Origin of the sequence: Nocardioides xinjiangensis, from assembly GCF_017916455.1 — a bacterium.
Lineage (GTDB): Bacteria > Actinomycetota > Actinomycetes > Propionibacteriales > Nocardioidaceae > Nocardioides > Nocardioides xinjiangensis.
The window spans coordinates 227,197-271,994 of the sequence record NZ_JAFMSY010000004.1; the positions used below are offsets into that span (position 1 = coordinate 227,197).

At 73.2% G+C, this 44,798-nt stretch carries 38 protein-coding genes (1 of these 38 running past the window's edge); 25 read left to right on the forward strand and 13 right to left on the reverse strand.

The features are described 5' to 3' along the window. The 4 genes from J3P38_RS16140 to J3P38_RS16155 form a co-directional block, all read right to left on the reverse strand. Positions 1-258 carry the start of an acyl-CoA dehydrogenase family protein gene (locus J3P38_RS16140; protein ID WP_210439971.1) on the reverse strand. 894 nt of this gene lie to the left of the window's left edge, so 258 of the gene's 1,152 nt are visible here — the first part of the coding sequence; its start codon is at positions 256-258; its stop codon lies beyond the left edge, outside the window. Between the two features lie 92 nt (positions 259-350). Further along, complete coding sequence (locus tag J3P38_RS16145) at positions 351-1,601, reverse strand: S1C family serine protease (RefSeq protein WP_210504352.1); 1,251 nt, start codon at positions 1,599-1,601, stop codon at positions 351-353. 165 nt (positions 1,602-1,766) lie between these two features. After that, positions 1,767-3,071 (reverse strand): citrate synthase, encoded by a 1,305-nt coding sequence (locus tag J3P38_RS16150; RefSeq protein ID WP_210439973.1) that lies wholly within the window; start codon positions 3,069-3,071, stop codon positions 1,767-1,769. A gap of 106 nt (positions 3,072-3,177) precedes the next feature. Continuing rightward, positions 3,178-4,503: an NAD(P)/FAD-dependent oxidoreductase gene (locus J3P38_RS16155; protein ID WP_307807962.1), complete on the reverse strand. Its 1,326-nt coding sequence runs from the start codon at positions 4,501-4,503 to the stop codon at positions 3,178-3,180. A gap of 253 nt (positions 4,504-4,756) precedes the next feature. Here J3P38_RS16155 and rplM point away from each other — a divergent pair, with 253 nt between their 5' ends. The 4 genes from rplM to J3P38_RS16175 are packed head-to-tail and all read left to right on the forward strand — an operon-like array spanning position 4,757 to position 8,175. Beyond that, complete coding sequence (rplM, locus tag J3P38_RS16160; protein WP_210504353.1) at positions 4,757-5,200, forward strand: 50S ribosomal protein L13; 444 nt, start codon at positions 4,757-4,759, stop codon at positions 5,198-5,200. 17 nt (positions 5,201-5,217) lie between these two features. After that, positions 5,218-5,718, forward strand: a complete 501-nt coding sequence (gene rpsI / locus J3P38_RS16165) for a 30S ribosomal protein S9 (protein ID WP_210439976.1) — start codon at positions 5,218-5,220, stop codon at positions 5,716-5,718. A gap of 19 nt (positions 5,719-5,737) precedes the next feature. Beyond that, the gene (glmM, locus tag J3P38_RS16170) at positions 5,738-7,084 is read left to right on the forward strand and encodes a phosphoglucosamine mutase (protein WP_210504354.1); all 1,347 of its coding nucleotides are present in this window, start codon (positions 5,738-5,740) and stop codon (positions 7,082-7,084) included. 59 nt (positions 7,085-7,143) lie between these two features. After that, positions 7,144-8,175 carry a GNAT family N-acetyltransferase gene (locus J3P38_RS16175; protein ID WP_210504355.1) on the forward strand — a complete coding sequence of 344 codons (1,032 nt, stop codon included), beginning with the start codon at positions 7,144-7,146 and terminating at the stop codon, positions 8,173-8,175. 127 nt (positions 8,176-8,302) lie between these two features. On the opposite strand, the gene J3P38_RS16180 is transcribed toward J3P38_RS16175, so the two are convergent. After that, positions 8,303-8,839, reverse strand: a complete 537-nt coding sequence (locus tag J3P38_RS16180; protein WP_210504356.1) for a hypothetical protein — start codon at positions 8,837-8,839, stop codon at positions 8,303-8,305. Between the two features lie 122 nt (positions 8,840-8,961). Here J3P38_RS16180 and J3P38_RS16185 point away from each other — a divergent pair, with 122 nt between their 5' ends. Then, entirely contained in the window at positions 8,962-10,788 is a 1,827-nt protein-coding gene (locus J3P38_RS16185) for a hypothetical protein (RefSeq protein WP_210439980.1), read from the forward strand. 40 nt (positions 10,789-10,828) lie between these two features. Further along, complete coding sequence (locus J3P38_RS16190) at positions 10,829-13,312, forward strand: PKD domain-containing protein (RefSeq protein WP_210439981.1); 2,484 nt, start codon at positions 10,829-10,831, stop codon at positions 13,310-13,312. Between the two features lie 27 nt (positions 13,313-13,339). Here the strand turns inward: J3P38_RS16190 and coaA are convergent, their stop codons facing one another. Next, on the reverse strand, positions 13,340-14,308 hold the full coding sequence (coaA, locus tag J3P38_RS16195) for a type I pantothenate kinase (protein WP_210439982.1): 969 nt from the start codon (positions 14,306-14,308) through the stop codon (positions 13,340-13,342). Between the two features lie 65 nt (positions 14,309-14,373). Between coaA and glmS the strand changes: the two genes are divergently transcribed. Genes glmS through tsaD form a run of 9 tightly spaced genes read left to right on the forward strand, consistent with a single transcriptional unit; the run spans position 14,374 to position 23,257 of the window. Then, complete coding sequence (gene glmS / locus J3P38_RS16200; RefSeq protein WP_210504357.1) at positions 14,374-16,218, forward strand: glutamine--fructose-6-phosphate transaminase (isomerizing); 1,845 nt, start codon at positions 14,374-14,376, stop codon at positions 16,216-16,218. A 15-nt stretch (positions 16,219-16,233) separates the two neighbouring features. Further along, a complete protein-coding gene (locus J3P38_RS16205; protein ID WP_210504358.1) occupies positions 16,234-16,587 on the forward strand; it encodes a holo-ACP synthase in 354 nt (117 codons plus the stop codon). A 15-nt stretch (positions 16,588-16,602) separates the two neighbouring features. Continuing rightward, positions 16,603-18,000, forward strand: coding sequence for an NAD(P)H-hydrate dehydratase (locus J3P38_RS16210; RefSeq protein WP_210504359.1), 1,398 nt, complete (start codon positions 16,603-16,605; stop codon positions 17,998-18,000). Positions 18,001-18,008: 8 nt separating this feature from the next. Further along, positions 18,009-19,160 (forward strand): alanine racemase, encoded by a 1,152-nt coding sequence (gene alr / locus J3P38_RS16215; RefSeq protein ID WP_210504360.1) that lies wholly within the window; start codon positions 18,009-18,011, stop codon positions 19,158-19,160. A 2-nt stretch (positions 19,161-19,162) separates the two neighbouring features. Continuing rightward, positions 19,163-20,221 (forward strand): alpha/beta fold hydrolase, encoded by a 1,059-nt coding sequence (locus J3P38_RS16220; protein ID WP_210504387.1) that lies wholly within the window; start codon positions 19,163-19,165, stop codon positions 20,219-20,221. Further along, the gene (gene tsaE / locus J3P38_RS16225; RefSeq protein WP_210504361.1) at positions 20,218-21,117 is read left to right on the forward strand and encodes a tRNA (adenosine(37)-N6)-threonylcarbamoyltransferase complex ATPase subunit type 1 TsaE; all 900 of its coding nucleotides are present in this window, start codon (positions 20,218-20,220) and stop codon (positions 21,115-21,117) included. Before J3P38_RS16220 ends, tsaE begins: the two co-directional genes overlap by 4 nt. A gap of 10 nt (positions 21,118-21,127) precedes the next feature. After that, positions 21,128-21,766 (forward strand): tRNA (adenosine(37)-N6)-threonylcarbamoyltransferase complex dimerization subunit type 1 TsaB, encoded by a 639-nt coding sequence (tsaB, locus tag J3P38_RS16230; RefSeq protein WP_210504362.1) that lies wholly within the window; start codon positions 21,128-21,130, stop codon positions 21,764-21,766. Further along, complete coding sequence (locus tag J3P38_RS16235; protein ID WP_210439989.1) at positions 21,763-22,218, forward strand: GNAT family N-acetyltransferase; 456 nt, start codon at positions 21,763-21,765, stop codon at positions 22,216-22,218. Before tsaB ends, J3P38_RS16235 begins: the two co-directional genes overlap by 4 nt. Then, positions 22,211-23,257, forward strand: a complete 1,047-nt coding sequence (gene tsaD / locus J3P38_RS16240) for a tRNA (adenosine(37)-N6)-threonylcarbamoyltransferase complex transferase subunit TsaD (protein WP_210504363.1) — start codon at positions 22,211-22,213, stop codon at positions 23,255-23,257. Before J3P38_RS16235 ends, tsaD begins: the two co-directional genes overlap by 8 nt. 47 nt (positions 23,258-23,304) lie before the next feature. On the opposite strand, the gene J3P38_RS16245 is transcribed toward tsaD, so the two are convergent. From J3P38_RS16245 to J3P38_RS16260, 4 genes are all read right to left on the reverse strand, one after another. Next, the gene (locus J3P38_RS16245) at positions 23,305-24,780 is read right to left on the reverse strand and encodes a hypothetical protein (protein WP_210504364.1); all 1,476 of its coding nucleotides are present in this window, start codon (positions 24,778-24,780) and stop codon (positions 23,305-23,307) included. Positions 24,781-24,785: 5 nt separating this feature from the next. Further along, positions 24,786-25,196, reverse strand: coding sequence for a hypothetical protein (locus J3P38_RS16250; RefSeq protein ID WP_210504365.1), 411 nt, complete (start codon positions 25,194-25,196; stop codon positions 24,786-24,788). A gap of 90 nt (positions 25,197-25,286) precedes the next feature. Next, positions 25,287-26,492, reverse strand: a complete 1,206-nt coding sequence (locus tag J3P38_RS16255) for a TolB-like translocation protein (protein WP_210504366.1) — start codon at positions 26,490-26,492, stop codon at positions 25,287-25,289. Continuing rightward, positions 26,489-27,106, reverse strand: coding sequence for a SigE family RNA polymerase sigma factor (locus J3P38_RS16260; RefSeq protein ID WP_246856356.1), 618 nt, complete (start codon positions 27,104-27,106; stop codon positions 26,489-26,491). The genes J3P38_RS16255 and J3P38_RS16260 overlap by 4 nt, the downstream gene beginning before the upstream one ends. Before the next feature lie 150 nt (positions 27,107-27,256). Here J3P38_RS16260 and J3P38_RS16265 point away from each other — a divergent pair, with 150 nt between their 5' ends. The 3 genes from J3P38_RS16265 to J3P38_RS16275 are packed head-to-tail and all read left to right on the forward strand — an operon-like array spanning position 27,257 to position 30,828. Next, positions 27,257-28,375: an S-(hydroxymethyl)mycothiol dehydrogenase gene (locus J3P38_RS16265; RefSeq protein WP_210439994.1), complete on the forward strand. Its 1,119-nt coding sequence runs from the start codon at positions 27,257-27,259 to the stop codon at positions 28,373-28,375. Further along, the gene (locus tag J3P38_RS16270) at positions 28,372-29,004 is read left to right on the forward strand and encodes an MBL fold metallo-hydrolase (protein ID WP_307807963.1); all 633 of its coding nucleotides are present in this window, start codon (positions 28,372-28,374) and stop codon (positions 29,002-29,004) included. The genes J3P38_RS16265 and J3P38_RS16270 overlap by 4 nt, the downstream gene beginning before the upstream one ends. A 45-nt stretch (positions 29,005-29,049) precedes the next feature. Then, positions 29,050-30,828 carry a glycoside hydrolase family 3 protein gene (locus J3P38_RS16275; protein WP_210504367.1) on the forward strand — a complete coding sequence of 593 codons (1,779 nt, stop codon included), beginning with the start codon at positions 29,050-29,052 and terminating at the stop codon, positions 30,826-30,828. A gap of 6 nt (positions 30,829-30,834) precedes the next feature. Here the strand turns inward: J3P38_RS16275 and J3P38_RS16280 are convergent, their stop codons facing one another. Next, on the reverse strand, positions 30,835-32,025 hold the full coding sequence (locus J3P38_RS16280; RefSeq protein WP_210504368.1) for a class I SAM-dependent methyltransferase: 1,191 nt from the start codon (positions 32,023-32,025) through the stop codon (positions 30,835-30,837). 213 nt (positions 32,026-32,238) lie between these two features. On the opposite strand from J3P38_RS16280, the gene groES reads away from it, so the two are divergent. Beyond that, on the forward strand, positions 32,239-32,532 hold the full coding sequence (gene groES / locus J3P38_RS16285) for a co-chaperone GroES (protein ID WP_210439997.1): 294 nt from the start codon (positions 32,239-32,241) through the stop codon (positions 32,530-32,532). 80 nt (positions 32,533-32,612) lie between these two features. Continuing rightward, positions 32,613-34,232, forward strand: coding sequence for a chaperonin GroEL (gene groL, locus J3P38_RS16290; protein ID WP_210439998.1), 1,620 nt, complete (start codon positions 32,613-32,615; stop codon positions 34,230-34,232). A gap of 55 nt (positions 34,233-34,287) precedes the next feature. Here the strand turns inward: groL and J3P38_RS16295 are convergent, their stop codons facing one another. Both J3P38_RS16295 and J3P38_RS16300 read right to left on the reverse strand, forming a co-directional pair. Beyond that, complete coding sequence (locus J3P38_RS16295; protein ID WP_210504369.1) at positions 34,288-35,652, reverse strand: hypothetical protein; 1,365 nt, start codon at positions 35,650-35,652, stop codon at positions 34,288-34,290. Next, on the reverse strand, positions 35,646-36,167 hold the full coding sequence (locus tag J3P38_RS16300; protein ID WP_210440000.1) for a SigE family RNA polymerase sigma factor: 522 nt from the start codon (positions 36,165-36,167) through the stop codon (positions 35,646-35,648). The genes J3P38_RS16295 and J3P38_RS16300 overlap by 7 nt, the downstream gene beginning before the upstream one ends. A 103-nt stretch (positions 36,168-36,270) precedes the next feature. Here J3P38_RS16300 and guaB point away from each other — a divergent pair, with 103 nt between their 5' ends. The 5 genes from guaB (at position 36,271) to guaA (ending at position 44,278) form a co-directional block, all read left to right on the forward strand. Next, entirely contained in the window at positions 36,271-37,773 is a 1,503-nt protein-coding gene (gene guaB / locus J3P38_RS16305) for an IMP dehydrogenase (RefSeq protein ID WP_210504370.1), read from the forward strand. A gap of 160 nt (positions 37,774-37,933) precedes the next feature. After that, complete coding sequence (locus J3P38_RS16310; RefSeq protein WP_210440002.1) at positions 37,934-39,043, forward strand: GuaB3 family IMP dehydrogenase-related protein; 1,110 nt, start codon at positions 37,934-37,936, stop codon at positions 39,041-39,043. Between the two features lie 112 nt (positions 39,044-39,155). Then, the gene (locus J3P38_RS16315; RefSeq protein WP_210440003.1) at positions 39,156-40,772 is read left to right on the forward strand and encodes a succinic semialdehyde dehydrogenase; all 1,617 of its coding nucleotides are present in this window, start codon (positions 39,156-39,158) and stop codon (positions 40,770-40,772) included. Next, positions 40,769-42,475, forward strand: coding sequence for a GMC family oxidoreductase N-terminal domain-containing protein (locus J3P38_RS16320; protein WP_210504371.1), 1,707 nt, complete (start codon positions 40,769-40,771; stop codon positions 42,473-42,475). Before J3P38_RS16315 ends, J3P38_RS16320 begins: the two co-directional genes overlap by 4 nt. Positions 42,476-42,703: 228 nt before the next feature. After that, the gene (gene guaA / locus J3P38_RS16325; protein ID WP_210504372.1) at positions 42,704-44,278 is read left to right on the forward strand and encodes a glutamine-hydrolyzing GMP synthase; all 1,575 of its coding nucleotides are present in this window, start codon (positions 42,704-42,706) and stop codon (positions 44,276-44,278) included. Positions 44,279-44,798: the final 520 nt, after the last annotated feature.

Consider the following 44,798-nt stretch of genomic DNA (forward strand, 5'->3'; position numbering starts at 1 on the left):
GACGCCGGCGCGCTGCATCTCCTCGTGCCACAGGTGGCGCTGGAGCTCGGTCCAGTCCTGGCCGCCCCACTCGGTCGGCCAGTGCGGGACGGCGAGCCCCTCGGCGTTGAGGATCCGCTGGCTCGCGACGATCTGCTCGCGGGTGAGGTGGCGTCCCTCCAGGACGGTGTCGCGGATCTCCCGGGGGACCTTCGTGGTGAAGAACTCCCGCATCCGGTCGCGGAACTCCGCGTCGCGGGGGCTGAGCGCGAGCTGCATGTGGCTCCTCGTGGTGGGCGTGGCCGGCGGCGTGCCCATCATGGCGTGGCTGTCCAGCGGGGCGACGGGCGGTGGGCCCGCCGCCCGCCGGCTCACTCGGCGTCGGAGTCGAGGACGAAGTCGGCGCTCTGCTCCTCGCCGTCGCTGAGCCAGGTCACCGTGACGGTGTCGCCGGGGCGGTAGGAGCGGATCGTGGCCACGAGGGAGTCGGCGCCGGTGATGCGGGTGTCGTCGATCCGGGTGATGACGTCACCGGCGGCGAGCCCGCCCTCGTCGGCGGTGGAGCCGGGGGTCACCTCGCTGACGAGTGCGCCCTCGGAGTCGCCCGACCGGGTGTCGGCGACCTGCAGCCCGAGGCGCGCGTGGGTGGGCGTCTCGCCCGCCGCCATCTGGTCGACGATCGGCATGACCTCGTCGATGGGGATCGCGAAGCCCAGCCCGATGGAGCCGGCCCCGCCCTGACCGTAGGGGGACTGCGAGGCCGCGGTGCGGATGGAGGAGTTGATCCCGACCACCGCGCCGGTCATGTCGACGAGCGGTCCCCCGGAGTTGCCCGGGTTGATGGCGGCGTCGGTCTGGATCGCCGGGTACGTCGTGGAGTTGCCCTCGTCGTCGCGGCCGACGTTGACGGGGCGGTCGAGGGCGCTGACGATGCCGCTGGTCACGGTCGCGTCGAGGCCGAAGGGCGAGCCGATCGCCACGACGCCCTCGCCCACCCCGAGGTTGGCGGACTTGCCGATCGTCGCGGGCGTCAGGCCCGACACGTCCTGGGCCTGGATCACCGCGGTGTCGGTGAGCGGGTCGGTGCCGAGGATCTCGGCCTCCGCGCTCGTGCCGTCGTCGAAGGAGACCGTCAGGCTGCCGCCCTCGGCGGCGCCGTCGATCACGTGGTTGTTGGTGAGGATCGTGCCGTCGGCGGTGAGGATGATCCCGGAGCCCGACGCGCCGCCCTGGGGGGTCGTGACATCGATCTTCACCACGCTCGGCAGCACCTTCTGCGCCACCGACTCGACCGATCCGTCTGCGGCCGGCGCCTGCGGCTGCGACACCGGCGACGTGGCGACCTGGCCTGCCTCGGCGGTGCCCGCGGGGTCGTCGTGGGTGGCGTCCCACCACGCGGCGCCGCCGAGGCCCGCGCCGCCCCCGACGACGAGCGACGTGGCGAGCACGGCCGCCGCCAGGCCGGCGCGCCGGCGCCGCGGCGGTGCCGCCTGCTGGACGGGGATGGCCTGCGTGTGCGCCGGCTGGAACGGCGCGTGCTCCGCCGTGCGGGGCTGGTAGGGGTCGTACCGCTCGCCGGGGTGGTCGCCGTCGCCGTGGTGGGGGGTTCGTCCGTCGCTCATGTCGTCCACGGTGCGTCCGTACCCTGTGGAGGCCCTGAGAACGCGCTGGGAAGGCGCCCAGACCTGCGGGGCCGCCGGCACGGGGCTCCGGACGCGCGAGAGCCCCCGGCCGGGTGGCCGGGGGCTCTCGTCAGCCTGTCGTCAGCGTGTCGTCGGCGGGGAGGCTCAGGCCCAGCGCTCGGAGGCCGCGGTGAAGGTCAGCTCGCGGTCGCCGGTGTAGATCTGCTTCGGGCGGGCGATCTTCTGGTCCTTGTCCTGCACCAGCTCCGACCACTGCGCCAGCCAGCCCGGGGTGCGGCCGATGGCGAACAGCACGGTGAACATCTCCGGCGGGAACTGGAAGGCCTCGTAGATCAGGCCGGAGTAGAAGTCCACGTTGGGGTAGAGCTTGCGCTTGACGAAGTACTCGTCCTCGAGCGCGATCTTCTCCAGCTCCAGCGCGATGTCGAGCAGCGGGTTGGTGCCGGTGACCTCGAAGACGTCCTCGGCGGACTTCTTGATGATCTTGGCGCGCGGGTCGTAGTTCTTGTAGACCCGGTGGCCGAAGCCCATGAGTCGCTCGTTGCCGTCCTTCACGCCGTCGATGAACGCCGGGATGTTCTCCTTGCTGCCGATGCGCTTGAGCATCCGCAGCACCGCCTCGTTGGCGCCGCCGTGGAGCGGGCCGTAGAGCGCCCCGATGCCGGCCGACACGGCCGAGTAGGGGTCGACCTGCGAGGAGCCGACGGAGCGCACCGCGTTGGTCGAGCAGTTCTGCTCGTGGTCGGCGTGGAGGATGAAGAGCACGTCGAGGGCCTTGACGAGCCGCTCGTCGGCCTCGAACTTCTGCTCGCTCATCTTGAAGAGCATCGAGAGGAAGTTGGCGGTGTAGCCGAGGTCGTTGTCGGGGTAGACGTAGGGCTTGCCCTGCGCGTGGCGGAACGACCAGGCCCCGAGGGTCGGCATCTTCGCGATCATGCGGACGATCTGCATGTGGCGGTTGTCGGCGTCGCTGATGTTGCGGGCGTCGGGGTAGAACGTCGACAGGGCGCCCACCGAGGCCATCAGCATGCCCATCGGGTGGGCGTCGTAGCGGAAGCCGTGCATGAAGTTCTTGACGTTCTCGTGCACGAACGTGTGGTAGGTGATCTCGTGCACCCACGCGTCGTACTGCTCCTTGGTGGGCAGGTCGCCGTGGATGAGGAGGTAGGCCACCTCGAGGAAGTTGGACTTCTCGGCCAGCTGCTCGATCGGGTACCCGCGGTACTCGAGGATGCCCTTGTCGCCGTCGATGTAGGTCACCGACGAGCGGCACGAGGCGGTGTTGACGAACCCCGGGTCGTAGGTCGCGAGACCGGGCTGCTCGTCATCGAGGCGGATCTGCCCGAGGTCCTTGGCGGCGATCGTGTTGTCGGTGATCGCGATGTCGTACGTCTGACCGGTCCGGTTGTCGGTGACAGTCAGGGAATCCTTGGCCGCAACGTCGGTCACGTCGGCTCCTGTTCATACGTCTTTGTACGTCTGTGTGCCCCTCAACCTAGACCTGCGCCCGCGGGGACCGCGAATCAGGTGTCCACGCTGCGACTTCGGTATGACGTCAGCGCCCCGCCACCCGGTTCGCCACCCGCGCGACCCGGCTGGTGCGGCCGAGGCCCGCGTCCTCGCGGCGGTCGGCGGCGCGGTAGAGCCGGTAGAGTGCGTGGACGCCCGCCCACCGCAGCGGCTCGGGCTCCCACCGCCGTACCCGGTGACCCGCCCACGGGAGCCGGGTGAGGTCGGTGTCACGGCCCAGCACCAGGTCGCGCAGGGTGCGGCCCGCGAGGTTGGTGGCGGTCAGGCCCGACCCGACGTACCCGCCCGCGTGGCCGAGCCCCGTCGCGGGGTCGTAGGCCACGCTCGCGCTCCAGTCGCGAGGGACGCCGAGCACCCCGCACCAGGCGTGGTCGAGGCGGATCCCCGCCAGCGAGGGGAACAGCGAGAGCAGCGTCGAGCGCAGCGACTGCACGGTCCACTCCTGCGTGCGTCCGTCGACGTCGGTGCGCGAGCCGAACCGGTACGGCACGCCGCGACCGCCCAGGGCGATGCGACCGTCGGCGGTGCGCTGGGCGTAGCAGTAGGCGTGCGCCTCGTCGCCGAGCAGCTCCTCGCCGCTCCAGCCGACCTCCGCCCACTGCGCGGCCGTCAGTGGCTCGGTGACCACCATCGCGGAGTTCATCGGCAGCCAGTCGCGCCGGTGCCCGGGGAGTCCGGCGGTGAAGCCCTCCAGGCAGCGCAGCACCACGGGCGCCCGCAGGGTGCCGTGCTCGGTGACCACCGCGCCCGGCTCGATCCGCACGGCGCGGGTGGCCTCGTGCACGCGCACACCGCGCTCCCGCACGAGCCGCGCGACGCCGGAGACCAGCTTGGCCGGCTGCACCCGCGCGCAGTCGGGGTCGAAGTGGCCGGCCACCGCTCCGGCCACCCGGATCCGGGCCGACACCTGCTCCGCGGTGAGCTCGCCCCCCAGTCGCTGCCGCTGCGCCTCGGACCGCGCCACGACGAGGACGCCGCTGCGCACGATGTCGGCCTCGATGCCCTCGCGCGCGGCGATCGCGACGACCTCGTCGACGGTGCCGCGCAGCGCGGCCCGGAGCCGGTCGACGCCGTCGGCGCCCGCCACCTGCTCGTACGCCCGGGCGCTGCCGGCCAGCTCGCTGGACAGCCAGCCGCCGTTGCGGCCCGAGGCCCCGAAGCCGGCGAACTCGGCCTCGACGACGCGGACCTCGAGCGTGGGATCGGCCTCGCGCAGGTAGTGCGCGGTCCAGAGTCCGGTCAGGCCGCCCCCGACGATCGCGACGTCGCACGTCGCGTCGCCCCGGAGCGGGTCGGTGGGGGAGGGCAGGCCGAGCTGCTGCCACCAGTAGGACACGCCGCCGTTGCGCACCCGGCCATCATGGTCCCTCCCCGTTTTGACCCTGCTCCTCGACGCGCCGTACCCTTGCTGGTCGCGACTCCTGCCGCGTCCGCTCCCTCCCCACGGAGGGCCAGAGCGGGTGCAGATCCGGACGTGATCCCCCCTGGGTGGGGGAGCGATCCGGGCCGTGTTCGTCAGAAGTCGCGCAGCCCCTCGAAGCCTGGGGGGCACCACCGCCCCTCGCCCGAGGGACGGACCCAACGAACGAGAACGGGACATCGCCGTGCGCACGTACAGCCCCAAGCCCGCTGACATCCAGCGCGAGTGGCTCGTCATCGACGCCACCGACGTGGTCCTGGGCCGCCTCGCCGTCCAGACCGCCAACCTCCTCCGCGGCAAGCACAAGCCGACCTTCGCTCCTCACATGGACATGGGCGACTTCGTGATCATCGTCAACGCCTCCAAGGTGTCGCTGTCGGGGACCAAGAAGACCACCAAGATGGCCTACCGCCACTCCGGCTACCCGGGCGGCCTGTCGGCCACCCCCTTCGGCGAGCTCCTCGAGAAGGACGCCCGCAAGGCCATTGAGAAGGCCGTGTGGGGCATGCTCCCGAAGAACAAGCTCGGTCGCCAGATGCTGAAGAAGCTCAAGGTCTACGCCGGCCCCGACCACCCGCACGTGGCCCAGAAGGCCACCCCGTTCGAGATCTCCCAGATCTCCCAGTGACGACTGAGGACTGACACATGTCTGAGAACACCACCGAGGTCGAGGAGACCTTCGAGACCGACGCCGACGGCGTCGCCTACACCTCCGAGAGCGCCGCGTCGGCCGACACCCCGGCCCGCCCGGCCACCATCGCGCCCGCCGGCGCCACCGGCCGTCGCAAGGAGGCCGTCGCCCGCGTCCGCATCGTCCCGGGCACCGGCTCGTGGACCATCAACGGCCGCACGCTCGACAGCTACTTCCCGAACAAGCTGCACCAGCAGATCGCCAACGAGCCGTTCGCCGAGCTGCAGCTCGAGGGTCGCTTCGACGTGATCGCCCGCATCCACGGCGGCGGCATCGCCGGCCAGGCCGGCGCCCTGCGCCTCGGCGTGGCGCGGGCGCTCAACGCCGTCGACGTCGAGGCGAACCGCCCGGCGCTGAAGAAGGCCGGCCTGCTCACCCGCGACGCCCGCGTCGTGGAGCGCAAGAAGGCCGGTCTGAAGAAGGCCCGCAAGGCCTCGCAGTTCAGCAAGCGCTGATCTCCTAGGGTCTCGTCACATGACGCGACTCTTCGGCACGGACGGGGTCCGGGGCCTGGCGAACGCCACACTCACGGCGGAGCTGGCCCTGGACCTCTCCGTCTGCGCCGCACACGTCCTGGCCGACCGCGGCGAGTTCGAGGGTCATCGCCCCCTCGCCGTGGTGGGCCGGGACACGCGCATCTCTGGGCAGTTCCTCGAGGCCGCGGTCGTCGCGGGCCTCGCCTCGGCCGGCGTCGACGTGCTGCTCCTCGGCGTCCTGCCCACCCCGGGCGTCGCCTACATGACCGACCGCCTGGGCGCCGACCTCGGCGTCATGCTGTCGGCCTCGCACAACCCGATGCCCGACAACGGCATCAAGTTCCTCGCGCGCGGCGGCCACAAGCTCGACGACGCGATCGAGATCGCCATCGAGCGCCGCATGGGCGAGCCCTGGGCGCGACCCACCGGCGGCGACGTCGGCCGGGTGCGCGCTTACGAGAGCGCGGTGCAGGAGTACGCCGCGCACCTCGAGAGCACGATCACCCATCCGCTCGCGGGGCTCAGGGTCGTGCTCGACTGCGCGGAGGGCGCGGCCTTCCAGGCCGGGCCCCGGGCGCTCGAGGACGCCGGCGCCACGGTCGTCGCGATCCACGCCGACCCCGACGGCCTCAACATCAACGACAGCTGCGGGTCCACCCACCTCGAGTCGCTGCAGGCCGCGGTCGTGGAGCACCGCGCCCATGCCGGCTTCGCCCTCGACGGCGACGCCGACCGCTGCCTGGCCGTCGACGCCGACGGCAACGTCGTCGACGGCGACCAGATCCTCGCGATCCTGTCGCTGTCCCTGCTGGAGCAGGGCCGGCTCGCCAAGGACACGGTGGTGGCGACCGTGATGAGCAACCTGGGCTTCGTGCAGGCGATGCGCGCGAGCGGCGTCGGGGTGCGGCAGACCAAGGTCGGCGACCGCTACGTCCTCGAGGCGATGAAGGTCTCGGGCTACTCCCTCGGCGGCGAGCAGTCGGGCCACGTCATCCTCAGCGACCACGCCACCACCGGCGACGGCATCCTCACCGCGCTGCACGTCCTCGAGCGCATGGCCACCACCGGGAAGTCGCTGGCGGAGCTGGCCTCGGTGATGACCCGGCTGCCGCAGGTGCTGCTCAACGTGTCGGGGGTCGACAAGTCGCGCGCCGACGAGGACGCCGTCCTCGCCGCCGCCGTCGCCGAGGAGGAGGCGCTGCTCGGCGAGCGCGGCCGGATCCTCCTGCGCCCCTCCGGCACCGAGCCCATCGTGCGCGTCATGGTCGAGGCACCCACCCACGAGGAGGCCGACGGCGTCGCGTCCCGGCTCGCCGACGTGGTGAAGCAGCAGCTGGCGCTCTAGGCGAGCGCAGCGCGCCCTGCCTCCTGCTGACGACGCGGGCCGCGCACGCCGATATCCGCATGACGGGCAGGGCGCGCCGCGACTACCGTCGCGGCGTGGTCGACATCGAGCAGATCAACCCGCGCAACGAAGCCGCCCTCAAGGCGTGGTGGGACGTCGGGCACGCGGCGACGGCCGACCGGCCCGGCAAGCCGTGGCCGCTGTGGGAGCAGAGCCGGGTGGCGCTGACCGCGCCGAACCCCGAGCGCGACGTGGCCCTGTTCGGTGCCATCGAGGGTCGCCGCATGGTGGGCGCCGGCATGGTGCTCCTGCCCACGCGCGACAACGCCCACCTCGCCGGCGCCGAGGTGTACGTCGACCCCGATCGACGTCGCGAGGGGATCGGGTCGGCGCTGCTGGCGGAGGCGGAGGTGCTGGCGCTCGGGCACGGGCGCACGACGCTCACCGGCGAGGCGTACGTCCCGCCCGGCGGCACGGCCGCGGCGGAGCCGTTCGCGCTGGGGCGGGGCTTCGCGGTCGCCACCCGGGAGTCGATCAAGGAGCTGACGACCTCCGACTACCTCGAGCGGCGCGACGCGCTGGCGGCGGGGCTCGCGGGCGCCGGCCAGGGCTACTCGCTCGTCACCTTCGACACCGTGTGCCCCGAGGAGCACGTCGAGTCGTTCGGGCGCCTCCTGGGGATGCTGGTATCCGAGATCCCGCTCGGCGACCTCGACCTCGAGGCGTCGGAGTGGAGCGTGGAGCGCGTCCGCGCCGCCGAGCAGCGGCAGGTCGCCACCGGACGGCACGTGCACACGGCCCTGGCGATCGCGCCCGACGGCACGGTGGCGGGTGTGTCCGACGTGCGCGTCGACGACACGGACCACACGCACGCCCTGGTCGGCATCACGATCGTCGACCCGGCGCACCGCGGACACCGGCTCGGGCTCGCGCTCAAGGTCGCGACGCACGACCTGGTCCTGGCGACGTACCCCGACCTCAGGACCGTGGAGACGTCCAACGCCGAGGTCAACACGTGGATGAACGCCGTCAACGAGGCGCTGGGCTACCGCACGACCGAGACGTTGCTCGAGCTGCAGAAGAGGCTCTGAGACGACGGTCAGCCTCGTGACCGCGCCGCCGCGACCGACGGGGCGGCGACGGGCCCCGGGAATCGGATCCCCGGGGCCCGTCGTCCGGCCGGCTCCCGACGTGGTCGGGGGCCGGGGCTCGGGCCGATCAGTCGCAGAACCCGGCGGCACCACCGTTGTTCGCCGTGTCGAACAGGTCCTTCGTCGCCTCGTAGGAGCCACTGCCGATCGCCGCGTTCGTCAGCGCCACCACCTCCGCCGTGGAGAACGAGTAGTCCACCTCGTCGCTCGCAGCGTTCAACACAGCCGCGGCCGCGTGCCGCAACAGCGCCTTCAAGCCACCACCGCCCAGCGACAGCGCGGCGTCCAGCGTCATCGACGAGTAGGTCGACGACAGGCCGGTGAAGACGCTGCCCAGCGTCGTGTCGGGGCTGTAGCCGGCGGGATAGTCGGACGGGTGGTTCTTCCAGAACCCGGGGGTGCAGCCCTCGCCGCCCGGCTCGGGCGTCGTGGTCGTGGTCGTCGTCGTGGTCGTCGTCGTGGTCGTCGGGACGGTGGTCGTGGTGGTGGTCGTCACCTCTCCGGCGACGCTCACCCCGGCGAACACGGTCGCAAGGACGAAGCCGAGGACCGCCAGGATCGGCAGGCCCAGCATCGTGGTCAGCCTGTTGTCTCTGTCTTTCACCGCGTGCTCCTTCGGTGCCATCGGGTGGGGGACGCCTCGAGCGCACCCTCGAACCGGACCGTAGAGGGGCCGGGGCGAGGAGAACCCGTCCCGGGCGGGAATTCACTGGTTATGGTGACGCCATGCTTCATCCGGCGCGGATGGACACGGCTCGTTGGACGATGCGCTCGGCGCTGCTGGCGCTGAGCGCCGTCCTGCTGCTCCTGTGCGCGGGTGCCTCGGCGTCGGTGGGCGACGGACCGGACGACGGGCCCCGGCTGACGCGGGGGGAGGCGACCCGCATCGTGCTGGTCGAACCGGAGGTCGCCGAGTGGCTGGACCGATACCCGGAGGACTTGCTGATACCCGCGGCCCACTTCATGCCCGAGCGCGGGGAGTGGGAGGTGAGCGTCTTCACCCCCGAGGCCGGCAAGGTGGCCACCGCCAAGGTCGACGACCGCACCGGCGACACGCGCGACGTCTGGGCGGGGCCTGAGCTGGCCTGGCCGCTGGCCCGGGGAGGCGGCGTCGGCGGGCTGATCAACGAGCCCCTCCTGTGGCTGGCGTTCTGCCTCTTCTTCGTGGTCGGCCTCGCGGACTTCAGACGACCGCTGAGCCTGGCCAACCTCGATCTGGTGGCCCTGTTGTCGTTCTCGGTCAACGTCGCGCTGCTCAACGAGGGGCGCGTGTTCGCCTCCGTGTTGGCCGCGACGGCCTCGCTGGTCTACCTCGTCCTGCGGATGATCCGCGTCGGAGTCACCGGACGCGTCGCCGTCCCGCGCTCGACCGTTCCCGTGTGGCTGCTCGTGGCGGGCCTGGTGTTCCTCGTCGGGCTGCGGACGGGGATCAACGTCGAGCACTCGAGCGTGCTGGACGTCGGCTACGCGGGGGTCATCGGCGCCGACCGCCTCTCGGACGGCGTGTCGCCGTACGGGAGGTTTCCCCATGCGGACAGCGGACGCCCCTGCGGCGCTGAGGCCCACGACGGGAGCGTCCTGGACTGGGTCCAGGAGGACGGGCGCTGCGAGACGATCAACTCCTTCGGGGACACCTACGGTCCGGTGAACTACCACGCCTACCTCCCAGGGCTGTGGCTCTTCGGCTGGAGCGGTCGGTGGGACGAGCTCCCGGCCGTCCACTTCACGACCCTGCTCTTCGACCTGCTCGCCATGGCAGGTCTCGCGGCCGTGGGGCGCAGCCGGGGCGGGACCAGGGCGGCGGTCGTCCTGCCGTTCGCGTGGGCGGCGAACCCGCTGACCCAGTACACCTCCAGCTCCAACGCCAACGACACGATCATGGCCGCCCTCCTCATCTGGGCGTTCTGGGCCGTCTCGTCCCCGCCCGGGCGAGGCTGCCTGGTCGCCCTCGCGTGCTGGACTAAGCTGGCCGCCCTGATCCTGGCGCCGATGTGGGCGACCTACCCCGGCACCCGTCGGCTGCGGAGTCCGCTCGTGTACGCCACGAGCTTCGCGCTGACCACGGTGCTGTGCTTCTGGTTCCTGCTGGTCGCCGACGACCCGCTGCGCGAGCTGCGGGTGTTCCTCGACCGGACGTTCATCATCCAGTTCGACCGCAGCTCACCGTTCTCGCTGTGGGACTGGGGTCAGTACGCCGCTGCGGGCCTGCCCGACCTCTCGGCGGTGCAGCACGTCCTGCAGGGGGTCCTCGTGCTCGCGGCGCTGGTGGTGGCGGTCCGGCCGCGCCGCAAGTCGCCGCTGCAGCTGGCCGCCTTCAGCGCAGCCCTGCTGATGTCGTTCCAGCTCCTGCTGACCCACTGGTCCGCCTTGTACACGGTGTGGTTCATGCCGTTCCTGCTCGTGGTCGTCCTGACCGGCGATCTCCTGCAGTCCGGTGGCACGCGTCCGGACGACACGGAAGAGGGCGACACCACAGTCCGGAGCGGGGACGCCGCCCGCGGACAGACCCCCGATTCGCGGTATGCGGCGGCACCGACCTCGCGTCGAGACTGAGGCCAGCGCGATCGTCGCGAATGCCACGTTGGGGGTGCTCATGCTCACCAGTCCCAGGCGGGTCCTTCTGGCGGCGATCGCCGTCCTCCTCCTCGCGGCCCCCGCAGCCATCGTCCGCGACGCGACACCCGCGGAGGCGGCGCCGCAGGTCGACACCGGTTTCGGCGTGCAGACCGTGTTCTCCGGCCTCACGCTCCCCACGGTCGTGCGCTTCTCCCCGGACGGCAGGGTGTTCGTCGCGGAGAAGTCAGGGCTGGTCAAGGTCTTCGACTCGATGAGCGACACCACCGCGACCACGGCGATCGACCTCACCGCAGACGTCCACTCGTTCTGGGACCGTGGCCTCCTCGGGATGGCGCTCGACCCCGACTTCCCCGCAAGCCCCTACGTCTACCTGCTCTACACGTGGGACCGCTACCGCTACGGCGACACGTGCCCCACGCCACCGGGAGCGACGACTGACGGTTGCCTCGCCGACGGACGGCTGGTCCGCATCCCGGTCGACACGGCCAACCGCCCCGGGACCACGGAGGTCCTCCTCGACGGCAACTTCTGCCAGCAGTTCCCGTCCCACTCAGTGGGGACCGTCGAGTTCGGGCCCGAAGGCGCCCTCTACGTCACCTCCGGCGACGGCGCGTCCTTCAACACCGTGGACCACGGCCAGCTCGGCGGCAGCCTCGCCGGCACTCCGACCCCCGTGAACCCGTGTCAGGACCCGCCGTCCGAGGGCGGAGCGTTGCGCAGCCAGGACCTCCGCACCGGCGGTGACCCGCTGAGCCACGACGGCACCTTGATGCGTCTGGACCCCGACACGGGCAACGCCTGGCCGGGCAACCCTGGTGGGGGCCGGGTGCTCGCCCATGGTTTCCGCAACCCGTTCCGCACGGCGGTGGCGCCCGACGGCCACGTCTACGTCGGAGACGTGGGGTGGAACAACTGGGAGGAGATCAACCACGTCCCGAACGCGTCGTCGCTGCGGAACTACGGATGGCCCTGCTACGAGGGCACCGGACGCATGGGGTCCTACGACGCCGCCAACGTGCCCGTGTGCGAGTCTCTCTATGCCCAGGGGAGCGCAGCGGTCACGGCCCCGCTGTTCGAGTACCGCCACGGCGTCGCGCTGGACGCCTGCCCCGAGGTACAGGGCAACTCCAGCGCGATCAGCGGTCTCGCCGTCTACCCGGGCGGTACCTATCCGGGCAAGTACGACGGCGCGTTGTTCTTCACCGACTACTCCCGGGCGTGCGTCTGGGTGATGTACGCGGGCGCCGGAGGGGTGCCCGACCCCTCGACGGTCGACCGATTCACGACGGAGGAGCCGTCGGTGGGGCTGTACGCCGGACCGGGGGGCGACATCTTCTCCCTCGACCACATCAACGGTCGCATCCGTCGGATCGTCTCCACGGGGACCAGCAACCAGCTGCCCACGGCGTCCTTCGTGGCCGACCCGTCGTCCGGGCAGGCTCCGCTGACCGTCGCCTTCGACGCCACCGCATCCGTCGACCCCGACGGCGCTCCGCTGCAGTACGCCTGGGACCTCGACGGCGACGGCCAGCTGGACGACGCGTTCACGGCCACGGCCGCCCACACCTACACGACTCCGGGCACCTACACGGTCCGGCTCCGGGTGGACGACGGTCACGGCGGTGTCGACGACGAGACCGTGCAGGTGGACGTGCGCGCCGACGCCAACCAGGCTCCGACCGCACGCATCGACGCCCCGACGTCCGTGACCACTTGGGCCGTCGGCGACACCGTGTCCCTGCAGGGCAGCGGCGTCGACCCCGACGGCGGCAACCTCACGTACCGCTGGGACCTCGGGGTGGTGCACTGCTCGGCCACACCGCCGTTCGACTGCCACACCCACCCGCTCGAGACCCGCTCGGGTGCCACCGCCTCCTTCTCCGCTCCGGACCACGACTACCCGTCGCGGTTGTCCGTGACGTTGACGGTCACCGACCCGGCAGGGCTGCGGGACGCCGAGACCATCGAGATCCTGCCCCGCACCCGCACGCTGACCGTCGACACCGTGCCCGACGGCCTGCAGGCCTACGTCGGTGGCGCAGCGGTGACGGAGGGGCAGCCGCAGACCGTCATCGAGCGCTCGACCCAGACGTTCTCCGTCCCCTCCCCGCAGGTCCTGGGGGAGCACACCTACCAGCTCGTCGGTTGGAGCGACGGCTCCACGTCTGCGGCCCGCACCACGACTGTCGCCGTCGACCAGGCCTTCACCGCACGCTTCAACGGCTTGCCGCAGGCTCGGGTGACGGCGAACCCGACGACCGGCAAGGCTCCACTGACCGTCCAGCTCTCCGCGACGGGCTCGACCGACCCGGAGGGTGCGCCGCTGACCTACGCGTGGGACCTCGACGGGGACGGGCAGCTGGACGACGCCACCGGCGCCACTGCCAGCCGCACGTTCACCATCAAGGGGACGACGCGGGTGACCGTGCGGGCGACCGACAGCTTCGGTGCCACGTCGACGGCCTCGGTGACCATCACCGTCAAGCCCGGGAAGCGCTGACCGCGACGCGCCGCCGGCGACCGGCGCTCAGAGCTTGCGCAACCGCACGTAGCGCACCGAGTGGTCGGCGTCCTTGCGCAGCACGAGGTTCGCGCGCGAGCGGGTGGGAGCGACGTTCTGCACGAGGTTCGGCTCGTTGATGGAATCCCAGATCCGGGTGGCCTGGTCGACCGCCTCGTCGTGGGACAGCGCGGCGTACTTGCGGAAGTACGACGCCGGGTCACGGAAGGCGGTCTCGCGCAGCCTCAGGAAGCGGTCGACGTACCAGCGCTTGATGTCGGCCAGCGCCGCGTCGACGTAGACGGAGAAGTCGAAGAAGTCGCTGACCGCCAGGCCGGTGCGGCCGTCGTCGCGCACGCGGGCCGGCTGCAGGACGTTGAGGCCCTCGATGATCACGATGTCGGGGCGCTTGACCACGACCTTCTCGTCGGGCAGCACGTCGTAGACGAGGTGGGAGTAGATCGGCGCCTCGACCTCGTCCCGGCCGGACTTGATGTCGACGACGAACTTCAGCAGCGCCTTGCGGTCGTAGGACTCCGGGAACCCCTTGCGGTGCAGGATCCCGCGCCGCTCGAGCTCGGCGTTGGGCAGCAGGAAGCCGTCGGTGGTCACAAGCGCGACGTTGGGGTGCTCGGGCCAGTGCGCCAGCATCTGCTGCAGCACGCGCGCGGTGGTCGACTTGCCGACCGCGACCGAGCCGGCGAGCCCGATGACGAACGGCGTGCGCGGCGGGGTCACGCGGTGCAGGAACTCCTCCTGCTCGCGGTGCAGCCGGGAGTTCGCCGCGACGTAGAGGCTGAGCAACCGCGAGAGCGGGAGGTAGACCTGCTCGATCTCGCGGAGGTCGAGCTGGTCGCCGAAGCCACGGAGGCGGAGGACCTCGTCGGGCGTCAGGGACGTCTCGGCCGTGCCGGCCAGCTGCGCCCAGGCCCCGCGCTCGAGCTCGACGTACGGGGAGGCCTCGCTGCCGGTGGAGGACGACGTGACCTCGGGCATGGGTGCGATTGTGGCACCGCGGCGGGCCACGGCTGCGCGGCGGCCTGCCGATAGACTCCCCGGCCATGTGCGGAATCGTCGGGTACGTGGGTCACAAGCCGGCCGAGAGCGTGGTGATCGAAGGCCTCAGGCGGCTGGAGTACCGCGGCTACGACTCCGCCGGCATCGCGCTCGTCGACGGCGGCACGGTGGTCTCCGACAAGCGGGCCGGCAAGCTCGCCAACCTCGAGAAGGCCATCGCCGAGACGCCGCTCCCGCCCGTCACCACCGGCATCGGCCACACCCGCTGGGCGACGCACGGCGCGCCGACCGACCGCAACGCCCACCCGCACCTGGGCCGGGAGCGCCGCGTCGCGCTGGTGCACAACGGCATCATCGAGAACTTCGCCGAGCTGCGTGCCCGCCTGGAGGCCGACGGCGTCGAGATGGCCTCCGACACCGACACCGAGGTCGCCGCCCACCTGCTCGAGGAGCAGCTGGGGAGCGGCGTGGACCTCACCGTCGCGATGCAGAACGTGTGCCGCGGCCTCGAGGGCGCGTTCACCCTCGTCGCGGTGGACGCGCACGACCCCGACCGGGTCGTCGCCGCCCGCCGCAACAGCCCGCTCGTGGTGGGGATCGGCGAGGGCGAGAACTTCCTCGGCTCCGACGTGGCCGCCTTCATCGAGCACACCCGCGAGGCCATGGAGCTCGACCAGGACCAGGTCGTGACCATCACCCGCGACGGGGTCAGCGTCTCCGGCTTCGACGGCACTCCCGCCGAGGGCCGCCGCTACCACGTCGACTGGGACCTCTCCGCCGCCGAGAAGGACGGCCACGACTGGTTCATGCGCAAGGAGATCTTCGAGCAGCCGCGCGCGGTGGCCGACTCCCTGCTCGGCCGCCGCGGCGCCGACGGCCTGCTGCAGCTGGACGAGATGCGGCTCTCCGACCAGGACCTGCGCGACATCGACAAGATCATCATCATCGCGGCCGGCACGTCCTTCTACGCCGGCATGGTCGCCAAGTACGCCATCGAGCACTGGTGCCGCATCCCGGTCGAGGTCGAGCTGGCCAGCGAGTTCCGCTACCGCGACCCGATCCTCACCAGCGCGACCCTCGTCGTGGCGATCAGCCAGTCCGGCGAGACCGCGGACACCCTCCAGGCCATCCGGCACGCCCGCGTGCAGCGGTCGAAGGTGCTCGCGATCTGCAACACCAACGGCTCGACAATCCCCCGCGAGTCCGACGGGGTGATCTACACCCACGCCGGCCCCGAGATCGGGGTCGCCTCCACCAAGGGCTTCCTCACCCAGCTCGTGGCCTGCTACCTGCTCGCGCTCTACCTCGCCCAGGTCAAGGGGACCCGGTTCGGCGACGAGATCTCCGAGATCATGGACCAGCTCGAGGAGATGCCCGGTCACGTCGAGACCGTGCTCGGCAAGGCCGAGGAGGTCTACGCGCTGGCCCGCGACCACGTCGAGAGCCGGTCGGTGCTCTTCCTGGGCCGTCACGCGGGCTACCCCGTCGCCCTCGAGGGGGCCCTGAAGCTCAAGGAGATCGCCTACCTGCACGCGGAGGGGTTCGCCGCCGGCGAGCTCAAGCACGGACCGATCGCGCTGGTCGAGGAGGGGCTGCCGATCCTCTGCGTCGTGCCGCCCCGCGGCCGCGACCAGCTGCACGACAAGATGGTCAGCGGCATCCAGGAGGTCCGCGCCCGCGGCGCCCGCACCCTGTGCCTCGCCGAGGAGGGCGACACCTCCATCGAGCCGTACGCCGACGTGCTGGTCACGCTGCCGCGGGTGCCGGTGCTGCTCCAGCCGCTGGTCGCCGTCGTGCCGCTGCAGCTGTTCGCGTGCGAGCTGGCGACCCAGCTCGGCCACGACGTCGACCAGCCGCGCAACCTCGCCAAGTCCGTCACGGTCGAGTAGGCGGTCCGAGCAGCCATGCCGGTCATCGGCGTCGGCATCGACGTGGTCGACATCGACCGCTTCGTGCAGGCCCTCGAGCGCACGCCGTCCCTGCGCGGGCGGCTGTTCACCGACGCCGAGGCCGTGCGTCCGCCCGCCTCGCTGGCCGCCCGGTTCGCCGCCAAGGAGGCCATCGCCAAGGCGCTCGGCGCCCCGGTCGGGATGGCCTGGCACGACGCCGAGATCGTCTCGGAGGAGACCGGCCGGCCGCGCTTCGAGATCCGGGGCACCGTCGCCGCCCGCGCGGAGGCGCTCGGCGTCGCGCACGTGCACGTCTCCCTCTCCCACGACGCCGGCATCGCCTCGGCCGTCGTCGTCCTCGAGGGATAGGCCGAGGGACGAGTCGTGCTGCACGCCCACACCGTCGAGGCGGTACGCCGCGCCGAGGCCGCCGCGATGGCGCGCCTCCCCGAGGGCGCGCTGATGCAGCGCGCCGCCGCCGGACTGGCGGCCGCGGTCCTGGAGCTGCTCGGCGGCGGCTACGGCCGCCGGGTGCTGCTGCTCGTCGGCCCGGGCGACAACGGCGGCGACGCCCTGTGGGCGGGCGCCCGCCTGGCCGCCCGGGGCTCACGGGTGGAGGCGCTGCTGCTCGCCGACCGCGTGCACGAGGCCGGACTGGCCGCGCTGCGGGCCGCGGGGGGTCGCGCGACGCACGACCTCGACCGCCTCCACGGGGCACCCGACGTGGTCGTCGACGGCATCGTCGGCATCGGGGGCCGCCCCGGCCTGCACCCGGAGGCGGTGGTAGCGCTCGAGCGGTACGACGGCGTGCCGGTCGTCGCCGTCGACGTGCCCTCCGGCGTGGACGTCGACTCCGGCCGGGTCGAGGGCCCGCACGTCCGGGCGGACCTCACCGTCACCTTCGGCACCCACAAGGTCGCCCACCTCGTGGACCCGTCCTCGACCGCCTGCGGCGCGATCCACCTCGTCGACCTCGGCCTGGCCGGCGACCTGGGCCCGCCGGCGCTCGAGGCGCTCCAGCCCGACGACGTGCGCGCCCTGCTGCCCCGGCCGGGCCCCACCGCGCACAAGTACACCCGCGGCGTCGTCGGCGTGCGTGCCGGCTCGGACACCTACCCCGGGGCGGCGCTGCTCGCGGTCGCCGGCGCCAACACCGGTCTGGCCGGCATGGTCCGCTACGTCGGTCCGGCCCACGTCGCCGACACCGTGCGCTCGGTCCACCCCGAGGTGGTCGGCGCCGGTCGGGTGCAGGCCTGGGTCGTCGGCCCCGGGGGAGGGGACGACGCGGGAGCGATGCTCGACGCGGCCCGCGCCGACGGCGTCCCGGTCGTGGTCGACGCCGACGCGCTGCGCCACGTCGCAGCGCCGCTGCCGGGCTGCGTGCTCACGCCCCACGCCGGCGAGCTCGCCGCGATGCTGGGCGTGCAGCGCGAGCCGGTGGAGGCCTCGCCGCTGGAGCACGTCCGCGAGGCCGCCCGCCGGTGGGAGTGCGTGGTCCTGCTCAAGGGACACCACACGCTCGTGGCCGATCCCGGCGGCCGGGTGCGGGTCACCACGACGGGCGTGCCGTGGCTGGCCACGGCGGGCGCGGGCGACGTGCTGGCCGGACTCGTCGGCGCCCTGCTCGCGGCGGGGCTCGAGCCGCACGACGCGGCGTCCGTCGGCTCCTGGCTCCACGGCGCCGCGGCGACCGAGGCGGCGGCCGGGGGGCCGCTGACCGCGACCCGCGTCGCCGTCCAGATCCCGCGGCTGGTGCGCGAGACCCTGAGCGGTGCGCGATGATCGCCCCCATGACCGATCCCGCGCCGCACCGCGCCGAGATCGTGGTGGACCTCGCTGCCATCCGGCACAACGTCCGCGTCCTCAAGGACCTGGTGAGCGTCGACCGGCCGGTGCGGCTGATGACGGTCGTCAAGGCCGACGGCTACGGCCACGGGATGGCCGAGGCGGCCGCGGCCGCCCGCGCAGGCGGGGCCGACTGGCTCGGCGTGGCGACGATCGACGAGGCACTGGCCCTGCGCGGGGCGGGCGACCGCGGACCGCTGCTGTGCTGGCTCAGCGCGCCCGGCGACGACTTCGCCGGCGCGGTCGCCGCCGACGTCGAGGTGACGGCGTACTCCGTGGCCGAGCTCGACGAGATCGCCGCCGTGGGTGGGGCGCGCGTCCAGCTGAAGGTCGACACCGGCCTCTCCCGCGGCGGTGCTCCGCGCGACGCGTGGGCGGCCCTCTTCGCGGCGGCGGTCGCCCACGAGGCCGCCGGCCGGGTGCGCGTCACCGGCATCTGGTCGCACTTCGCCGCCAGCGACGAGCCCGCGCACCCCGCCAACGACCAGCAGGAGGCGGCGTTCCGGGAGGCGCTGGCGCTGGCCGGCCAGGCAGGGCTCGACCCGGAGGTCGCCCACCTGGCCAACTCGGCGGCGGCGCTCCTGCGTCCGTCCTCGCACTTCGACCTGGTCCGGTGCGGCATCGCGTCCTACGGCCTGGACCCGGCACCCGGTGCCAGCCCGCGGGTGGGGCTGCGTCCGGCCATGTCCGTGCGGGCCCGGCTGGTGATGAGCAAGGCGATCGCGGCCGGCGACGGCGTCTCCTACGGGCACACCTGGCACGCCCCCGAGGACACGACCGTGGGCGTGGTGCCGGCGGGCTACGGCGAGGGCGTCCCGCGCGCCGCCGGCAACACCGCCGCGGTCTGGGTCGACGACTCCCTGCGCCCGATCCGGGGCCGCGTGTGCATGGACCAGTTCGTGGTCGACCTGCACGGCGAGCTGCCGCCTCCCGGCACCGAGGTGGTCCTCTTCGGCCCTGGTGACCGCGGCGAGCCGACCGCCCAGGACTGGGCCGAGGCCACCGGCACCATCAGCTACGAGATCGTCACACGCCTCGGCGGGCGCCTGGTCCGCAGGTACGTCGACAGCGACGCGACGGAAGGAACCCCCCGTTGAGCATGAAGGGCCGCATCTTCGGCACCGTGGTGGGCGCGGCCGGGCTGGCTGCCGCCGCCGGCGCGGTCGGCATCGCCCGCCAGAACCGGGTCATCGGCAACCGTGCCGCCGGCGAGCAGGTGGCGTTCGGCGCGCTGCACAGCCCGCCCCGCGTGGTGGTCGCCGACGACGCGGTCGACCTCCACGTTGAGATCGACGAGCCGGACGACTTCGGCGGCCCCGCGGCGACCGACGACGACCTCACCGTCGTCTTCGTCCACGGCTACTCCCTCAACCTGGACAGCTGGCACTTCCAGCGCGCCGCCTACCGCGGGCAGGTCCGCACCGTCTTCTACGACCAGCGCAGCCACGGCCGGTCCGCCCGCTCCGCGGAGGAGAACTGCACGCTGACGCAGCTGGCGCACGACCTGCGCCGCGTGATCGAGCACACCGTCCCGGGCCGGTGCGTCGTCGTGGGCCACTCGATGGGAGGCATGAGCGTGATCTCCCTCGCCGAGCAGCATCCCGACCTCTTCGGCGACAAGGTCGTGGGCGCCGCGCTCATCTCGACGACGGCCGGTGGGCTCGACCCCGGCCGCGTCCTGTTCCCGATGCTGCCGCTCGGGCTCGGCGGGCGGTTCATGGGGCGTGCGGTGCGCACCCTCGACCGGGGGCACCGGATCGTCGACCTCGCCCGCGTGTGGGGCCGCGCGGTGGCCGACGTGGTGACCGACCGCTACGCCTTCGGCGACGACGTCCCCGCCTCCCAGGTGGAGTTCGTCTACTCGATGCTCAACGCGACGCCGTTCGCCGTGGTCGCGGACTTCTACCCGGCCTTTGCCACCCTCGACCACTTCGAGCACCTCGAGCCGTTCGGCCGGGTCCCCACGGCCATCGTCTGCGGCACCGAGGACAAGGTCACCCCCATCGGCCACAGCCGCAAGCTGCACAGCAGGATCGCCGGGTCCAGCCTCCTCGAGTGCGAGGGCGCCGGCCACATGGTGATCCTCGAGCAGCACAAGCAGGTCACCGCCGAGCTCGACGACCTCATCTCGCTCGCCCAGGGCCAGGTGCTGTCGTGAGCGTCGTGGTCCGCCGCGTCGGCCCGGAGGCGGCCGCCGAGGTGCTCGCCGTGGTGCGGGAGGCGTTCGGTGACCGGTCGCCACTCGACCCGCCCGCCGACGCCCTCGGCGACGACGCCGCCTCGATCGCGCGCCTGCTCCGCCGCCGCGGCGGCCTGCTCGCCGAGGTCGACGGGCGGCCGGTGGGCTGCGTGGTCCTCGACCCGGCACCCGACGGGCTGGTGCTGCGGCGCTTCGGCGTCACGCCCGACGCCCAGGGGCAGGGCGTCGCGACGGCGCTGGTCGAGGCGGCCGTGGAGGCGGCCGCGGGCCGCTCGGCGGTCAGGGTCCTCGCCCGCGAGGAGCTGCCCGGCACGGTGGCGTTCTGGGAGGGCCACGGGTTCGTGGTCACGGGACGCTCGAGCCCGTACGTCGAGCTGGCCCGGTGGCTCGGCACCACCTTCGACGCGCCGGACGCCGAGACCATGCGGGGCCTGGGGGAGAGGCTGGGGCGCACCCTCGTCGCCGGCGACCTCGTGGTGCTGACCGGCGAGCTCGGGGCCGGCAAGACCACCTTCACGCAGGGCCTCGGCGCCGGCCTCGACGTCCGGGGCGGCGTCACGTCGCCGACGTTCGTCATCGCCCGGGTGCACCCCGCGCTGGGGGACGGCCCGGACCTCGTGCACGTCGACGCCTACCGGCTCGGAGGACTCGACGAGCTCGACGACCTCGACCTCGACGCGTCGCTGGAGGACTCGGTGACCGTGGTGGAGTGGGGCGCCGGCCTCGCCGAGGGCCTGGCCGAGTCCCGCCTCGAGGTCGTCATCGAGCGGAGCGTCGGGGACCACCCCGGTGGCGCGGACGAAGAGGCGCTCGACCCGCGCCGCGTTTCCCTGCGCTGGGTCGTCGGACAGTAACCTCGACGCCGTGCTCCTCGCCTTCGACACCGCGACCCCGCTCGTGACCGTCGCGCTCCACGACGGGGACCGGGTCGTCGTCGAGCACTCGTCCGAGCAGCCGATGAAGCACGGCGAGCACCTCGCGCCGCTCATCGCCCGCGCGCTCGAGGACGCCGGGATCGTGCGCCAGGACCTCACCTCGATCGCGGTCGGGGTGGGTCCCGGTCCGTTCACGGGCCTGCGCGTCGGCGTCGTGACCGCGCGGACCCTCGGCTTCGTGCTCGACATCCCGGTCTACGGGGTGTGCTCCCTCGACGCGATCGCGCTCGAGGCCGCCGCCACCGGTGCCGCACCGGGCAGCTTCCTGGTCGCCACCGACGCCCGGCGCAAGGAGGTCTACCTCGCCTCCTACGACGCCGACGGTCGCCGCCTGGAGGGCCCCGTCGTGACCCGGCCCGCCGAGGTCGCCACGGACGCCCTGGTCGCCGGCGCGGGTCCGGAGCTGTACCCCGACGCCTTCCCCCGGGCGCTCGCGCCGGCGCGGCCCAGCGCCGGCTGGCTGGCTGCGGGAGTGGGCTCGGAGCTCGTAGGATTGCTGGACCCCGAGCCCCTCTACCTGCGGCGCCCCGACGCGGTCGCCGGCGCACCCAGAAAGCCCGTCTCGTGATCCGTGCCGCCACCCTGGCCGACCTGCCCGCCCTCGTCGCGCTCGAGCAGGAGCTGTTCGGCGTCGACGCGTGGAGCGAGGCGCTGGTCCGCCAGGAGATCGAGGGGCCCGGCCGGCGCTTCGTCGTGGCCGACGACCTCTCGGGCTACGGCGTGACCATGAGCGCCGGTGACATCATCGACCTGCTGCGCATCGGCGTACGACCTGAGGCGCGGCGCAACGGCATCGCCTCGCGCCTGCTCGACGAGCTGCTCGTCGACACCCACGGCGCCTCGCGCATGCTGCTGGAGGTGAGCGTGGCCAACGCCCCGGCGCTCGGCTTCTACGTCGCCCGCCAGTTCAGCGTGATCGACGTGCGCCCCCACTACTACCGCGACGGCTCGGAGGCGCTGGTGATGTGCCGCTGGCTGCCGGGTGCCGCGCGCGCGGAGACGGCGACGGCGCATGACTGACGAGCCCCTGGTCCTCGGCATCGAGACCTCCTGCGACGAGACGGGCGTCGGCATCGTCCGTGGCCACACGCTCCTCGCCGACACGGTGGCGAGCAGCGTCGAGGAGCACGCGCGCTTCGGCGGCGTCGTCCCCGAGGTGGCGAGCCGGGCGCACCTCGAGGCGATGGTGCCCACCATCGAGCGCGCCGCGGAGACCGCCGGCGTCGCGCTGAGCGACATCGATGCCGTCGCGGTGACGAGCGGGCCGGGGCTGGCCGGTGCGCTGCTGGTCGGCGTCGCCAGCGCCAAGGCGCTGGCACTCGGTCTCGGCAAGCCCATCTACGGTGTCAACCACCTCGCCGCGCACGTCGCGGTCGACCAGCTCGAGCACGGCCCGCTGCCGGAGCCGTGCCTGGCGATGCTGGTCTCCGGCGGCCACTCGAGCCTGCTCGAGGTGACCGACGTGACCCTGGGCGTCGAGCCGATGGGCTCCACGATCGACGACGCCGCGGGGGAGGCCTTCGACAAGGTGGCCCGGCTGCTCGGTCTGCCGTTCCCCGGCGGTCCGCACATCGACAAGCAGGCGCGCAGCGGCAACAGCGTCGCCATCGACTTCCCTCGCGGTCTCACCAGCCGGCGCGACCTCGAGCGGCACCGCTTCGACTTCTCCTTCTCCGGCCTCAAGACCGCCGTGGCCCGCTGGGTGGAGGCCCAGCAGCGCGAGGGCGCGACCGTCCCCGTCGCCGACGTGGCGGCCTCCTTCCAGGAGGCGGTGTGCGACGTGCTCACCCGCAAGGCGATCGACGCCGCGTCGAGCCGGGGGATCGAGGACATCCTCATCGGCGGCGGCGTCGCGGCCAACAGCCGCCTCCGCGCGATGGCCGAGGAGCGCGCGTCGGCCGCCGGGATCCGCGTCCGCGTGCCGCGGCCGGGGCTCTGCACCGACAACGGCGCCATGGTCGCCGCGCTCGGCTCCGAGCTCGTCGCCCGCGGCCGTACGCCGTCGCTGCTCGACCTGCCGGCCGACTCCTCGCAGCCGCTCACCACCGTCGTCGCCTGACGCCGCGTCCGGCGCCGACGCCTCGGAGGTCAGTCGCGGGCGAGAGGTCAGTCCAGCACGCCCGGAGCGACGTCCTCGTCGCCGAGCCAGTCCTGGTCGAGGACCAGGCCGTCGCGCTTCGTGGTCCGGTCGCGCTCGCCCTTGCGGCCGCCACGACCGGCCCCGCCGGCCGTGCCGCCGCCGGCGGCTGCCGCCCCACCGGTGGCACCTCGCGAGCCGGCAGCGCCGCGAGCGCCGCCGGCGCCCACCGAGCCGGAGGCTCGGGCGCCGCGTCCGCCGGCCGAGCCCGCCGAGCCGGCCGAGCCGACGGAGCCCCGGGTCGTGGGGCTGCCGGCGGCTGCCCCACCGCGGGCCGCCGTCGGGCTCGTGGCCGCGGCCGGCCGCGAGAGCGCTCCTGCCCCGGCGCTGCGGGTGGTGGCGCCGATGGGGCGGGCCGCGGCGCTGCCGGCGGCCGAGGGCCGGGCGCCTCCGGTCACGCTGCTCGCGCCGCCCGGGACCCCGGCCGCCCCCAGCGCGGCCGCGGTGACCCCGGAGGAAGCGCTGGCGGAGGCGGAGAGCGGGCCGGGGGCCGAGGCGACGGGGGTGGACGGGGCGGACGGGGGCTGGTGGGTGACGCCGGCCTGCTGGCTGCCCGCCACGGTCGTGGTGCCGGCGGGGTCCGCGGGGACGACCGGGGGGTGCCCCGTGGGCGTCGTGGGCGTGGTGGGAGTGGTCGGCGTCGGGTCCGTGGGGGTCGTGGGCCTGGTCGGGTCGGTCGGGTCCGTGGGCTTCGTGGTGGTGTCGTCACCGTCGTCGCGGCCGCCGTCGGTCCCGGGGACGGCGTGGCCCTCGACCCAGTGGCCCTGCGCGCCGCCGCGGGTCCCACCGCCGCCACCTCCACCTCCACCGGTGGGCGGCGGGGCCTGGGTGCCGGGCAGGTAGGTGCCGCCGGGACCCGACGGGACCCGGGTGGGCGGCTCGGTGGGGTCCTGCTGCCCGTGGATCGCGGCCATGGGCGGGATGGCGGAGAGGAAGGCGGAGTCCAGCTCCTTGGTCAGGGCGAGGGACCTGGCCTCCTGCCGGTCGTACTGCGTCTGCCAGGTGCTGCGCTCGTTCTCGCGGGCCTGCGAGGCGTCGGCCCGGGCCTGCAGGTCCTCCCGGGTCAGCTCGACCCCGGGGGTGCCGGGAGGGGCCTGGTAGGGCGGCGGCTTGGGACCGAGGTCGGCCATCGCGTCACGCGCGTCCTTGGCGTGGTCGATCTGCTCCCCGACGGCCACGAGCGCGTCGCCTGCCGCGCGGAGCTGCTCCGCCTTGTCGGCCATCGAGGCCGCGGACTCCTCCATGCCGGCGCGCAGCGCCGGGCCGGTGAGCGTCTGCTCGCCGATGCGCAGCTCGGCCTGGCCGGCGGCCTTGCGCAGCGCGTCGCCGAGCGTGGTGAGATCGGCGGCCTTGCGCCGCCAGTCGCGGCCGGCGTTCTGGAGCGCTCCGCCCGCGGCCGAGTCGAGGTACTGGTCGAGGCGGAGGCGGTGAGGTCCCTTCGTCACGGTCGTCAGTCCTGGCTCTCGGTCGGGAGGGTGCACTGGCTGGAGCTGAAGTCGGGCGCGGCGACACAGTCGGTGGCGGCCTGGATCCGACCCAGGGTGGCGGTCGTCTGCTCGGTGGTCTGCTGCACGTCGTTCTCGAACGCCTGGAGCGACTGGCCCATCGCGCGCAGCCCGGCGACCATCCGCGCCAGCTCCTCGGCGACCGCCTCGTGGGCCATCTGCACGTTGGTGGCGAGGCGGTGGCCGCCGGTGAAGGAGTCGCCGAACGACGTGCCCTGGACGGGCGTGAGGGGGTCGGACTCCAGACCGGCGGCAGCGGTGTCGAAGGAGGCGAGCAGCGACGAGATCGTCTCGGGGTCGATGTTGAGCCCGAGCATCGTCTGGTTGAGCAGTTCCCTGTCTTCGAGCGGCAGCATGCGCTGTCCCTTCCCCGGCACGGGCACGCCGAAACCCCGTGGTGCAGATGATTTGCACGCTGTGCACGACCGGCCCCGGTGGCGTACGTGCTAGCGGACCTCCGCCACGGACAGGCCCGAGGCGCCGGCGCTGGCGATGCCGACGCGCTGCACCGTGCCGTCGAGCCCGAGCTGGACGACGTAGTAGTCCTCGCCGTGCATCACGCGCACCACCAGGGTGCCGTCGTCGGCCCAGGCGATGCGGTCGTCGATGCCCACGATCTGGCGACGCCCCGCAGCCACCTCGAAGTCCACCACCGGCTCGCCGGTGGCCGCGTCGAGGACCGCCAGCGTCGGCGAGCCGTACTCGCCGCCGGAGGCCACCAGCCCGACGAGGTGCCGGCCGTCCGGGCTGAACGAGGTGAGGGTGTAGTCGCAGGTGTCCCACATCACGCGGCCGTTGCCGGCCCGGCCGTCGACCACGGCGGAGCACGAGCCCTCGACGGTCGAGCGGGTGACGCCGGCGACGGCGCCGGTCGCGGGCGAGGCCGCTTCGGCCTGCATCAGGCCCGGCAGCTCGACGGGGGTGTCGCCGTCGGCGACGAAGTCGGTGACGCGGCCGGTGCCGTCGTTCTGCCGGACGACGACCTCGACCTCGGACACGAAGCCGACGGGCTCGACCCGCTGGTCCTCGGGCCCCGGCGGGAACCTCAGGTAGGTCCACTCGACGCCGCCACCGACCTCGGCCATGGCGACCTCCCACCGGGACCCGGTGTACTCGGACCAGGCGACCCTCGTGCCGTCCGGGCTCACGACCAGGCCGCCGGTCGGACCACCGCGGTCCTCGACCTCGAGGTCGGCCGTGAGGAACTCCAGGGTGCCCCGACCCTCGTCCATCGTCACTCCCACCCAGCCGTCGCGGTAGGGCGTGAGGGTGTCGAAGACCTCGGGCAGGGTGAGCGTGCCGTCGGAGGTGATGAGGCTCGGGCCGTCGACGTCGACGAGCGGGACCGGCGTCGAGTCCACCACCTCCGCGCTGCGCGGGTCGATGCGGACCGTCCCGGTGACGGCGGGGGCGGGCGGCTGCGTCGCCGGCGGGACGTCGCTGCGCGGTGCCGGATTCACCATGCCGACACCGACCGGCACGGCGACCGCCAGCACGGCGGCGACGGCCGCGCCCGCGGCGGCCGCGCGCCGGCGCCTGATGCGGCGCGCACGCGTGCGCACGTCGGTCACGGTGAGCGGCGCGCGGTGCAGCGGCGCGGCCGTGCGGTGCAGGGCGTCGTGGACCTGGTCCTCGAGGGGAGTGGGGCTCATCGGGCATCGTCTCCGGACTCGTGGGGGTGCAGCGACCGCGGGGCGCGCGCCCGGAGGCCGGCGAGCGCGCGGCTGGCCTGCGACTTCACGGTGCCGACCGAGACGCCGAGGACGTCGGCGATCTCGGCCTCGCTGAGCTGCTCGTAGTAGCGCAGCACGATCACCGAGCGCTGCTTGGGCGGCAGGGTCTGGACGAACGACCACAGCGCGCCGCCCATGCCGTCGTCGTAGGTGTCGACGGTGCCGGTCTCGGGCAGCACGTCGGTGCTGTGCTCGCGGCGCTTCCAGGCGCGGCGCCACAGCGAGTTGTTCTCGTTGACCATGATCCGGCGGACGTAGCCGTCGAGGGCCTCGCGGTCGCGGACCCGGTCCCAGGAGAGGTAGAGCTTGGCGAAGGCGTTCTGGAGGAGGTCCTCGGCGCCGGCGTGGTCGCCGGCGAGCAGGTACGCCGTCCGGTAGAGGGCGGCCTGGCGTGCCGACATGTACGCCGAGAAGTCGGCGTCCTTGTCCGCGCGGGAGTCCGCGGTGCCGTCCGCGGTGCCGTGCGCGGTCCTGTCGGACCGCTGGTTCTGCGAGCCCATCTGCTTCTCCGGTCCGCCCTCGATCAGTGTCATGGACACCATCCACCTCCTTCCGCCTTGGTGGTCGCTTGCGGGTGGCTTGCGTGCTGGCGTGTCGGATGAGGACGCACCCGGGTCGAGCGGGGTTGCATCCGTTTGGGAGGCTTCGTCGCACTCGTCCCCGTCGTCGCCCAGGAGGCACCGATGCAGCAGGTCCAGGCCGTGGTCGCGCTCGCCAAGGGCGAGCCCGTCGAGCTCACCACGATCAACGTCCCCGACCCGGGTCCGGGCGAGGCGGTGGTGCAGGTGCAGGCCTGCGGCGTCTGCCACACCGACCTGCACTACCGCGAGGGCGGCATCAACGACGACTTCCCGTTCCTGCTCGGCCACGAGGCGGCCGGCATCGTCGAGTCGGTCGGTCCCGACGTCACCGGCCTGGCCCCGGGCGACTTCGTGGTCCTCAACTGGCGGGCGGTGTGCGGCGACTGCCGCGCGTGCGACCGCGGCGAGCCGTGGTACTGCTTCTCGACCGCCAACGCGACCCAGCGGATGACGCTCGCGGAGGGGGACCTCGCCGGCACGGAGCTCACCCCGGCGCTCGGCATCGGCGCCTTCGCGGAGAAGACCCTCGTGGCCGCGGGGCAGTGCACCAAGGTCGATCCGTCGGCCCGTGCCGCCGCCGTCGGGCTCCTGGGGTGCGGGGTGATGGCGGGGCTCGGGGCCGCGATCAACACCGGCGGCGTGGGCCGCGGGTCCACCGTCGCGGTGATCGGGTGCGGCGGCGTCGGGGCCGCGGCGATCGCCGGGTCGGCGCTGGCCGGGGCGTCGCGGATCATCGCCGTCGACATCGACGACCGCAAGCTCGAGGCGGCGCGCAGGCTGGGGGCCACCCACACGGTCAACTCGTCGGAGGTCGACGCGGTCGCCGCCATCCGCGAGCTCACCCCGCCGGCCGACGGCACCGGCCACGAGGGCGGGGCCGACGTGGTGATCGACGCGGTCGGCCGACCCGAGACGTGGAAGCAGGCCTTCTACGCCCGCGACCTCGCCGGCACGGTGGTCCTCGTCGGCGTACCCACGCCGGAGATGAAGGTGCCCGACATCCCGCTCATCGACGTCTTCGGCCGTGGCGGCTCGCTGAAGTCGTCGTGGTACGGCGACTGCCTGCCCTCGCGCGACTTCCCCATGCTCGTGGACCTCTACCAGCAGGGCCGGCTCGACCTCGACGCCTTCGTGACCGAGGAGATCGGCATCGGCGACGTCGAGGCGGCGTTCGAGAAGATGCACCACGGCGACGTGCTGCGATCGGTGGTCGTGCTGTGAGCGCCGGCGGTGGCCTGCGGGTCGACCACGCCGTGGTGTCCGGCACCTTCAGCCTCGACGGCCAGACCTTCGACGTCGACAACAACGTCTGGGTCGTCGGCGACGACGAGGAGTGCCTGGTCGTCGACGCCCCGCACGACGTCGACGCGATCCTGCAGGTCGTCGCCGGGCGCAGGGTGCGGGCGATCGTCTGCACGCACGCGCACGACGACCACGTGCGCGTCGCGCCGGCGCTGCGGGTCGCCACCGGGGCGCCGATCCTCCTGCACCCCGACGACAGGCCGCTGTGGGAGCTGATCCACGGCGGCGACGAGGAGGGCGCCGAGCTGTGGGACGTCGACCTGTCCGACGGGCAGGCGCTCACGGTCGGCGGCACCACCGTCACGGTCATCCACACGCCCGGCCACGCCCCGGGAGCGGTGTGCCTCCACGTGCCCGACCTCGGCTGCGTCTTCACCGGCGACACGCTCTTCGAGGGCGGCCCCGGCGCGACGGGCCGGTCCTACAGCGACGCCGACCTCATCAAGGAGTCCATCCGCTCACGCCTGCTCGGGCTCCCCGACGAGACGGTCGTGCACACCGGTCACGGTCCCGACACGACGATCGGCGCGGAGCGGGTCAACGTCTGAGCCCGTCCGTACGGGGCGGCGTCCCGGCCGTGCCACCATGACGTGGTGCGCCACCGGTCCGCCCCCCTGCTCGCGAGCCTCGTCCTGGTCGCCTCGACAGGCGCGTGCGACGCCGGCACCGGAGGGGGAGACGGGGAACGTCCGGGCGCCGGTCCGGCGGCCGCCGCACCGACCGTCCCGCCCACGCCGTCCGAGCGGCTCGGCCTGGGCGTCGGCTGGGGCCCCGACCGAGCGGAGCTCGACCGGGCCGCGCGGATGGTCGGCCGGATGGCGCTGGGCGACCTCGCCGGCCAGGTCATCGTGGCCGACTGGAGCGGGACCGCCGCGCCGGTGCGGATGGTCCGAGACCTGCACCTCGGCGGCGTCATCGCGTTCTCCTCGAACGTCGCCTCGGCCGAGCAGGTCGCGGCGGTCAACGCGACGCTGGCGCGGCAGGTCCGCCGGAGGTGGCCGCTGTTCATCGGCGTGGACCAGGAGGGCGGCGTGGTCGAGCGGCTGCGCGGCGCGGCCACCCGGTTCCCCGCCTTCATGAGCACCGGGGCCGCGGCCGACCCGGCGCTCACCCGGCGGGCGTACGCCGCTGGGGCCAGCGAGCTGCGCCGCCTCGGGTTCACCGTCGACTTCGCGCCCGACGCGGACGTGACGTCAGGCCCGGACGACCCGACCATCGGGTCGAGGTCCGCGTCGTCGCGTCCGGCCGACGCGGCCGAGCAGGTCGTCGCCGCGGCGCGGGGGTTCGCCGCCGCCGGCGTGCTGCCGGTCGTCAAGCACTTCCCCGGCCACGGCTCGGTGCCGGCCGACAGCCACCTCACGCTGCCCGTGCAGGACGGCAGCCTGCGCCGGCTCGAGGCCACCGACCTCGTCCCGTTCCGCAGCGCGGTCGAGGCCGGCCTGCCCGCGGTGATGGTGGGTCACATCGACGTGCGCGCCGTCGACCCGCGCGTGCCGTCGTCGCTGTCGCGGAAGGTGACCACGGGCCTGCTGCGCGAGGAGCTGGGGTTCGGGGGCCTCGTCGTCACCGACTCCCTGGAGATGGCCGCTGTCACCCGCGGCCGGGACCCCCGGCGGACGGCGGTGCAGGCGATGCGAGCCGGGGCGGACGTGCTGCTGATGCCCCCGTCGCCGGCCGTGGCGCGCAGCGCGCTCGTCCGGGCCGTCCGCAGCGGCGCGCTGCCGCGCCGCCGCCTCGAGCAGGCGGCGGCCCGCCAAGTCGCGCTGCTGAGCCACCTCGCCGCGGTGGAGGCCGCGCCGGGGGGCTCGGCGGCCGAGGCCTCGCGTGCCCTCTCCGCGGCCGCGGTCACGGTGACCGACGGCAGCTGCTCGGGACGCCTCGTCGGCGACGCGGTCCACCCCTACGGCGACCCCGCCGCCGTCGCTGCCTTCGTGCCTGCGGCGCAGCGGGCCGGCCTCACCGTGCTGCTGCGCCGCTCGCCGCCGGCCGACCTGGCCGAGGCGCGGCCGAGGCCGGAGCGCCGCGCGAAGGAGCGTCGGCGCGCCTTCGAGAGGCGGCTCGCGGCCTGGCGCAGGGCTGAGGCCGCTCGGGCGCGACGCCTGGACGCGTGGACCGAGCGCGAGGAGGCCCGCCTCGCGGCAGGCACCCCGATCGGCTTCACCGGCTTCCGCGACGCCCTCGTCGACGGCACGGTCGCGGTCGCCACCGACACGCCGTGGGTGCTGGGACGGGTCACCGCGCCCACGCGCATCGCGACGTACGGCGACACCCCGGCCGCGATGGACGTGCTGGTGGAGGTGCTGAGCGGCCGCCGGCGCGCCCCGGGCCGGCTGCCGGTCGAGGTCCCCGGCGTCGCTCGGGCAGGTTGCTGACCGGCCTCAGAACGGCTCGACCAGCAGGGCCGTGCCCTGGCCCGCGGCGCGGGTCAGCACCAGGGTCGCCTCGTTGTCGCCCCGCAGCGACAGCCGCTTGCGCAGCTCCTCGGGCACGACCTGGACGCCGCGCTTCTTGATGGTCAGCCGCCCGATGCCGCGCTCGTGCAGCGCGCTCCTGAGCTGCTTCTCGCGGTAGGGGAGGTGCTCGACGACGCGGTAGCCGCGCGCGAACGGGGTGCGGAACGACGCGTCGCTGGTGACGTAGGCGATGTGCTCGTCCACGAGCCCACCCCCGACCCCGGCGGCCACGGCCGTCACCAGGCCGGCCCTGATCACCGCGCCGTCGGGCTCGTAGAGGAAGGCGCCGACGGGGCGCACCTCGGCGGCGGGATCCCCGGGCGGCGGGGCGTCCTCGTCGGTGAGCGTGGCCAGGCCGCGCTCGCCGATCACGGTGGCGCGGCGGTCGGTCGTGGCGAGGCGCGGCGACCACAGGACCGCCTCCTTGACCTCGCCGCGGTCGCTGACCCACTCCGCCTCCGCGCCGGCGGGCACCAGGTCGTGCCCGATGCCCGGGGCGACCTTGACCAACGCCCGTCGGGTCAGCAGGTCGAGCACCCACGGCCAGGGCGGCGTCCAGCCCTCGACGTCGAAGACCCGTCCCCGGCCGCCGCGCCGTGCGGGGTCGGCGAACGCGGCGTCGAAGCCGCTGACGTCGACCATGGTCGCGTCACCGGTGTGGACGGCGCCGGCGAGGCCGAGGGCCTCGAGGTTGGCGCGGGCCATCTCCGCGCGCACGGGGTCACGGTCGACCCCGGCCGCGACCAGCCCGGCGCGCGCGAAGGCGAGCAGGTCGCCGCCGATGCCGCAGCCGAGGTCGACGACGCTGCCTCCGGGGACGGCCGCGGCCACCCGCGCCGCGCGGTGCTCGGCGACCCGTGCCCGGGTGGCCTGCTCCAGCGCGTCGGGGGTGAAGAACATCCGGTGCGCGCTGTCGCCGAACTTGCCCACGGCCTTGGCGCGCAGCTGCGCCTGCGTCGTGGCGGCGGCCGCCCTCTCGGCGTCGGGCTCGGCGCGGCGTACGACCGCGGCGACCCGCACGGGGTCACCGGCGTGCTCCTCCCAGGCCTCGGCCGCGAGGACGAGCAGGCGGGCGCCCTCGGTCGTGCGCAGCCAGGCGAGCGTCTCGATCTCCACGTGAGCATCCTGTCAGGCGGTCCCGGACTCCCCGCTAGCACTCGCTCGGCCAGAGTGCTAGCGTCTGATCTGGCACTCTCCCCCTGAGAATGCCAACGCTCGCGAGCCTGGCACGACCCCCGCGACGGCGTGCCGACCGGACCGCGAGCCCACGTCCTGGAGCCGCCCGGCTCCTGAAGAGTCTCGTGAAGAGAAAGTGGAGGTTGATCCGAAGTGTCGGTCAACATCAAGCCCCTCGAGGACCGCATCGTCGTGCAGACGGTCGAAGCCGAGCAGACCACCGCCTCCGGTCTGGTCATCCCGGACACCGCGAAGGAGAAGCCCCAGGAGGGCGAGGTCGTGGCGATCGGTCCCGGTCGTGTCGACGACAACGGCAACCGCGTCCCGATCGACGTCGCGGTGGGTGACAAGGTCATCTACAGCAAGTACGGCGGCACCGAGGTCAAGTACGCGGGCGAGGAGTACCTCATCCTGTCGGCCCGCGACATCCTCGCCGTCGTCTCCTGACGCACCTGGCATCCCGGCTGGCGCAGCGCCAGCCGGGATCCGTGCACGTCCGGTCCTGAACCTTTCCTAGGAGCACACAGATGCCCAAGATCCTGGAGTTCGACGAGAACGCCCGCCGCGCCCTCGAGCGCGGCGTCGACGCCCTCGCCAACGCCGTCAAGGTCACGCTCGGCCCCAAGGGCCGCTACGTCGTCCTCGACAAGAAGTGGGGCGCCCCCACGATCACCAACGACGGCGTGACCGTCGCTCGCGAGGTCGAGCTCGACGACCCGTTCGAGAACCTCGGTGCCCAGCTCACCAAGGAGGTGGCGACCAAGACCAACGACATCGCGGGCGACGGCACCACCACCGCCACCGTGCTGGCCCAGGCGATGGTCCACGAGGGCCTGCGCGCCGTCGCGGCCGGTGCCAACCCGATGGGCCTCAAGCGCGGCATGGACGCCGCGGCCGAGGCCGTCGGCGACGCGCTGCGCGAGGCCGCCCGCGAGGTCGAGTCCCGCGAGGACATGGCGTCGGTCGCCACGATCTCCAGCCGCGACAGCCACATCGGCGACCTGCTCGCCGAGGCCTTCGACAAGGTCGGCAAGGACGGCGTGATCACGGTCGAGGAGTCCAACACCATGGGCACCGACCTCGAGTTCACCGAGGGCATGCAGTTCGACAAGGGCTACATCTCGGCCTACTTTGTCTCCGACCCGGAGTCGATGGAGGCCGTCCTCGACGACCCCTACATCCTGCTGCACCAGGGCAAGATCTCCTCGATCCAGGAGCTCCTCCCGCTGCTGGAGAAGGTCATCGCGACCGGCAAGCCCCTCTTCATCCTCGCCGAGGACGTCGAGGGCGAGGCGCTCTCGACGCTGGTCGTCAACAAGATCCGCGGCACGTTCAACGTCGCCGCGGTCAAGAGCCCCGCCTTCGGTGACCGCCGCAAGGCGATGATGCAGGACATCGCGATCCTCACCGGCGGCCAGGTCGTGGCCCCCGAGGTCGGGCTCAAGCTCGACCAGGTGGGCCTCGAGGTGCTCGGCCAGGCCCGTCGCGTGGTCATCACCAAGGACAACACCACGATCGTCGACGGCGCGGGCGACAGCACCGCCGTCGAGGGCCGGGTGAACCAGATCAAGGCCGAGATCGAGAACACCGACTCCGACTGGGACCGCGAGAAGCTCCAGGAGCGCCTCGCCAAGCTCGCCGGCGGCGTCTGCGTGATCAAGGTCGGCGCCGCCACCGAGGTGGAGCTCAAGGAGAAGAAGCACCGCATCGAGGACGCCGTCTCCGCGACGCGTGCCGCGATCGAGGAGGGCATCGTCCCCGGCGGTGGCTCCGCCCTCATCCACGCCGTCTCGGTGCTCCAGGACGACCTCGGCCTGACCGGCGACGAGGCGGCCGGTGTCCGCGTGGTCCGCAAGGCCGCCGACGAGCCGCTGCGCTGGATCGCCGAGAACGGTGGCGAGAACGGCTACGTCGTGACGTCCAAGGTCCGTGAGCTCGGCGTGGGCAACGGCTACAACGCCGCCACCGGCGAGTACGGCGACCTGGTCGGCCAGGGCGTGCTCGACCCGGTCAAGGTCACCCGCTCCGCGCTGGTCAACGCGACGTCGATCGCCGCGATGCTGCTCACGACGGAGACCCTCGTCGTGGACAAGCCCGAGGAGGAGGAGCCCGCGGCCGCCGGTCACGGGCACGGCCACGGCCACTGAGCGCCCGCACGACCCGCAGCAGGCCCGCACCGGACTCCGGTGCGGGCCTGTCGCGTTACCGGAGGATCTCGCTCACGTGCGCCCGGGCGCCGCTGCGGCCGAACACCTCGCTGACCCGCCCCGCGGGCTCGTTCCACAGGAAGAGGTCGCCGGGGGCCGGTCCCTGCCCGACCGCCCAGGACGAGTGCGCCTCGCTGAGCCGCAGCAGGCGGCCGCCCCCGATGTCGTAGACGTACGTGCCGCCGCTCGCCCGGCCGTACGCCGTCAGGGTCAGGAAGTCCCCGCCGGCGACCAGCCGGCCGCCGTCGACGCCGTCGTCCTGCACCGTGACGACCTGCTCGCCGTCGGTCGTGACCACCTGCACCCGGTCGTCGCGGACGCCGTCGCCGTAGGTGCCGCAGTACTGCGACATCGCGATCCGGTCCCCGGCGACGTCGAAGCCCAGCAGGTTGCACCGCTCGCCCAGCCGCGGGTCGAACGACGTCTCCTCGCCCGTGTCGAGGTCGCGGACGTGGACCCGGCCGGCCGCACCGTTGGAGGAGTCGGTCCACACCAGGGAGTCGCCGTCGAAGTCGAAGGCCCCGACCCGCAGCCGCTCGTCGCGCACGTCCCCGGCGTCGGTGAGCGACGCCGACCAGAGGTCGAAGGTGTCGCCCTCGGCATCGGCGTCGTCGGCCTCGCCGCCGGGCCCCGTCGGCCAGCCGCCCTCGGGCACCTTCCCCCGGGTCGCCGGCACCGGGACGTAGAGCCGGCCGTCGGGGCCGACCTCGGCACCCCACGGCTCGCTCGCGCGGCGCAGCTCGGGCCACGCCAGGGAGCGCCACCGTCGGTCGGCGCGGTCGAAGACGTGCGCCGTCAGGCCTGCGGACGGGCCGTCGGTCACGAGGCCGTCGTCCGGGCTCACCAGCACGAGCCGGTCCTCCGACAGCTCCACGGCCCACAGCTGCGCCTGGCCGACGTCGGGACGCGGCAGCCAGTCCTTCTCGCCGGTGGCGGGGTCGAGGAGCGCGAAGCGGGGGAACAGCTGGTCCGAGCGCGGGCCGTCGCGGAAGAGCAGGAGCCCGTCGTCGGTGACGCCGTCGACGTACTGCCCGTTGTCGGCGTCGAGGTCCTCGTTGGCGTACGTCGTGACGTCGCGGTAGTCGGTCCCCTCGACGGCCGGACGGGACTCGGCCAGGCGGACGGTCGGACCGGCCGGACGCGGGATCCCCGCGGCCTCGAGGTCCTCCGGGGCGGGGTCGACCCACGCGACCGACGCCAGCGCGACGACCCCGGCGGTCAGGGCGCCGGCGCCGACCACGCCCGCGCGGCGCAGCCGGACCCGCCGGCGACCCGACCGCAGCACCGCGGGCAGGTCGCCCGGCGCCTGCGGCGGCGCCGACGACGCGTCCCGCAACAGCTCGCGCAGCTCGTTCACCATGACACCGCTCCCTCGGCCTGCTCGCCCGACGGCGAGTCCTCCAGCACGGACCGGAGCGAGAACAGCGCGCGCGAGGTCTGGCTCTTCACCGTGCCCTCGGTGCACCTCAGCAGCGCCGCGGTCTCGGCGACCGAGAGGTCCTCGAAGTACCTCAGCACCACGCACGCGCGCTGTCGCGGCGGCAGCCCCGCCAACGCCGCCATCAGCGTCTGCCGGTCGACGACGGCCGTCGCGACGTCCTCCGCCGAGGCGAGCGCGGGGTCCGGCTCGGTGGGACGCTCGGTGCTCGACCGGCGCCGGGCGTGGTCGAGGTATGCGCTGACCACCGCCTTGCGGGCATAGGCGAGCTCCCCGCCGTTGCGCACCAGCCGCGGCCACCGGACGTACACCCGGACCAGGCCCTCCTGGACGAAGTCCGAGGCCCGGTCCCAGTCGCCGCACATCAGGTACGCCGTGCGCCGCAGGCGCTCACGCGCCGACGCGGCGAACTCCACGAACGCCGCCTCGTCACGCACTGTCTTGCTCCATGTCGTTCCCAACGCGGCGATCCGCCCCGGAGGTTGCACGCGGTCCCAGACACTGTCCCAGACCGGCCGACCCGCCACGTAGAATGCACGAGTGGAGATCCCGGAGAAGTTCGCTGCGCTCGGCCTCACCTACGACGACGTCCTGCTGCTCCCGGGTGAGTCCGACCTCGCTCCGAGCGACATCGACACCACGACGCGCCTCACGCGCGAGATCTCGATCCGGGTGCCGCTGATCAGCGCGGCCATGGACACCGTCACCGAGTCGCGGATGGCCATCGCGATGGCCCGCGAGGGCGGCCTCGGGGTGCTGCACCGCAACCTCTCGATCGAGGACCAGGCCTACCAGGTCGACCTCGTCAAGCGCACCCAGACCGGGATCATCTCCAACCCCATCACCATCGGGCCGGACGCGACGCTGGAGGACCTCGACCGCGTGTGCGGCGAGTACCGCGTCTCCGGGCTGCCCGTGGTCGACCTGGGCAACCGGCTCATCGGCATCATCACCAACCGCGACCTGCGGTTCACCCCCGTGGCCGAGTGGGCCACCACCAAGGTCAGCGAGGTGATGACGGCCGGGGGCCTGGTCACCGGGCACCCCGGCATCTCCCGCGACGAGGCCACGGCGCTGCTGCGCCAGCACAAGCGCGAGCGGCTGCCGCTGGTCGACGACGAGGGCCACCTCACCGGCCTCATCACCGTCAAGGACTTCGTCAAGGGCGAGCAGTTCCCGCACGCGTCGTACGACGACGACGGCCGGCTGCTCGTCGGCGCGGCCATCGGCTACTTCGGCGACGCGTGGGAGCGGGCGACCCGCCTGGTCGAGGCCGGTGTCGACGTCCTGGTCGCCGACACCGCCCACGGCCACGTCCACCTCCTCCTCGACATGGTCAAGCGGCTCAAGTCCGACCCGGCCACCCGCCACGTGCAGGTGATCGGCGGCAACGTCGCCACCCGCGCGGGCGCGCAGGCGTTCGTCGACGCCGGCGCCGACGCCGTCAAGGTCGGCGTGGGCCCCGGCTCGATCTGCACCACGCGCGTCGTCACGGGCGTGGGCGTGCCGCAGGTCTCGGCGGTCTACGAGGCGTCGCTGGCGTGCAAGCCCGCCGGGGTTCCGGTCATCGCCGACGGGGGGATGAAGCACTCCGGCGAGATCGCCAAGGCGCTGGTCGCCGGCGCCGACTCGGTGATGCTCGGCTCGCTCCTGGCCGGGTGCGAGGAGTCGCCCGGGGACCTCGTGTTCGTCAACGGCAAGCAGTACAAGTCCTACCGCGGGATGGGCTCGCTGGCGGCGATGAGCAGCCGGGGCAAGAAGTCGTACTCCAAGGACCGCTACTTCCAGGCCGAGATCGCCAGTGACGACCACATCGTCCCGGAGGGCATCGAGGGGCAGGTGGCCTACCGCGGGCCGCTCGGTCCGGTCGCCCACCAGCTCGTCGGCGGGCTCACCCAGTCGATGTTCTACGTCGGGGCCCGCACCGTCCCCGAGCTGCAGGACAAGGGCCGCTTCGTCCGGATCACGAGCGCGTCGCTCACCGAGAGCCACCCGCACGGCGTCACCATGACCGCCGAGGCGCCCAACTACTCCGGCCGGTAGACCAGCAGCGCGCCGCTCCTCAGGTCGCCCTCGGAGACCATCCGCGTCGTCGGCCGCTCGCCGGCCAGTGTCTCCATACCCTGCCCGACCACCTGGCCCGCGCGTTCGGTTGCCTCCCCGAGTCGACGGGACCCGCGGGAGTGGTGGGAGACTGTGCCCCGTGACCGAGATCGAGATCGGCCGTGCCAAGCGCGGTCGCCGCGCGTACTCCTTCGACGACATCGCGATCGTGCCCTCGCGGCGCACCCGCGACCCCGAGGAGGTCAGCACGGCCTGGCAGATCGACGCCTACCGCTTCGACATCCCGGTCCTCGCGGCGCCGATGGACTCCGTGATGTCGCCGTCGACCGCGATCGCGCTGGGCCAGATGGGCGGCCTCGGGGTGCTCAACCTCGAGGGCCTCTGGACCAGGTACGACGACCCCACCGGTCTGCTGGAGGAGGTCGCCGGCCTGCAGGGGCCGGAGGCGACGCGCCGGATGCAGGAGATCTACACCGAGCCGATCAAGCCGGAGCTGATCACCGCCCGGCTCGCGGAGGTGCGCGCCGCCGGCGTGACCGTCGCGGGCTCGCTGTCGCCGCAGCGCACCCGCGACCACGCCAAGACCGTCGTCGACGCCGGCGTGGACATGTTCGTCATCCGCGGCACGACCGTCTCCGCGGAGCACGTCAGCAGCCAGGCCGAGCCGCTGAACCTCAAGGAGTTCATCTACGAGCTCGACGTCCCGGTCATCGTCGGCGGGTGCGCCACCCACCAGGCCGCCCTCCACCTCATGCGCACCGGCGCGGCGGGCGTGCTCGTCGGCTTCGGCGGCGGCGCCGCGCACACCACGCGCACGGTCCTCGGCGTCGCCGTGCCCATGGCCAGCGCCGTGGCCGACGTCGCCGCCGCGCGCCGCGACTACCTCGACGAGTCCGGCGGCCGCTACGTGCACGTCATCGCCGACGGCTCGATCGGCAGCTCCGGCGACATCGCGAAGGCCATCGCCTGCGGCGCCGACGCGGTGATGATCGGCTCCCCGCTCGCCCGTGCGAGCGAGGCGCCGGGGCGCGGCTTCCACTGGGGCAGCGAGGCCACGCACGCCGAGCTCCCGCGCGGCGAGCGCGTCGAGTTCTCGCCGGTCGGCTCGCTCGAGGAGATCATGTTCGGTCCCTCGCGCGTCGCCGACGGCACCATGAACCTCGTCGGCGCCCTGCGGCGCGCGATGGCGACCACGGGCTACACCGAGCTCAAGGAGTTCCAGCGCATCGAGGTCGTCGTCCACCGCTGACGTCCGCGCCGGGCGCCGCTCGGAGGGCTCGACAAAAGCCGTACGGATGTCAAATGCTGGGAAAAGTGACCAACCAGTAGCAACGGCTTCGGCGCCGACCTACCCTTCGGGGATGAGCGAGCAGACCCCCGCCTCCGGTCCCATCACCGACGGGCCCGCGGACCCCGAGCACGACAGCACGGCGGCCTACGGCCTCGACCGCTCGTACGTCGCCGCCCTGACCCGGCGGATCGTCAGCACCTCCGGCGAGACGGCCGCGGTGACCTCGCCCGTCGGCGGCACCCCGCTCGCGCACGTCCCGCAGTCGAGCGCCGCCGACGTCGCCGAGGCGTTCACCCGGGCGCGTCGCGCTCAGGCGGCCTGGGCGGCCACCCCGCTCGACGAGCGCGCCGCGGCGCTGCTCCGCCTCCACGACCTGGTCCTCGACCGGCAGGAGGAGCTGATCGACCTCGTCGTGTGGGAGTCCGGCAAGGCGCGCAAGGACGCCTACCTCGAGGTGGCCCACGTCGCGCTGACCGCCCGCTACTACGCCCGGACCGCCCACCGGCACCTCGACAGCCGACGGGTCGCCGGGATGTTCCCGGTGCTCACCCGGGCCGAGGTGCACCGCGTCCCCAAGGGCGTCGTCGGCATCATCTCGCCCTGGAACTACCCGCTCACCATGGCGCTGTGCGACGGCCTGCCGGCCCTGCTCGCGGGCAACGCCGTGGTGGCCAAGCCCGACGCACAGGTCATGCTGACGGCGCTGCTCGGCGTGCAGATGCTGGAGGAGGCGGGCTTCCCGCCCGAGATCTGGCAGGTCGTCGCCGGTCCCGGCCCCGAGGTCGGCGGCGCGCTGGTCGCCGAGGCCGACTACGTCGCCTTCACCGGGTCGACCGCGACCGGACGGCTCATCGCCCGCCAGTGCGCCGACCGGCTGATCGGCTGTTCGCTCGAGCTCGGCGGCAAGAACCCGATGCTCGTGCTCCGCGACGCCGACGTGCACCGCGCGGCGGAGGGCGCCGTACGAGCGGTGTTCTCCAACGCCGGCCAGCTGTGCGTGTCGACGGAGCGGCTGTTCGTCGCCGACCAGGTCTACGACCGGTTCGTCGACGCGTTCGTCTCGCGCACCCAGGCGATGACCCTCGGCGCCAGCCACGACTGGTCGCTCGACATGGGCTCGCTGATCTCCCAGGCACAGCTCGACACCGTCACCCGGCACGTCGAGGACGCGGTCGCGAAGGGAGCACGCGTCCTCACCGGCGGCAGGCACCGCCCCGACCTGGGGCCCTTCGTGTTCGAGCCGACCATCCTGGAGGGCGTCTCGGCCGACATGGAGTGCTTCGGCGCGGAGACGTTCGGCCCGGTCGTCTCCCTCTACCGCTTCCACAGCGAGGACGAGGCGGTGGAGCGCGCCAACGACGGCTTCTACGGCCTGAACGCGTCGGTGTACACCCGCGACACGACCCGCGGACGGTCCGTCGCGCGCCGCATCCGGTGCGGCACCGTGAACGTCAACGAGGCCTACGGCGCCACCTTCGGCTCGCTCGCCGCGCCGATGGGCGGCATGCGCGAGTCGGGCTTGGGTCGGCGCCAGGGAGCCGAGGGGATCCTGCGCTACACCGAGGCGCAGTCGGTGGCCACGCAGCGCCTGGTGCCCATCGCGCCGGTGCTCGGCATGTCCGAGGAGGCCAACGCCACGGTGCTGACGGCCTCGCTCCGCCTGCTCAACAAGCTCGGTCGCGCGTGAGCGCGCACTACGACGTCCTCGTCGTCGGGTCGGGCTTCGGTGGCTCGGTCACGGCGCTGCGGCTCACCGAGAAGGGCTACTCGGTCGGCGTGCTCGAGGCCGGCGCGCGCTTCGAGGACGGCGACTTCCCAGCCACGTCCTTCGACGCCAGGCGGTTCCTGTTCGCGCCCGCGCTGGGCATGTACGGCATCCAGCGCATCGACATGGTCAAGGACTGCCTGATCCTCGCCGGCGCCGGGGTCGGTGGGGGCTCGCTGGTCTACGCCAACACGCTCTACGAGCCGCTCGACGCGTTCTACCGCGACCCGTCGTGGGCGCACATCACCGACTGGAAGGCCGAGCTGGCGCCCTACTACGACCAGGCCAAGCGGATGCTGGGCGTGGTCGAGAACCCGCGTCACACCCCGGCCGACGAGGTGATGCGCAAGGTCGCCGAGGACATGGGCGTCGGTGACACCTTCCACCCGACACCGGTCGGCGTCTTCTTCGGAGGGCCCGACGCCCAGGGTGGCGAGCGCTTCGAGGACCCGTACTTCGGCGGTGCCGGCCCGGTCCGGCACGCCTGCCGCAACTGCGGCGAGTGCATGACCGGCTGCCGCCACAACGCCAAGAACACGCTGGTCAAGAACTACCTCCACCTCGCCGAGCAGGCCGGCGCGGTGGTGCACCCGCTGACCACCGTGACCCGCGTTCGGCCGCGTGCGGGCGGCGGCTACGAGGTGACGGCCCGCTGGACCAAGGCGAAGCTGTCGCGGCGTACGGCCGTCCGGACGTTCACCGCCGACCAGGTCGTCTTCTCCGCGGCCGCCCTCGGCACCCAGAAGCTGCTCCACCAGCTCAAGGGCGAGGGCGACCTGCCGCACGTCAGCGACCGGCTCGGCGTGCTCACCCGCACCAACTCCGAGGCGATCCTGGGCGCGCTGGCGCCGGACACCTCGACCGACTACACCGAGGGGGTCGCGATCACCTCGTCGTGGCACCCCGACGACGTCACGCACATCGAGCCGGTGCGCTACGGCAAGGGCTCCAACGCCATGGCGCTGCTGCAGACCGTGCTCGCCGACGAGGTGCCCGGCACCTCACGCGTGCGCACCTGGTTGCGCGAGCTGTGGGCGCAGCGGCGCACCGCCTTCGACCTCTACGACTTCAGGCACTGGTCCGAGCGCACCGTCGTGGCGCTCGTGATGCAGACGCTCGACAACTCGATCACCACCAGGGGCGTCAAGGGCCGCTTCGGCTGGCGGATGACGTCGGTGCAGGGCCACGGCCTGCCCAACCCGACCTACATCCCGGTGGCCTACGACGCCGTGCGCCGCATGGCGGACGTGATGGGAGGTACGCCCGGCGGCAACGTCGGGGAGCCCTTCGACCGCCCGCTCACCGCGCACTTCATCGGCGGCTGCACGATCGGGGAGTCGCCGGAGACCGGCGTGGTCGACCCCTGGCAGCGGCTCTTCGGCCACGACGGCCTGCACGTCGTCGACGGCTCGGCGGTGTCGGCGAACCTCGGGGTGAACCCCTCGCTGACGATCACCGCGCAGGCGGAGCGGGCCATGGCCTTCTGGCCCAACAAGGGGGAGCCCGACCCGCGGCCGGCGCTCGGCTCGGCGTACCGCGTCGTCGCTCCCGTTGAGCCGAAGAACCCGGTCGTGCCGGAGGCGGCGCCGGGCGCGCTGCGGCTCCCGATCGTCGGGGTCAGCTGACCCGCAGAATTCCTCGCGGCGGGCCGTAACCACCCCCTCAGGGAGTCGTTGGGCCGAGTAAGGAGTCCGACAGTCACGCTCCCTCCCAAGGGTCGGACTCCGTGATCTCGGCACCTGTCCGCAGGGCTGGGACGTCCGCATCAGGGCCCGGCCACCCTCCCTCCCCGGCCGGGCCCTGATGTCCGTCCGGATAAGACCGTGCAGCGGCGACCTCGATAGACTCCGACCGTGACGCAGCCAGAGCACGACCTCGTCCTCGTCGTCGACTTCGGGGCGCAGTACGCCCAGCTCATCGCGCGGCGCGTCCGCGAGGCACGGGTGTACTCCGAGATCGTCCCGCACACCATGCCGGTGGCCGAGATGCTGGCGCGCAAGCCCAAGGCGATCATCCTCTCCGGCGGCCCCTCGAGCGTGTACGCCGAAGGCGCCCCCGGCATCGACGACCACGTCTTCACGGCCGGGGTGCCGGTCTTCGGGATGTGCTACGGCTTCCAGCTCATGGCCCAGGGCCTCGGCGGCGAGGTCGCGCACACCGGCGCGCGGGAGTACGGACGTACGCCCGTGGCCGTCTCCGAGCCGGGCACCCTGCTGGAGGGCATCCCCGCCGAGCACAAGGTGTGGATGTCGCACGGCGACTCGGTCTCGCAGGCGCCCGACGGCTTCACGGTCCTCGCCTCGACCGAGGGCACCCCCGTGGCGGCCTTCGAGGACGTCGACCGGGGGCTCGCCGGCGTCCAGTGGCACCCCGAGGTGCTGCACTCCGAGCACGGGCAGAAGGTGCTCGAGCACTTCCTGCACCACATCGCCGGCGCCCGCCAGACCTGGACGATGCTCAACATCGCCGAGGAGCAGATCGAGCGGGTGCGCGAGCAGATCGGTGACTCCGGCCTCGCGATCTGCGGCCTCTCCGGCGGCGTCGACTCCGCCGTCGCGGCGGCCATCGTCCAGCGGGCGATCGGCGACCGGCTGCACTGCGTGTTCGTCGACCACGGTCTGCTCCGCGAGGGCGAGGCCGAGCAGGTCGAGCGCGACTTCGTCGCCGCGACGGGCGTGAACCTGCACGTCTACGACGCCCGGGAGACCTTCCTCGCCGCGCTCGCCGGCGTGACGGACCCAGAGGAGAAGCGCAAGATCATCGGCCGGGAGTTCATCCGGGCCTTCGAGGCCGCGGAGGTGCAGGTCCTCGGCGAGGCGGCCGAGCACGGCGAGAAGGTCGGCTTCCTGGTCCAGGGGACGCTCTACCCCGATGTCGTCGAGTCCGGCGGCGGCGCCGGCACCTCCAACATCAAGTCGCACCACAACGTCGGCGGGCTGCCCGAGGACCTCGAGTTCCAGCTCGTCGAGCCGCTGCGCACGCTCTTCAAGGACGAGGTTCGCCTCGTCGGCGAGCAGCTCGGCCTGCCGGCCGAGATGGTGTGGCGCCAGCCGTTCCCGGGGCCGGGCCTCGGCATCCGCATCATCGGCGAGGTGACCGCCGACCGGCTCGACATCCTGCGCCGCGCCGACGCGATCGCGCGCCAGGAGCTCACCCGCGCCGGCCTCGACCGCGACATCTGGCAGATGCCGGTCGTGCTCCTCGCCGACGTCCGCTCCGTCGGTGTCCAGGGCGACGGGCGGACCTACGGCCACCCAGTCGTGATCAGGCCCGTAACCTCCGAGGACGCCATGACCGCCGACTGGGCCCGGCTGCCCTACGAGGTCATGGAGCGGATCTCCACGCGCATCACCAACGAGGTGGCCGAGGTCAACCGGGTCACCCTCGACATCACCTCGAAGCCGCCGGGCACCATCGAGTGGGAGTGAGCCGGGGTCGTACGGCCGGAGCCTGCGCGACCTCGACCCGTCGTTGAGTCGCGACTGCCAGGGCTCGAGGCTGCGGCTGCGGCTGGCCACGGGTGACCCCGGTCGGCGAGTGCGTGCTGTCGCGCTCGCCCGGCGACGGCACGAGCGCCACCCGTACGTCCGGCGCGACGAGCACGTCGCTCCCCGCTAGGCGCTCATGTGTGCGTGCCCGGTCGTGTCGTCGCTATGGCGAGGAGGGCGCCCGGCGGGGGAGCGCCTCTGGTTTGCGGTGCCTGACCGCTGGTCCCTCGTCCGGCACCGCCGTGCGCCCGGACCTATCGAGACGTGCCACCGGCCCCGCCATGGCATGTCTGGCGGGGTGTGGGGCGGGGTCATGGTCGGCGGGGTCGCGGGACGGTGGGCCGATGGGATGGATCGGGTGGGTCGAGTGTTGTGGTGCCGGTGTGGTCGCGTCGGTAGTGGTGGCCGTGGGGGCTGGTCCACTCGAAGATGCCGTTCGAGGTCATGCGGTAGTGCCAGG

Bases quoted from the DNA above. Each gene is read 5' to 3' on its own strand.
- J3P38_RS16145 (WP_210504352.1), bottom strand. From the start codon at position 1,601: ATGAGCGACGGACGAACCCCCCACCACGGCGACGGCGACCACCCCGGC.
- rpsI (WP_210439976.1), top strand. From the start codon at position 5,218: ATGTCTGAGAACACCACCGAGGTCGAGGAGACCTTCGAGACCGACGCC.
- glmM (WP_210504354.1), top strand. From the start codon at position 5,738: ATGACGCGACTCTTCGGCACGGACGGGGTCCGGGGCCTGGCGAACGCC.
- J3P38_RS16175 (WP_210504355.1), top strand. From the start codon at position 7,144: ATGACGGGCAGGGCGCGCCGCGACTACCGTCGCGGCGTGGTCGACATC.
- J3P38_RS16185 (WP_210439980.1), top strand. From the start codon at position 8,962: ATGCTTCATCCGGCGCGGATGGACACGGCTCGTTGGACGATGCGCTCG.
- J3P38_RS16190 (WP_210439981.1), top strand. From the start codon at position 10,829: ATGCTCACCAGTCCCAGGCGGGTCCTTCTGGCGGCGATCGCCGTCCTC.
- coaA (WP_210439982.1), bottom strand. From the start codon at position 14,308: ATGCCCGAGGTCACGTCGTCCTCCACCGGCAGCGAGGCCTCCCCGTAC.
- glmS (WP_210504357.1), top strand. From the start codon at position 14,374: ATGTGCGGAATCGTCGGGTACGTGGGTCACAAGCCGGCCGAGAGCGTG.
- J3P38_RS16205 (WP_210504358.1), top strand. From the start codon at position 16,234: ATGCCGGTCATCGGCGTCGGCATCGACGTGGTCGACATCGACCGCTTC.
- alr (WP_210504360.1), top strand. From the start codon at position 18,009: ATGACCGATCCCGCGCCGCACCGCGCCGAGATCGTGGTGGACCTCGCT.
- J3P38_RS16220 (WP_210504387.1), top strand. From the start codon at position 19,163: ATGAAGGGCCGCATCTTCGGCACCGTGGTGGGCGCGGCCGGGCTGGCT.
- tsaD (WP_210504363.1), top strand. From the start codon at position 22,211: ATGACTGACGAGCCCCTGGTCCTCGGCATCGAGACCTCCTGCGACGAG.
- J3P38_RS16250 (WP_210504365.1), bottom strand. From the start codon at position 25,196: ATGCTGCCGCTCGAAGACAGGGAACTGCTCAACCAGACGATGCTCGGG.
- J3P38_RS16255 (WP_210504366.1), bottom strand. From the start codon at position 26,492: ATGAGCCCCACTCCCCTCGAGGACCAGGTCCACGACGCCCTGCACCGC.
- J3P38_RS16260 (WP_246856356.1), bottom strand. From the start codon at position 27,106: ATGACACTGATCGAGGGCGGACCGGAGAAGCAGATGGGCTCGCAGAAC.
- J3P38_RS16265 (WP_210439994.1), top strand. From the start codon at position 27,257: ATGCAGCAGGTCCAGGCCGTGGTCGCGCTCGCCAAGGGCGAGCCCGTC.
- groL (WP_210439998.1), top strand. From the start codon at position 32,613: ATGCCCAAGATCCTGGAGTTCGACGAGAACGCCCGCCGCGCCCTCGAG.
- J3P38_RS16295 (WP_210504369.1), bottom strand. From the start codon at position 35,652: ATGGTGAACGAGCTGCGCGAGCTGTTGCGGGACGCGTCGTCGGCGCCG.
- J3P38_RS16315 (WP_210440003.1), top strand. From the start codon at position 39,156: ATGAGCGAGCAGACCCCCGCCTCCGGTCCCATCACCGACGGGCCCGCG.